Here is a 57671-nt window from a genome sequence, read left to right as displayed (position 1 = left end):
GGTGCGCAGCGCGGTAAGGAGGGTCATCTCTGCTTCGAAGGTCGGGTAACCATTGTCGACGTCAGCGATAACACCAAATGCGGTAACGGTCTGGTAACCGCGAGCAGGGTTGGACGGGTGACCGTTAACGTACTTGAAGGAGTACTCCTTACCGTTAGAGGTAGGCATCAGCTCGATGACGCCGAACGGGGTGTGGGAGGCAACGCGCGGAATCTTGTCAAAGCGCTCCCATTCGCGGTAGTCAGCCTCGAGGTAATCCACCATTCCAGTAATGATGTTCTCTACGCCTTCGCGCTGAATCCAGCGCGCCATATTTTCGACGTCTACAAACTTAACAGCGTGGTTCATAAGAATTCCTTTCTTAGTTCTTGGAGTGAAGGTCTGTTTGTGGTGCGGCAGGGAAGCTCGAGGTTGGCAGGTGCTTTGCCTTCCTCTCCTCCGCAATAGTGCGGATACGCTCGCGCCATGCAAACCACATTGCCACAAAGACCGGAATGAGCAGCACGGTCGATGCAAGCGCATAGGTTCCGATCGGATAATCAAAGGCCATCAGGATAATTACCAGGCCAATGAAGATCAGTACCGCCCAGTCTCCGCCTTGACCAAATGGTGAGCGGTACCCAGGACGAGTATAACGCCCACTCTTGGATAGTTGGATAAACCTCAGGTGAGATAGAGCAACCGCAGCCCACGAGGCTAGAGTGCCCAACGCAGCCAGGTTGAGGACGATTTCGAATGCCATCTCAGGCACGACATAGTTGAGGAAGACACCTGCCAAGCCCACCAGGGCTGCCATCACGATGCCGCCATAGGGCACGCCCGACTTTGACATACGGGCACCGAACTTCGGGCCCGAGCCAGAAGTAGACATGTTGTACATAATGCGGCCGGTGGAATACAGGCCAGCATTAAGCGAGGAAATAGCGGCTGTAATAACCACCAGCTGGAAGATTGGAGCGGCCACGCCAACGCCAAGGGACTCGAAGAAGGTCACAAAGGGCGACACTTCTGCCACGTAGTTGGTGTACGGCAGCACTAGGGTCAACAGCAGAACAGAGCCAAAGTAGAAGACCAAAATACGCAGGAGCACGTTGTTTACCGCGCGCGGGATGTGCTTTTCTACGTCCTTGGTTTCACCGGAGGTGGTACCCACCAGCTCGATACCTGCATAAGCAAAGACAACACCCTGGATGACAATCACGGCAGGTAGCAAGCCATTAGGCAGCCAGCCACCGGTACTAGAAATCAGGCTGAAGCCAGTCGGGTCTCCACTCGGATGACCAAAGATTAGAACACCGATGGCCACTAGCATAAAGATAATCAGAGCGACGATCTTAATCAGTGAGAACCAGTATTCCAGCTCACCGAAGATCTTCACCGAAAGCATGTTGAATACCAAGATGCTGCAGATGACGACGAGGGCAAGCGTCCACTGCGGCACCGAGTCGAGCCATGTTGTGTACTGGCTAAACCACTTGATGTAGATGGCCACCGCAGTACCATCCGCGACCAGAGTCATGGCCCAGTTTCCCCAGTACAGCCAGCCGGTAACAAACGCAGCCTTCTCGCCGTAGAACTCTCGAGCATAGGAGACGAAAGAGCCGGAGCTTGGGCGGTAGACGATGAGCTCGCCAAGGGATCGCAGGATTATGTAGCCGAAGAAACCACAGATGAGGTAAAGCACCGCTAGGAACGGGCCGGCGGTTTGCAGGCGGCTACCAGTACCCAAAAGAAGACCGGTACCAATCGCGGAACCGATGGCAATCATCTGTAGCTGGCGATTGCCCATCCCCTTTTGCAGGCCATGATCTTCCGATGCGAAAACCGCCTTCTCATTCTCGTGCGGCCCAGTACTAGACGGTGGAGAATTTTCAGTCATTTAGAGATCGTCCTTTCATTGGCAGGAATGCGTGTACTAGGTCTCATTCCTCGAAAAGACATTAACACAACACTATGTAACCCATGTCACCACTACCCCCAATTTGTTCAACAACACGGTTAGTACCTTGGGAATGAGTCGATCTCCTACCCCCGTTGGAAATATAAAAGAACCGCATGGCCATAGACCATGCGGTAAGAAGGGGGATTTCGCCAGTTAGCGCAACGGCTTCTGCGCCCACTCGCGCGCCGCGGCGGCATGCTGGCGGACGGTTTCGCGCTGTTCAGCAACGCGGACGCCGGCGGTTCCGCCTTTTGTTGTGCGGGAAGCAACGGCACCGTCGACGGTCAGAACCTTGCGCACCTCTGGGGTCAGTCGCTTGTCGACGCCCTTGAGTTCCTCATCAGTGAGGTCCACCAGGTCCACTCCCCGCTCTTCGGCGATGCGTACGCACGCGCCGGAAGCTTCGTGTGCTTCGCGGAAGGGCACGCCTTGGCGCACCATCCACTCGGCTAGGTCGGTGGCCAGGGTGAATCCGCGTGGCGCCAACTCGCGCATCCTGTCCTCATTGAAGGACAAAGTGGACACGAGCCCGGTCATCGACGGCAGCAGCAAGTTGAGCTGTGCTACCGAATCCACGATCGGTTCTTTGTCCTCTTGTAGGTCGCGGTTATAGGCCAGCGGCTGTGCCTTCAGCGTGGATAGCAAGCCAGTGAGGTTGCCAATCAGGCGCCCAGTCTTGCCGCGGGTAAGTTCCGGGATATCCGGGTTCTTCTTTTGCGGCATGATGGATGAGCCCGTGGACCATGCGTCGTCCAAGGTGACGTAGCCGTATTCCGGGGTGCACCAGTAGATGATCTCTTCTGCCAGCCTGGACATGTCAACGGCAATCTGTGCCAAGACAAAGGCCGTCTCCGAAGCGAAATCGCGTGAAGCGGTGCCATCCAAGGAGTTTTCAGCGGCTGAATCGAAGCCGAGTTCCGCGGCGATGGCCTCTGGATCAAGCTGCAGGGAGGAACCTGCGAGTGCACCCGAGCCATACGGGGATACGGCTAGCCGCTTATCCAAGTCCTGCAGGCGCTGAATATCGCGCAGCAGTGGTTGGGCATGGCCCAATAATTCGTGGGCAAGCAGGATGGGCTGCGCGGCCTGGGAGTGCGTCTTGCCCGGCATGATGGCTTCGGGATGCGCGGCGGCTTGATCCGCTAGGGCATCGACAAGCTCGGAGACCTGCAGTGCGGTATCGCGGATGGCATCGCGCACCCACATGCGAAAGAGCGTGGCGACCTGGTCGTTGCGGGAACGTCCCGCGCGCAGGCGGCCGCCTACTTCGGGCCCGACGATGTCGATGAGGCCACGCTCCATGGCGCCGTGCACGTCTTCATCGGTGGGCGCTGGGACAAATTCTCCCGAAGCTACCCTCTCCCCGAGCTCGGTGAGGCCGGAAAGCATGGTGTCGAGGTCGGCATCGGAAAGCAGCCCTGCCTTGTACAGCACCTTCGCATGCGCCTTCGAGGCAAGCACATCGTAAGGAGCAAGCACCCAGTCAAAATGGGTGGAAACCGAGAGGGCGAACATCGCCTCGGAAGGGCCGCCGGAGAAACGGCCGCCCCAGAGCGCACCTTCGTTAGTCTTGTGTGGTTCCATCGGTGCCTATTTTTCTGCGCTGGTGGGGAAACCGCCGTCGCGGTCACGCTGGTTGGAAATCTGGGTGGACAAGCCGTGCAACTGGACAAAGCCCTTTGCAGCGGTCTGGTCGAAGGTATCGCCGGTGTCGTAGGTAGCCAGATCGAAGGAGTACAGCGACTGGCCGGAGCGGCGGCCGGTGACGGTCGCGGTACCTGCGTGCAGGCTCAGGCGGATATCGCCGGTGACGTTCTCCTGGGATTCCTCGATGAAGGCATCCAGGGAACGCTTGAGCGGCGAGTGCCACAGGCCGTCGTAAACCTCCTCGGACCACCGCGCATCCGTCAGGCGCTTGTAGCGTGCCAGCTCACGCTCCACGGTGACATCCTCCAGCGCCTCGTGAGCCTGGATGAGCACCATGGCACCCGGCGCTTCGTAGACCTCGCGGGACTTAATGCCCACCAACCGGTCCTCTACCATGTCCAGGCGGCCGATGCCCTGGGCACCAGCACGGCGGTTGACCTCTTCGATGACCTGCAGCGGGGTCAGCTTCTTGCCATCGACAGCAACCGGAACACCCTTCTCAAAGGAAATGATGATCTCATCCGGAGCATTGCCCAGGCCTGGGTCTTCCGTATATGCGTAGAGATCCTTTGTCGGCGGGTTCCACAGATCCTCCAGGAAGCCGGTTTCTACCGCACGGCCCCACAGGTTCTGGTCGATGGAAAATGGCGAGGCCGCCGATTGCTCAATGGGCAGGTTAATCTCTTCGGCAAAATCGATGGCCTTATCGCGGGTCCATGCATAATCACGCGCTGGGGCGACGATCTCTAGCGATGGATCCTGGGCGCGGAAGGACACCTCAAAACGCACCTGGTCATTGCCCTTACCGGTGCAACCGTGAGAAACGTGCGTTCCGCCGTGCTCCTGCGCGGCCTTTACGAGATGCTTGGTAATAAGCGGACGGGAAATGGCAGATACCAGCGGGTACTGCTTCATGTACATGCCATTCGCCTTAATGGTGGGCACGCAGTATTGCTCCGCAAACTCATCTTTGGCGTCGATAACGATGGATTCCACCGCACCGCAATCGAGCGCACGCTGGCGTACGGACTCCATATCCTCGCCACCCTGACCCAAGTCGAGGGAGACGGCAACGACATCGCCGCCGGTCATCTTTGCCAGGTATGGAATGGCTACCGAGGTATCGAGGCCACCGGAATAGGCCAAGACTACGCGTGCAGACATGCTAAGTCTCCTTCAGTGTTTGAAAATAATGCGTTTACTTAAATAATATACGAGTGGGTGCGAGAATGCCACTCTTCTTTAAATCTTCTGCGCCTTCAGCTTTTCCGCCAATTCCGCACCGGTGACCCCCTCGCGCGCCAGCACAAAGATGGTGTCATCACCAGCGATGCACCCCACCACGTCATGCAGACCCACTCGGTCGATAAAGCTGGCGAGGTATTGCGCCGCGCCCGCTGGAGTGCGCAGCATCGCGATATTCATCGAGGAATCGTGGGAGACCACCAATTCATCCAACATGCGCCGCAGCTTTTCGCGCGGACCGCCCACCTGGTCTTCGAATTGTTCCAGCTCACCTGCGACCATATAGTACGAGCGCCCGCCATCTCGCTTGACCTTCTTCGCCCCCAGCTCATCAAGATCTCGCGAGAGCGTGGCCTGCGTAATGTCGATGCCTTCTGCCAACAAGAGCTCCGATAATTGGACCTGGCTCGTGACGCGATTGCGGTCCAGGATTTCCAAAATCTTTGCCTGCCGGGCAGTACGAGTGCTCGGGGTACTCATGGCTAGCTATTCTCCTTATTGATATCGAGCAACCACACCAGCAATGCCTTTTGGGCATGCAGGCGGTTTTCTGCTTCATCAAATACCCGGGACTGCGGTCCATCGATAACCTCTGCGGTCACCTCGTTTCCACGATAGGCCGGCAGGCAGTGCAAGAAAATCGCATCCTTCTTTGCCTTTGCCATCACGTCTTTAGAGACCTGATACGGCAAGAACGGGGTGCGCCTGTCCTGCCCATCGTTTTCCTGTCCCATAGATACCCAGGTATCCGTTATTACCACATCAGCGCCTGACACTTCTTCCACATCATCAGTCACCGTCACATTGCCGCGCTGCCGTGCGCGCTCGACAAATTCGGGACGCGGTTGGAACCCTTCCGGTGAAACGATGGAAATATCCATGCCTGCGGTAGCAAAGCCAATCATATAAGAATTGGCCATATTATTATTGCCGTCCCCAAGATAAACCGCCTTGCGGCCTGTAAGGTCACCTAGGTTTTCCCGGCAGGTCAGGAGATCGGCCAGGATTTGGCAAGGATGCAGGTCATCAGAAAGCGCATTGACCAGCGGAGCCGTCGAAGTCTCCGCCATCTGCTCCAGGTTGTCGTGGGCATAAGTGCGCCAGACAATGGCCTCCACGTAGCGGGACAAGACCGCACCCGTATCCTGATAGGACTCGCCCTTACTCATATGAGTGCCAGAAGAATCAACGGTAATGGCGCTGCCGCCCATGTGCGCGATTCCGGTTTCAAAGGAAAAGCGGGTGCGTGTAGATGTCTTATCAAAAAGGACGGCTACCGTCTTTGGCCCCTCCAGAGGGCGCCGCGCGAACGGGTCGGCCTTGAGTTGGACCGCCAGATCGAGGACTTCCTTTTGTTCCTCTGGGCTCAGGTCATCATCGGCTAGAAAATGGCGCAAGTTCATACTAATTCCTCCACAACGGTGTGTAATTTTTCCAGGGCAGCATCAATTTCCTGCTGCGATATGATCAGCGGCGGGGTAAGGCGCAGGACGTTCTCGCTCGGGGCGTTGAGAATAATCCCCTGCTCGAATCCGCGCTTGACGGCCTCGCGAGCAACCGGTGCATTTAATACAACTCCGAGCATGAGACCACGCCCGCGCACCTCGCTGACCCCGGGAATCTCCTTGACTTGCTGCGCCAAGTACTCGCCCTTGGCGGAGACCTCATCCAAGAACTCCTGATCCAGGGCATCGAGTACAACATTGGCCGCCGCACACGCCACGGGGTTTCCGCCAAAGGTGGTCCCGTGGGAACCTGGCTGGAATAAGTCCTTGGCGCGGCCGCGAGTGATGGTGGCGCCGATGGGCAGTCCGGCACCCAACCCCTTGGCCATGGTGATGACATCGGGGGAAATATCTTCGAGCTCGTGGGCAAAGAACTGCCCCGTGCGCCCTGCCCCGGCTTGGACTTCATCGACGATGAGCAAAATGCCGTGCTCATCGCATAACTCAGAAACGGCCCGCATAAAACCGGCAGGAGCGGGAATGACTCCGGTCTCGCCCTGAATGGGCTCGAAGATGATGGCGGCGGTATCCGCGGCGTCTTGCTCCACCAACTGGCGCAGGTAATCGATATCGCCGTAAGGGTAAAATTCCACGCCACTAGGCAGTGGGCGGAATGCCTTTTGCTTATCAGGCTGCCCAGTCATGGCCAAAGAGCCCATCGTGCGGCCGTGAAAACCATGGTGCGCAGCAAGGATGCGCCGCCTACCGGTCAGCCGCGCGAGCTTGAATGCCGCCTCGTTTGCCTCTGAGCCGGAGTTGCAGAAAAATACGCGCGCCTCACTATCGCCCACCCGTTCAATCAGCTTTGCCCCGGCATCGAGCACGGGTTGGGTGGCAAAAAGATTGGAGGTATGCACAAGGGTGCGGCTTTGCTTGGCAACAGCATCTGCTACCTCCGCATTGCCATAGCCCAAGGAATTCACGGCGATACCGGCCAGCAGGTCAATGTAGTTCTTCCCGTTTTCATCAGTAAGGGTGGCGTCCTCCCCGGACACCAGGCCGAGTGGCGGCTGGCCATAAGTATTGGCCAGCGTTTCTGACCACCGACCGGTTAATGTTTCTTGCGTGCTCATGCGATATCGTCCTTCCTGAACACTGTGCCTTCGGGATAATCGTGCTTTTCGTAATCATCGGGCAGGACCATCGTTCCAATGCCGCCTGGGGTTAAAAGCTCAAGGAGCACGGAATGGCCTATTCGGCCGTCGATGACGTGCGCGGCGGATACCCCGCCCTGCACGGCATTGAGGCAGGACTCCATTTTGGGAATCATGCCGGAGCTCAGGCCGGGAAGCAGCCCAGTAAGCTCATCGCTTTCGATTTTGGAGACTAAGGAATCTTTATTCGGCCAGTCGGTATAAAGGCCTTCCACGTTGGTCAGAATGACCAGGCGCTCTGCGCCCAGGGCGCTCGCTAGCGCACCCGCGGCGCTGTCGGCGTTGATGTTATATACCTCGCCATCAGATCCTGGCGCGATGGTAGAGACCACCGGGATGCGGCCGGCCTCGATGATGTCATTAACGGCTGCCGGATTGACCTCCACGATATCGCCCACCATGCCGATATCGGTTGCCTCTCCTTCTACCTCCACAAAGCGCTTGGTGGCGCGGAAAAGCCCAGCGTCTTCGCCGCTTGTGCCCACGGCGTAGGGGCCATGCGAGTTGATGAGGTTCACCAATCCGCGGCCGACTTGGCCAAAAAGAACCATGCGCACTACGTCCATGATTTCGGGCGAGGTGACGCGGAAACCACCCTTAAACTCACCTTCAATGCCGAGCTTCTCCAGCATGGAATTGATCTGCGGGCCACCGCCGTGGACGACGACGGGCTTTGCCCCAATGGTGCGCAGAAACACCATATCCGCAGCAAAGGCTTCCTTGAGCTCCTCATCCACCATGGCGTTGCCGCCATACTTGACGACGACGATTTTATCGCGGAAGTGCTGCAGCCACGGCAAGGCTTCAGCCAGCACCGTAGCGCGTTCTTGATTATTTAATCCGGGAAACATTTCTCCTCCTAGGAGCTATACGCCGAGTTAATCTCAACGTAGGAGTAGGACAAGTCCGTGGTGCGGACGAACGCTGTACCCTCACCGCCGGTGCCGAGATCCACGCGGACATCAATATCCGCCCCGCTCAAGTCCACATCGCGGGCTCCGGACGCGCCCGTCGAGTGCACGCATACCGGCTGGTCATTGAAGTAGACGGAGATATTGTCTGGGTCCATGTCCGCATCCGCCATGCCGACGGCGGCCAATACCCTGCCCCAGTTGGGATCGGAGCCAAACATGGCGCACTTAAATAAATTGTCCCGACCCAGGGTGCGAGCGGCATTGAGCGCTTGCTCATCAGATCCCGTGCCTTCGACGGTGATCTTTACGCGCTTTGTCACTCCCTCAGCATCGGCTTGGAGCTGATCCGCAATATCCGCGCAGACCTCTAGGATTGCCTGGTCCAACTCTTCTGAGCTGGGCTGCACGCCGGAGGCCCCGGAAGCCATGACAATCACGGTGTCATTGGTAGAGGTCGAACCGTCCACGTCCAACGTATTAAACGTCTGTGCGCAGGCCTTCTCCAGCGAGCTTTGCAGGATAGCTGCGTCAGCGACGGCATCGGTAGTAATGCAGACCAACATCGTGGCTAGCGACGGCGCCATCATGCCAACGCCCTTGCCCATAGCGCCCACGGACCAACCATCGCCAGCACAAGCGGATTCCTTAGGAACGGTATCCGTGGTCATAATCGCAGTGGCGGCGTCATTGCCGTGCTGTGGGGTCGTGCCCACGTGATCGACGACGTCCGCGATGCCCGCAAGTGCATTGTCTATAGGCAGCGGCTCGCCGATGAGCCCGGTAGAACAAATGGCAATATCCTTCACGGCGATATCTGTGCCCTGGGATACGGCATCGACCATTGCGCGTGCATCGACATCGCCTTGCGCGCCGTTGCACGCATTGGCATTGCCGGAGTTGATGACTACGGCGCGCAGCTGGCCATCCGCTACCGCCTCGCGGGAGACCTTAACGGGGGACGCCACCACGCGGTTGCGCGTGAACACTGCCGCGGCGTCCGAGCGCGGGCCTTCATTGATAATCAATGCCAAGTCCGACTTGCCGGAGGGCTTGATTCCGGCCTTTACGGCGCCGGCGCTAAATCCGGCGGGTCCGGTGATTCCTGGTGTAGTCATCATATTCTCCTCTTCTTAATGCGCAGCCCTACGGGGCGACTGCGGCTTGGGGCAATCCCAAAGTTTCTGTCCATCCCAACGCAAGGTTCATGCATTGCACGGCGGCACCGGCGGTACCCTTGCACAAATTGTCGAGCGCCGCGGTGATGATGAGGCGGTGGGAATTGTCATCGACGTGGACTTGGATATGCACCATGTTCGTACCCACCACGTTCTGGGTTTCCGGTTGCTGGCCTTCTGGCAGCACGAGGCAGAAGGGCTCATCTGCATAAAATTCTTCGAAGGCGGTGCGCACCTGCTGCTTGCCGATTCCCCCTTTCAGCTCCGCCGTAATCGTCGCCAGAATCCCACGGGGCATGGGTACAAGCACCGGGGTGAAACTCACGGATACCTCGTCGCGAGAAAATGGTTGCAGGTTCTGCACGATTTCCGGGGTATGCCGGTGAGTGCCGCCTGGTTTATATGCCTTAACGTTTCCCATGGTCTCCGCGCCCAATTGCGCGACGGATGCCTTCTTTCCCGCTCCGGAGACACCGGTAATGGCAATCACGGAAAGGGCGGGCTCCACGAGATCGCGGGCAATGGCGGGCAACGCCCCCAAGGTAATGGCCGTGGGGAAACAACCAGGCACGGCTACCCGGTTCGTACCTTTGAGATTCGACCTATTGTCTGGGAGTTCCGGGATACCGTACGGCCACTGCCCCGCATAGTTCCCGCCGTAGTAGGCTGCCCAATCGCTCTCCTCGCGGAGCCGAAAGTCAGCGGCGCAATCGATGATGGTGATCTCATCGCCCAAGTGCTCCGCAAGTCGCGCTGAGTGCCCGTGCGGCAAGCCCAAGAAGACGACGTCGTGTCCGGCTAGCTCTTCGGGAGTGGTGTCAGTAATGACGCGATCCGCCAGCTGCGGGAGGTGCGGCATGATTTCTGCGACGCGCTGGCCCACTTGGGAATTTCCCGTCAAGGAACCAATGCGCAGGTCACCGGAGTGATAGGCAGGGTGGGATAGCAGCAGGCGCAGTATCTCTCCGCCGGCGTACCCTGTGGCCCCTGCCACTGCTACTGAAATCGTCATACGAGGAACTATAGCAAGAAATACGTTCCACTGTATGTTATTCAGTGAATTGGGTTACTTTCCCCAGCTCAGAGAGTATGAAAATAATTAACATGTTGCATGAAAACGCAGAATGGCGAAGACCCAAGACCCGAGTAGCTTATGTGCCACCAAAGTCTGGTTCTTCGCCGTTTAATGCAAAAGGCTAGGCTTCTGGCCCGTCCTATGCTCGCATTTCTGCACCGAAGCGCTGCTTGGCCAATTCGGCTGCCGTCGTGCGGTGCTCGTTGACCTCTTCATCGGTCAAGGTACGGTCCGCAGCGCGGAATTGCAGCTGGAAGGCCAAGGACTTCTTGCCCTCACCCAATTGCTCACCGCGGAAGATATCAAACAGGTCGACCGACTCGATGAGGTCTCCTGCGCCCTCTTCCACCGTTGCGCGCACCTTTTCCGCTGGAATATCTTCATCCACCACCAGCGCGATGTCCTGGTGCAAGGCTGGGAATGCCGACAATACCGGCGCTGGGAAGCGCTCGGTCAGCGGCAGCGCGGTGATATCAAGCTCCATCGCGCACGTGCGCGGTGGCAGGTTGAGGGCTTCGAGCACCTGCGGATGCAATTCACCGGCATAGCCCACGATGTCATCTGTTCCTGCCACCTTGATGGCGGCGCACCGGCCTGGGTGCCATGGCAGGTGGTCCGCGGCTTCAACCTCGATATCCAGGCCAGCGGCGCGGGCCACCAAACGCGCGGATTCAATCGCGTCCGCGTAAGTGTAATCGCGGCCTTCGCCCCACGGGCCCTCGTGCTCCATCTTGCCGGTTGCAACGGTTGCCACGTGCAAGGGCTGTTCAGGAAGCGTGCGCAGGAGTTCTTCTACCACTTCATCACCAGGACGCTGTGCAACAGACGGCATGGGCGAAGATTCTGCGCGCTTGAAGGCCACCTGCTGCAAGCCATAGAGCGCCAGATCTTTGCGGCCGCGAGCAACATTGCGGCCCAAGGCCTCAAGCGTTGCGGGAAGCAAGGTCGTGGCCAAGATGGCTTTGTCAGATTCCAAGGGATTCTGCACGGCGACGGTATTGCGGCGGGCATCGTCAGCCGCAAGGCCCCACACATCAAAGGTGTCGTTTGCGATAAACGGCGTGGGCAAAACCTCTGCATAGCCGGCATAAGCCAAACCGTGGCCGATGGCGCGGCGGCGTTTTTGCGCTGGGGTCAAACCGCGACCGCCTGCCGGGGTGGGCAGAACGGTGGGGATATCTTCCAGGCCTTCCAGGCGCAGGACCTCCTCGATGAGGTCAACATCCATAGAAATATCGGTCCGCCACGTCGCGGGCGTGACCTGCAGAACCGAATCCGAACCTTCCTCGACCGTGCAGCCCACCTCTTTAAGGCGAGAGATAACGGTCTCGCGGGAGTATTCGACGCCGGCGTATTCACTCGGCTTTTCCGCACGCAAGCGAATGGCTTGGGGCTCGGCTACCTCTCCGACGAGGGTACGTCCCTTTTCCACCGTTCCGCCCGCAATCGAGTGCAATAGCGCGCACGCAATATTAAGGGCCACCTCAACGATGGCTGGATCGACGCCGCGCTCAAATCGGCGGGATGCCTCAGAGGAAAGCTTGTGGCGGCGAGAGGTACGGGCGACGGTAATGGGATCCCAGATAGCGGATTCGAAGTAGACATCCGTGGTCTGATCAGAAATCTCTGAGTGCGTGCCGCCCATAACACCGGCCAAAGATTGGATGCCGTTGTCATCGCAGATGACCACGTCCTCACCAGAGAGCTCGCGCGTGACGTGATCAAGGGTCTCAAACTTCTCGCCCTCTTGTGCATTGCGCACCGTGAGATCGCCCGCGACTTCATTGGCATCAAAGGCATGCATCGGGGTGCCCAAAAGCAACATGACGTAGTTGGTCACGTCCGTTGCCACATTGACGCTGCGCTGGCCGCACAGCATGAGTTCGCGCTCCATCCAAAATGGGGTGCGCGCCTGCGGATCGATGCCGCTTACCTTGCGCACGCCAAATCGCTGCGCCTTGGTCTCCTCGCGCAGATCGATGTTGATAAGCGAGCCTTCTGCCTCTGGAACCGCAGAGGTATCGATCCCGGCCACCGCTGGATCATCGGCGACGTCCTTAAACTCCAAGTCAAAGGAAGAGGCGATTTCGCGGCTTAAGCCACGCGCAGATAGCGCGTATCCGCGGTCCGGGGTGATGTTGACGTCAAAGTCGGTATCGGACAGTCCGATGACTGGACGGGCATCTTCGCCTACCATGTCCGCGACTTCTTCACCCAGCACGATGATACCGTTTGCCTGCGCGCCAAGGCCCAGCTCAGCAGCGGAGCACATCATGCCATTGGAGATGTGATCATAGGTTTCGCGCGCCGCGATTTTGAACCCACCGGGCAGCTCTGCGCCGGGCAGGGAAACTACGACGTAATCGTGCAAGCGGAAGTTACGCGCACCGCAGATAATGCCCTGCAATTCACCGGTGCCATTTGCCTGGCCAACGTTGACCTGGCAGTACCGAATGGGCTTTTTGAACTGCGTGAGCTCTTCGATTTCTACGACCTGGCCGATAACCAACGGGCCAGTGGTCTCAGGGATCGGCTCATATCCTTCGGTTTCAAACCCCACGCGGACGAAACCGGAGTCCATATCGGCAGCGGACACGCTCCAATTCGGATTGGAGGCGCCAAGGATACGGGTAACCCAGTCTTGGGAAATAAGCATGATGTATCTATCCTTTCTGGGTTTTAAGCCTGTACGCCAAAGGGCAGGGTGAAGCGGACATCGCCTTCAACCATGTCGCGCATATCGGTCAGTCCATTGCGGAATTGCAGAGTGCGCTCAAGGCCCATGCCGAACGCGAAGCCCGTGTATTCTTCCGGGTCAACGCCTACCGCGCGCAGCACGTTGGGGTTGACCATTCCGCAACCGCCCCATTCAATCCAGCCGGCGCCGCCCTTTTTATTGGGGAACCAGACATCTACTTCGGCGGAAGGCTCCGTGAACGGGAAGTAATTCACGCGCATGCGGGTCGTGGTTTCGGGGCCGAAGAGCACCTTGGCTAGGTGCTCGAGCGTTCCACGCAGGTGAGCCATGGTTAGGCCCTTATCTACGGCTAGGCCCTCCACTTGGTGGAAGACCGGAGTATGGGTGGCGTCCAGCTCGTCCGTGCGGAAAACGCGCCCTGGGCAGGCGATGTACAGCGGCACATCGCGCTCGAGCATCGTGCGCACCTGCACCGGCGAGGTGTGCGTGCGCAGCACCTGCTTGGAGCCTTCCTTGCCCACGTGGAACGTATCCTGCAGGGTGCGCGCTGGGTGATCCGGCTTGAAGTTCAGGGCATCGAAATTAAAGTACTCGGCCTCAATCTCTGGGCCATCGGCGATTTCCCACCCCATGCCAACGAAAATATCGGCAATGCGCTCCGATAAGGAGGTAATGGGGTGCAGCGCACCCGTTTGCGCCCGGGTCGTAGGAATGGTGACGTCGACGGTTTCGGCCTTGAGCTGGGCCTCGCGGGCCTGCTGCTCCAATTCCTCCTTGACCTGCGCAAAACGCTTTTCCATCTTGCCGCGGGCCATGTTGACGGCCTTGCCGGCGGCTTTGCGTTGATCCTTAGGTATTTGGCCGAGGGATTGGCGGGCTTGCGGGATATACCCGTTATCGCCTACGTGCTCGCGGCGAGCAGCGGTGAGATCCTCTAGCGTCTCTGCTGCTTCGAAGGCTGCGATAGCCTTATCGGCCGCGGCCCCCAGGGCCTGTTCGGTCAATTCGATCTGCGGTGTATCGGACACGTACTTCGTACCTTCTTCTCGCGCGAAAACTAACGCGTGCAATCTTACTCTGTCACTAGGACACGGACAGCCCCAGGGACCCCTTTTTCATTCGTTACCGCGGAGCAACGCGATTACGGTCTAGTTCTGGTCCTGCGCCTTGGCGGATTCGTACAAGCAGATGCTGGCCGCGGTGGCAAGGTTGAGTGACTCCGCGCGCCCCCGCAGCGGGATGCGTACCCGCATATCGGCCTCTTCAAGCAGCTCGCCCAGCCCGTGGGCTTCATTGCCGAAGAGCCAGGCGGTGGGTTGGGAGAGGTCGGCATCGGCAAGCTCTACTTCCCCATCCGCGGCTGTGGCGACGATTTGCATGCCAGACTTGCGCAGCTGACCCAATACGTCCTTGATATTTGGATCGCGCGCGACGGGGACGTGGAATAAGGAGCCGGCTGAAGCGCGGGCAACCTTGCTGCCTAGGGGATCCACAGTCTCGCCCGCGAAAATCACGCCATCGGCACCCATCGCATCCGAAGTCCTAATCAACGTCCCCGCGTTTCCGGGCTCAGAGGTAAGAACCGGTACCGAAATCAACTTCGGCTTCCCGTTGAGGATCTTTCCCGCAGACCACAAGACGGAGGAACTGCACAGAGCGAAAATTCCCGTCGTCGTCGCGGTATCGGCCAGGTGCTTGGCGGCCTTGTCCGTAATGGGGTGGACGTAGACATCCATATACCCACAGGCCGTAACGATGTCCGCAAAGCGCTCGGCAGCCTTCTCCGTCACGAATACGTCCGTCGCCGCACCCGTGGATACTGCGGCGTCGACAGCATTTTCGCCCTCGATGATGAACTGCTTAGCCTTCATACGGCTAGCAGCCCGGTGCAATTTCGCCGCGTTGACGATGCGCGGAGTGCGTTCAGTAAAGGCGGAGTCAAAGTCTAAATTCATAGACCCTACCCTACCTTGGGCGCTGAACTGCTCGTTTCACGCCTCAGACATGACAAAGCCCTGCCAGAAATCCGGCAGGGCCATGGCAAAAAATTACTTCTTTAACGGGACTCCGCGTGCGTCCTTGTCGTAATCGCCCACGCCAAGGAGAATCATGAAGAACTCAATGAACACCCAGATTCCTAAAACGGTCCAGAAAAGGAAGCCCAATAGGAACCAGAAGGTAAACCAGCCGAGGATATTCAGCGACAACTGCACGACGCCATAAGTTGTGCGGCCAGTGTAGAAGTTATGCGCGCCGACACTGCCCAAGAAGAAGCACAGAAGCAACGCAGCTACCCAGGACTTTTGGTTACCTGCCGCCGCATATTGTTGCTGAGGATAGCCCTGCTGCGGGTAGCCCTGCTGCGGATAGCCACCAGAGTGGAATTCCTGGGAGTAATACGGACGATCCTGGCCAGGAAATTGACTCGAATAAGGGTTGCCTTCTGGTTGCTCGCGGTTATATGGGCTCGTCATGGCGCGGAGTTCTCCTTGCAAATGCTGGGTTTATAGCTCCATTAATTTAGCACACACAACGGACAGGTTATTAGCAGGCTTGAGGCAGTGAGATAGCACAGACCCCACCCCTCACCGCGTCGAGCGGTGTGGAGTGGGCAATCAGCTATGCAGCTGGAGAGGCTTACGCAGCCTTCGGTGCGTTGACGTCCTCAGGCAGGGCGGCCTTAGCGGTCTCGCACAGTGCGGAGAAAGCCTCGAAGTCGTTGACGGCGAGCTCGGCGAGGATCTTGCGGTCTACCTCGACCTCAGCCAAGCGCAGGCCGTGGATGAGGCGGTTATAGGTGATGTCGTTCATGCGGGCAGCAGCGTTGATGCGCTGGATCCACAGCTTGCGGAACTCGGACTTACGCGCGCGACGGTCGCGGTAAGCGTAAGTCATAGAGTGCAGCCACTGCTCCTTAGCCTTACGGTACAGGCGGGAACGCTGACCGCGGTAGCCCTTGGCGGACTTCAGGATCGCGCGACGCTTCTTCTTTGCGTTAACTGAGCGCTTTACTCGTGCCACAGTAATACTTCCTTAAATTCTGGTTGAGATGGTGGATGTGGGTTGATTGGGCGCTATTAAGCGCGACCGAGCAGGCGCTTGACGCGCTTGGTGTCTGCCTGGGAGACGGACTCGGTGCCCTTGAGGCGACGGGTACGCTTGGAAGGCTTGCCCTCCAGCAAGTGGCGACGGTTTGCCTGCTCGCGGCGCAGCTTGCCGGAACCGGTCACCTTGATGCGCTTTGCGGTGCCCTTGTGGGTCTTCTGCTTCATGAGTATTAAGTCCTTAAATCCTACGTGGAATATGGTTTACTTTTTGCCCTTACGAACCGGACCCAAAACCATGGTCATGTTGCGACCATCCTGCTTGGGGCGGGACTCAACTACGCCAACCTCGGCGACGTCATCGGCCAACCGCTCCAAAAGCCGGAAACCCAGCTCCGGTCGCGATTGCTCACGGCCGCGGAACATGATGGTCACCTTGACCTTGGATCCCTTTTCCAGGAAGCGAACTACGTTACTCTTCTTGGTCTCATAATCGTGATCGTCGATCTTCGGACGGAACTTCTGTTCCTTCACCACGGTCTGCTGCTGGTTCTTACGAGATTCGCGAGCCTTCTGGGCTTGCTCATACTTGAACTTGCCGTAGTCCATGATTTTGGCAACTGGGGGCTTAGCCTTAGGAGCTACCTCGACCAAATCCAGGTCAGCTTCATAGGCAAGCTTGCGGGCATCATCGGTGCGGACGATACCCACCTGTTCACCACCGGGGCCGACAAGACGGACCTCGGGTACTCGGATACGCTCATTAATGCGAGCTTCAGCGCTGATTGTGGTTCTCCTCGATTTGGGGGTTATGGGTAATGAGTTCACCTACCGTGGACCACAAACGAATCTAACCCGGTCTGTCATAGACAGCCGGGAGATCTCACAGAGCCAGACACTGATGTCTGGTTACCTTTACCGTTATCCAACGAACCTGAAGTTCGCGGCATCGGGTGGGAGAATCTCCGCTTGTGACCCAGGTTCCTGCAAAAGGTACCTTGGGCGGTAGTGGATATGACAGTAGCAGCCGCTACCACTTAAGGCAAACCGCGGTGAACTAGCCATCCTTGCAGGTGGAATCGGTCTCTAATTTTTCATCCGCGATGGCTTTGTCGATAGCCTTGAGGACGTCATCGGCAAGGTCATCGATCGCGGCGGAGCCATTCTCGTAGTCCTCGCCCTCGACGATGACGCTTAGGGCTACCCCTACCCTTTTGCCGTCCTTTTCATGCACGCCGAATTGCCGGAAGGTGTAGTCATCGCTATTTTCATCGAGTCCCCAGCCGCTTTTTGCCCGGGTGCTTGTGTGTTTGGAGAGGCCAACGTTTTGCCATTCCACGATGTCATTTAATACTTCATGGACGTATTCGGCTTCCTTAATGCAGGGCAATTGCGCACCGAAATTCGCCTGCTCCTGCAATGGCCAGGTGGCATACCCGAAAGAACCTTCCTCGATGGAGGCTTTCGAGCCGTGCTCGCGCAAGAGCTTTTCCACCGCCTCTGAGGCCTCGCCTTCCTCCCACTGCACCTGCGACCACAATGCGTAGGCGGCGTCGTTGTCGGATTCCTTGATGGCCAAATCCACCAAGGACGGATCGGCACCGTCCTGCAGCGCCGTAATGGCGATGGGCACTTTGATGGTGGACCATGCTGGGCCTTCGCCCTTGTCTCCCGCGGAGATTTTTTGGTTACCGGCGGCGATGGCCACGCCAACCTTGGCATCGTAGTCCTTGGACACTGCCTCAACTGCGCGGTCTAGATCTTTGGCGATTGCGGCATCGGCATTATCGCTAGCGCTTGCCGATGCCCCTTCCCCCGCCGTATCCGGCGCCTGCTCAGGTGACGAGCACGCCGCCACGGCGGCAAGCGATACCGTGGCCAGTATCGCTCCTAATCTCTGCCGCAGGTTCATTCCTCACAGACTAGTCCATGATTTAAAAAGAGGACAATTTTTCACAGAAACTATCGCCCTTATTTTTAAGGCAGCATTTCCTTGAGGTAGCCGCCGGTATAGGAACCTTCCACTTGTGCAACCTTTTCCGGGGTACCCTGCGCGACCACGGTGCCGCCGCCGGCACCGCCTTCGGGCCCCATATCCACAATCCAGTCCGCTGCCTTGATGACATCGAGGTTGTGCTCAATGATGAGCACGGAATTGCCCTTATCTACCAAGCCTTGGATAACCAGCATCAACCGGCGAATATCTTCAAAGTGCAGACCGGTCGTCGGCTCATCCAAGATATAGATGGTGCGGCCATTGGTGCGCTTTTGCAGCTCCGAGGCGAGCTTCACGCGCTGGGCCTCACCGCCGGACAACGTGGTGGCGGCTTGGCCGAGGCGGACATAGCCCAGGCCGACATCGACAAGCGTGGCCAAGTAGCGGTGGATGGAGGTAATGGGCTCGAAGAAGTCCGCGGCCTCAGAAATCGGCATGTCCAGCACTTCCGCGATGTTTTTGCCCTTGTAGTGGACCTCCAGGGTCTCGCGGTTATAGCGCGCGCCCTCGCAGACCTCACACGGGACATAAACATCCGGCAAGAAATTCATCTCAATCTTGATGGTGCCATCGCCCTGGCAGGCCTCGCAGCGCCCGCCTTTGACGTTGAAGGAAAAACGGCCGGCCTTGTAGCCGCGCACCTTTGCTTCTTGGGTCTCTGCAAAAAGGTTGCGAATCTTATCAAAGACGCCGGTATAGGTCGCCGGGTTGGACCGCGGGGTGCGGCCAATCGGGCTCTGATCCACCTGCACCAATTTATCCAGGTGCTCAATGCCCTCCACGCGCTTGGCGCGCCCAGGAACCTGCCGGGCGCGGTTCAAGTTATTGGCCAAGGTCTTGGCCAGGATTTCATTGACCATGGTGGACTTGCCGGAGCCGGATACACCGGTAATGCACACCAGCACGCCGAGCGGAATCTCAACGTTGATTCCCTTGAGGTTATTTTCCCGGGCACCAACCACCTTCAGGGTGCGGTCCTTATCGATCTCGCGGCGGTGATCCGGAACGGCCAGGACCTTGGAACCGGATAGGTACTGCCCCGTTAAGGACTCCTTTACCTGCTCCACGCCGGCGGGCTCGCCTTGGTAGACCACTTCGCCGCCGTATTCGCCGGCGCGCGGGCCCACATCCACGAGCCAATCGGAAGAGCGAATGGTGTCCTCATCGTGTTCGACCACGATGAGCGTATTGCCGATATCGCGCAGGCGCTGCAAGGTCGAAATCAGGCGGTGATTATCGCGCTGGTGCAAACCGATGGACGGCTCATCCAACACGTACAGCACGCCGGCGAGCCCAGATCCAATCTGCGTGGCCAGGCGGATGCGCTGGGCCTCGCCGCCAGACAGGGTCGAGGCGCCGCGGTCCAGGGTGAGGTAGTTAAGGCCCACATCCAATAAGAAGCGCAGGCGGGCTTGGGTCTCCTTCAACACCGCCCCGGCAATGATTTCCTCGCGGTGTCCTAAGACCAGCGAATCCAAGAATTCCGAGGCATCTTCGATGGACAGGGCGCTCAGCCCCGCGATGGACTGTTCGCCATGCGTGGTCGACGCCAGGCGCACGGCGAGGATTTCCGGCTTCAGGCGCGTTCCCTTACAGGTGCTACACGGCACCCGGCGGGTGTATTGCAGCAGCCGATCCTTTTGGGACTGCGAATCCGTCGTATCCAATTTGCGGTGCAGGAATCCGACGGCACCCTCAAAGGGCGCGGTCCAATTGCGCTGGCGGCCATAGCGGTTCTTATAGCGCACCCGCACCTCGGTTTCGGTGCCGTAAATCAACGCATCGCGCTGCTCCTTGGTCAGCTCGCTGACGGGGGTCTGCGGGTCAAAGCCCAGGGCCTTGCCCAAACCTTCCACGAGTTTGACGAAGTACCGGGAGTTCGGGCTGGAATGCCACGGCTGCACGGCATCAACGGCCGGGGCATCCGGATCCGGGATGAGCAGGTCTACATCCACTTCGAGCTTCGTGCCCAAGCCATCGCAGACCGGGCAGGAACCAAAGGGCGCGTTAAAGGAAAACGCGCGCGGTTCGTATTCCTCGATGGTAAGGGGATGGCCATTGGGGCAGGCCGCCTTCTCGGAATAGGTATGCGTGAGTTCTTCTTTATCAACGAACTCGATGGTGACGAGGCCATCGGCAAGCCGCAAAGCCGTTTCCACGGAATCGGTCAGGCGCTGCTTCTGCGATGCCTTAACCTGCAGCCGGTCCACCACCACCTCGATGGTGTGTTTAACCTGCTTCTTCAGCTTCGGCGGATCGCTTAATTGGTGGGTTTCACCATCCACGCGTACGCGGGAGTAGCCCTGCGCCGAAAGGTCCTGGAAGAGGTCAACAAACTCACCCTTGCGCTTCCGCGCCACCGGGGCAAGCACCTGGAACTTCAGCTTTTCTTCCTGCTCCAGGACGGCATCAACAATCTGCTGCGGTGTCTGGCGCTCGATGACGGCATCGCACTTGGGGCAGTGCGGGGTGCCGGCACGCGAGAAGAGCAAGCGGAGGTAATCGTAAATCTCCGTAATCGTGCCCACGGTAGAGCGCGGGTTGTGGTTGGTGGATTTCTGATCGATGGATACCGCCGGCGACAGGCCGCCGATGTATTCCACATTGGGTTTATCCATCTGGCCCAAAAACATCCGGGCATAAGAGCTCAACGATTCCACGTAGCGGCGTTGGCCCTCCGCGAAGATGGTATCGAAGGCCAGCGAGGACTTACCAGAGCCCGAAAGCCCAGTAAAAACCACCATTTTATCGCGCGGGATATCGATATCCACGCCCTTGAGATTGTGTTCCCGTGCGCCTCGCACAATCAATCGTTCTGCCACTGCGCTCCAGCCTCCACATCATAGATTTTAATCTCCCCTTGAATGTACCCGTAGGCTGGGACGTATGACTAACGAGCTACATCTTCACCAGATCTCCGTTTCGGAGATGGACAATAACTGCTACCTGCTCACCGCCGGCGACCAAGGCTTGCTTGTCGATGCCGCCGATAACGCCCCCGCCATCCTCGACATGGCCCGCGAGGCAGGCGTTGACATCACCGCCGTTCTCACCACGCACCGCCACTGGGATCACGTGCGTGCGCTCGGCGAGGTTTTGCAGGCCACCAACGCAAAGCACTACGCCTCCTTCATTGATTCACCGGCCATTCCGGAAGACGTGGACGTTGAGCTGCGCGAGGGCGATTCCATCGAGTTTGCCGGCATGAAATTGCCCATCATCATCCTGCGCGGCCATACCCCCGGCGGCGTGGCGCTCGTGGCCACCGTTGACGGCATCACCAACCTGTTTGTGGGAGACTCCGTTTTCCCCGGTGGATTGGGTCGAACGACCTCTGAGGGCGACTTTGTGCGGCTATATAAGGACGTCACCAAGCGCGTCTTCGAGGAGTTCCCAGATAACGCCATCATCCGCCCGGGGCATGGCAAGCCCACCACCTTGGGGGAAGAACGCCCCAAGTTGGGTGATTGGTGGGAGCGCCGGTGGTGATCTAGGCGGCTATTTCAGCGTATAATGGTCAATCACACGATTGGTCTAGAACAACGAGCTAAGGAGCTTAAAGGACTATGATTCGCAAGTTTGCCCGCCCCATGCTGGCATCGGTATTTGTATGGGAAGGTGTAGACGACCTGCGCAATGCCTCGGAGCACACCAAGGAAACCGAAGGCTTCCTCAAGACCCTGCGCAAGTTCGTCCCCTCCGGTTACAAGAACCTCATTCCCAATGATCCGGAGCTAGCTACCCGCGCCCTTGGCGGCGCAAAGATCGGTGCAGGTACCACCTTGGCGCTGGGCAAGGCACCCCGCACCTCCGCAGCCGTGCTGGCTGCCGCTACCGTGCCCGACTTGGTGGGCAAGAATAACTTCTGGGCCGCAGATAATAAGAAGGAAAAAGAAGACCGTCGCAACGGCTTCATTACCAATACCGCCCTGCTCGGCGCGCTGTTTATCACCACCCAGGACACCGAGGGCAAGCCGTCCCTGCGCTGGCGCGCACAGAAGGCCGGTGAGCGCACCAATAAGAAGATTCAGCAGGCGCTGCCCACCAAGTCTGAGTCTCAGGAAAAGCGCGAGGAGCTTTCCGCTCGCGCCAGCGAGCTGTCCAACAAGGCCGGCGACTGGATCAACGAGACCTCCCAGAAGGCTCAAGCCTATGTGGATGACAACAAGGATGACTGGCAGTCCACCGGTCGCGGCCTCCTAGATACCGCCAAGTCCTATGTCGATGACGCCAAGGACTACGTCGATGACAACAAGGATGACTGGCAGGATTCCGGCCGCGACTTCTTGGACAACGCAAAATCCTTCATCGAGGACTCCGTAGATAGCGCCAAGTCCTACGTTGATGACAACAAGAAGGACTGGCTGAAGTCCGCTGAGTCCAACGCCAAGACCGCCCGCAAAGGTGCCGTCAAGGCCGCGAACAAGGCACAAAAGCGCGCCGATGACGCCGCATCGAAGCTCGACAAGGCAGATTCCAAGCGCGCTGCTAAGAAGGCTTCCAAGCAGGCAGACAAGCTGCAAAAGAAGGCTAATAAGAAGATCGACGCCGCTATCAAGAAGATTGAAAAGCGCGCTAAGTAATTCGCCTTAACCCTCGCACACGGCCCAGCCCTACGCTGGGCCGTTGTTCTTTGTCACGGCAAGGTCTAAACTCGTACCTCCCCTACGCGGCACGCGGATGCGCGCCCACCCATATTTTCGTGTTTCATTCTGAGGAGTCTTGTGAACTCTGCACCGAAGAATTCTCCAGCCACTCATTCTCCCGCTGATGCAACTTCATCTAGCCGCGCGGAAAACGCTGGAATTTCTGCCATCGAAGCCGAGCAGAACTATGTCGATGGCCTCTTTGACCGCCTCGATGACGAGGTAGCCGCGGCAAACGCACGCCTGAATGAGGTCCAAGCCGAGGTCGACCCGGCGACTCCCGATGCCGATGCCTTAGTGCGCCGCGAAACGGAATACCACGGCTTGCAGGCCAAATTGGACCGCCTCAACGTTGCGCAGATGGGGCTCGTCTTTGGCCGCATCGATATCGATGCCCCCGGCGATAACCCGACGGAAGAAGGACTAGACCGCCGCTATATCGGCCGCATGGGTTTGGATGCGCGCGAAGAAAACTACCGCACCCTCCTGCTGGATTGGCGCGCGCCCATGGCCCGCCCGTTTTACCTCGCCACCACGGCCCAGCCAGAGGGCGTGCATACGCGCCGCCAGATCCGCATGACCGGACGCACGGTCACTGATGTCAATGACGAGGCATTGGACGGCCCTGGTGTGCGCGAGGAGGAGGCAGGCGTGGCAAGCGAATCCGCCCTGTACTTTGCCATGCAACGCGCTCGCACGGGGCACATGACGTCCATCGTGGAAACCATCCAGCGCGAGCAGGACGAAATCATCCGGGATAATACCCGCGGCGTCATGGTCGTCGAAGGCGGCCCCGGCACCGGTAAGACCGCCGTAGCGCTGCACCGCGTTGCCTACCTGCTCTATACCCACCGCGAGCAGCTATCTTCCACCGGTGTACTCATCGTTGGGCCCAATACCAACTTTTTGGACTATATTTCCCGCGTGCTGCCCGAGCTCGGTGAAACCGGTGTCGTGCTCTCCACCATCGGTGGGCTATTCCCTGGCATTACTCCCACCCATACCGAGGGGCTTGTGGGCCGCGAAATTAAGGGCAGCGCGGCCATGGCGGAAATCCTGAGCGCCGCCGTCAAGGATTATCAGCAGGTGCCAAGTGAGCCCCAGGACATCACGGTGGATGGCCTGACCCTGACCATCACGCCCTCCATGGTGAAGAGGGCGCGCACCCGCGCCCGCCGCTCACGCAAGCCGCATAACCAGGCGCGCGAGGCGTTCATCGAGCACTTCGTGGAGGATCTCGCCCAAGAGATGGCCACCAAGGTGGGCACAGATCCCCTGGGCGGGAAAAACCTCCTAAGCCGCGCGGATGTGGACCAATTCCACGACGATCTTGCCGTTGATGAGTCCGTGGTGGGCTGCATTGATGATTTTTGGCCCGAGCTCGATCCCTCTGAGGTACTCGCCGCTTTATTGTCTTCCCGCGAACACATTGCCTCGGCTGCCCGTGGCTACGATGAGGAGACCCAGTCTGCCTTGTACCGCGCAGATGGATACGCCTGGACCGATTCCGATGCCGCGCTTTTGGATGAGTTGGCCGTCCTCATCGGCTTGCCCAATCCCGAGGAAAAGAAGGCGGCCAAGGACGCCGAGTGGCGCGAGCAGATCGCGGATGCAGAAGATGCGCTGGATATTCTTTCCTCCTCCGAATCCACCGATAACGATGATGACATGTTCGAGGCGGAAATCCTCTCGGCGCACGACGTGATCGACGCGGAGACCCTGGCGCAGCGTCAAGAGGTACGGGATACGCGCACCACCGCGCAGCGCGCGCGGGAGGATCACACGTGGGCATTTGGCCACATCATCGTGGACGAGGCGCAGGAACTTACCCCGATGGAATGGCGGATGCTCTTCCGTCGCTGCCCCTCGCGGTGGATGACGTTGGTTGGCGATACCTCGCAGACAGGTTCCCCAGCTGGCGTGGATGACTGGGGCGAGGCCCTGGAGCCGTTCATCGCCCAGCGCTTCCGCCACCACCTCCTTACCGTCAACTACCGCACGCCAGAACCCATTACCGAGCTTGCCAATGGCCTGTTGGCCTCCATCGATCCGGACGCCACCCCTGCCATTGCCATTCGCGATGGCGCGCCGGTGCGCCGGCTTGCCGATGCCGACTTCACCCCCGGCGTTACCACCGAAGACGATGGCCGCCTGACCGCGGTGATTGACGCCACGAATGCCGAATCCGTCAAGGGCCTCGAGTTCGACCACGTGATCGTGCTTAACCCGCGCGAGATTGTCGATGCCTCCCCGCAGGGGCTGCAGAACCTGTACGTCTGCATCACCCGGGCCACGCAAACGCTAACCCTAGTGGGAGATACGTCCGGCGTGCTTTAGCCCGCTGGGATCACAAAACCCACCGCGCGAATCCAGAGGTGGACTCGCTGCGGTGGGTAAGGCGAAAGCCGGTCAGGCGAAGGCCTAGATTAATTAACGGTGTGAACAATCATGACGTCACAATCGGACTGACGCGCCACATCCGCTGGCACAGAGCCGAGTAGACGACCGGTCAGGGAATTAATGCCGCGGTTACCAACGATGAGCAGGTCTGCATCATTGTCATTGACAATGGACATCAGGGCTTGCACCGGCGTGCCAGGGCGGACGGCGGTTTCTACCTTGGAAACCCCGTGCTTTTCCGCTTCTTCCTTGCCTGCATGCAGGTTGGCTTCGGCTTTCTCATCACCAAGAATAGTGACGGAATCCTGACGCAAGGTCTTCGAAGCCTGCTCTTGATTCTCGTAGTAAGCACAACCGATGATCAGCGTGGCATCGAATGCAGCGGCAATCTTGGCTGCTCGCTCCACGGCGAGGAGGGAGGACTTGGAACCGTCAGTACCGACAACAATCGTGCTGTAGTCGCTCATGATGACCTTTCTTTGTGGGTGTGTACCCTAACTATTCTAGTGTGCCAACTTGGCGTTACTGCAAGTCTAACAATGAAAAGTGATTAACGTTTTTCACTCGTGTTAACCACCACGACATCCACCTTGGATTTATGGGTAAGTTCCGTTGGCACCGAGCCAAAAACGCGCCCGCGCACGGAATTAACACCGCGGTTGCCCACGACTAGGAGCTCAACGTCGTATTTCTCCGTGACCTCGATTAAGGCGTTGACGGGGTCACCGGGGGTGGTGACCACCTCAATGTTTTCCGCACCTTCGGACTCGGCAATCCGCTGCGCGTTCGTGAGGTAGGTATCGGCCATTTCTTCGCTGACCACCGGTAGCCTGGAGCCCTCACCGCTGGGGGCGCCGAGCATGGAGCCAGAATGGTTATAGGCTGCGGAGACGATGATGAGCTTGGCATCGTATGCCCGCGCCATGGATGCTGCCGAGCGCACGGCGCGCAGGGAAGTTTCGGAGCCATCGGTACCGACGGCGATGGTGTGATACGTAAGCATGATTCTCCTTGCTGGTGAATTACTAGGTCGGCACATTGAACCGGCTTTTAGTCGCCCCCAGTATAGTCAGGACGCCGAACCAATAAGCCTATGGTTGCAGTAGTGCGCACTTTTAGGGGGAGCCTGTTACTGAGACACTGCGAGCGGCGTTAAATTCCGGCTTCCTTTAGGCCGCGCAGCTCCTTCTTCAAATCAGCAATCTCATCGCGCAGCCGGCCGGCTAGCTCGAATTTCAACTCGCGCGCGGCAGCACCCATCTGTGCCTGCAGGTCATTAATGAGAGCCTCAACCTCATCGGTGGCCATGCTGGACACGTCGAGCTTTTCCACCACCGCCGAAGGATCCGACTCGGCGGCCTCTTCCCCATTATTCTCATAGACTTGGTCCAAGATATCCGCGATCTTCTTGCGCAGCGGCTGCGGATCCACGCCGTGTTCCTTGTTATAGGCAATCTGCTTCTCGCGGCGGCGCTCCGTTTCATCGATGGCTTCTTGCATCGAGTCGGTGATTTTATCCGCATACATGATGACCTCGCCCGATACGTTACGGGCAGCGCGGCCAATGGTCTGGATGAGCGATGTTGTCGAGCGCAAGAAGCCTTCCTTATCCGCATCGAGGATCGCCACGAGCGAGACCTCGGGCAAGTCCAAGCCCTCGCGCAAGAGGTTGATGCCCACGAGCACGTCGAATTCGCCCTGGCGCAATTGGCGCAGCAACTCCACGCGCTGCAGCGTATCGATATCCGAGTGCAGGTAGCGGACCTTAATCCCCTGCTCCAAGAGGTAATCCGTCAGGTCTTCTGCCATGCGCTTGGTCAAGGTGGTGACCAGAACGCGCTCCTTAGAGGCAATGCGGCCGCGGACCTCATCAATGAGGTCATCGATCTGGCCCTTTGTGGGCTTCACCGTGACCTTAGGATCGACCAGGCCAGTCGGTCGAATGACCTGCTCGACAAACTCGCCGCCGGAGGAGGTCATTTCGAAATCGCCAGGGGTAGCGGACATATAAACGGTTTGACCAACGCGCTCTTCAAATTCGTCAAAGGTCAGTGGCCGGTTATCCACCGCGGAGGGAAGGCGGAAGCCAAACTCCACCAGGTTTCGCTTGCGCGACATATCGCCTTCGTACATGCCGCCGATCTGTGGCACGGTCACGTGGGACTCATCGATGATGGTAAGAAAATCCTCTGGGAAATAGTCCAAGAGCGTGGCTGGCGCGGAACCCGCCGGGCGGCCATCCACGTGGCGGGAGTAGTTCTCAATGCCGGAACAGAACCCCACCTGCTCGATCATCTCTAGGTCATATTCCGTGCGCATGCGCAGCCGTTGCGCTTCCAACAGCTTGCCACGGTTTTCTAGATCTTCTAGGCGCTCAGCCAATTCTTCCTTGATATCGGCCACGGCTTTTTCCATGCGCTCTGGGCCGGCCACGTAGTGCGTGGCGGGGAAAATGCGCACTTCATCGACCTGCTCGATAACATCACCTGTCACTGGGTGGATATAGTACAGCGAATCAATATCATCGCCGAAGAACTCGATGCGCACCGCGCGTTCCTCATATGCCGGAATGATATCGACCGTATCACCCTTGACGCGGAAGGTACCGCGGGTAAAGCCCACATCGTTGCGCTCATATTGGATATCTACTAACAGCCTTAAGAAACGGTCCCTATCGAGCTCCTCGTCGACGGCGATAATCACCGAGCGATCCAAATAGGATTGCGGGGTACCCAAGCCGTAGATACACGAGACCGAGGAGACCACCACAACATCGCGCCGCGAGAGCAGCCCAGAGGTGGCCGAGTGGCGCAGGCGCTCGACGTCCTCATTAATGGAGGAGTCTTTTTCGATATAGGTATCGGTCTGCGCGATATAGGCTTCTGGCTGATAGTAGTCGTAATAGGAGACGAAGTATTCCACCGCGTTATTGGGCAATAATTGGCGCAGCTCATTGGCCAGCTGTGCGGCCAAGGTTTTATTGGGTGCCATCACTAGCGTGGGCCGCTGCTGCTTTTCAATCAGCCACGCGGCCGTCGCGGACTTACCCGTACCGGTTGCGCCCATGAGCACAACGTCGCGCTCGTCGCGGTTGAGGCGCTCATCAAGCTCCTTGATGGCCGCAGGCTGGTCACCTGCGGGTTCATAATCAGAAACGACCTGAAACTTGCCGGGGGTGCGTTCTACCTCGCCGACGACGCGGTGTTCAGAATTTGGAATAAGGGGATGTTCAGCAGCAAAAGCCATGCCCGCTATTCTACTGCTTATCCGCTCCTGCTAGCCATTTCACGGCAGCGCGGCCTGGGCGGTGTGCAACCACTGGTCGAGCTCACCTGTCGGTTCCCATAGCGCGTAGACCGACGAGGAATCAGAGCACATCGCTTGGTTGATGCGCCGGCGCAGCCACGCCTTAGATTGAGGGGTATAAAGGGACACCAAATCCCTTGGGGCTACGCCGTCCGGCAGGCCATCGGCAGGCAGCTTCGTCAGCGCCCCTAATGCGATGACCGCTTCGGCTTCATCGGAATCGAGCACTCCAGTGCCGCACGAGCGCTGAAAGTGCCGGAGATCAAAAGAACCATTCCGCAGGCTATCGAGTACGTCTCGCGCCGCGTGATTATCGAATGGTCCAGTGCCCCAAGTTCCCACGCTCAAATAGTGTAGGGACCAAAAGTAAACGTTAATAGGAAAAGACGTTAACGCTACTTACCAAAAAGGTTAAGGTTAAGAAGACGCCGCCTCAATCTCATCGCAGACCGCCGCTGCACGCTCGGCCAGTTGTTCCTGCGTGCCGTTATTATCTATGACATGGCTTGCTGCCGCGAGCCGCTTGTCATCAGAAATCTGGGCGTTAATCCTTTTGCGCGCGTCTGCTTCATCGAGTCCGCGGAACTCCACGAGACGACGCACCCTCTCTTCTGGATCCACGTCAACGACGATGACAAAATCCATATCCCCGTCGAGCCCATTATCCACCAGCAGCGGCATATCATAAACCGTAAAATCAACGCCCTCTTCGCGCGCAGCAGCAAATTGTCGCTGGGTCTCTTTTTGGATACGCGGGTGTGTAATCGAATTCAGGAGCTCGGTGTGCTCCTTATCCACGAACGCACGGCGGGCTAGTTCCTTACGGTCGAGACTGCCATCTTCCTGCAGGATGTCCTGGCCAAATTTCTCTGCTAGCTCGGCTAACGCCGGTTGGCCAGGCTTGACGATGTCCCTCGCTATGCGATCTGCGTCCACCACCCGCCAGCCGCGCTGAGCGCACAGCTTCGCTACCGTAGATTTCCCGCTGCCGATTCCCCCGGTTAATCCGATTAGCTTCATAAGATACCAGGGTACGCGAAAAGGAGCCCGGCACGACTGCCTGGGCTCCTTGCTGCGGAATTTAAGAGTGCCTTTAGGACTCGAGTTCTTCTTCCAGCTTTGGATGAACCTGCAAGAGTTCATCGCTTGGGGTGACAGCGCCGGTAGCGCCGCTCACGGAACCAAATTTCTTGGCGTTGGTAACAACGACCGGGGTAATCAGGTTGTAGTCCTTGGACTTAATGAAGTCTGCGTCAAAGCTGATGAGCTTATCGCCAGCGGAAACGCGCTGCTTCTTTTCCACGTGGACATCAAATCCCTCGCCGCCCAGTTCCACGGTGTCTAGGCCAACATGGATGAGCAGCTGTACGCCGTTATCCAGGTTCAGACCGATCGCGTGGCCGGACTTTTGGACGGTGAGCACGGTGCCATCGGCAGGCGCGTAGACGGTATTGCCGGTTGGCTTCACGGCAGCGCCCGGCCCAAGCTTGGCGCCAGCGAAGATGGGATCCGGTACCTCGGACAGGTCCACTGCCTCGCCCTCCAAAGGAGAGTCCAGCTTCATGATTGCCTGTTCTGCTTCCTTGGTGGCGATTCCGGTGGCAGCAGCAACCCCTGCAGCCTGTGCATTCTCGGAACCGTCCGACTCATCATCGGATCCTCCGATGATGCGGGACTCGGAGCGGCTAGCAACCTCTTCCACGGTCTCGTTATTTTCGCGGGCGATGCGCTCGAGGTCGGCCTGCTTTTCCTCTGCGGTGCGGTAACCAAACAGCAGCGTGAGGGAGAAGGAGGTGAAGAATGCCACGGCGATGCCGATGACGTAGCCCACGTGCGGGATCATGGCTGGGGTGGTCAAGATGGAGGTGAAGACGAAGGCGTTAGCGCGGACATCGAAAAGCCCCATCACTGCGCCACCGATGGCACAACCCGGCAGCAGGCGGTAGTAGGTGCGGCGGAAGCGGAGCAAGATGCCGTAGAGGGACGGCTCCGAAATACCGCCGAGCATGCCGGCTGCGAATGCACCGACGGAAACCTGGCGCATGGAGTTGTTCTTCTCCTTCATGGAGATGACCATTACGGCGCCGGTGACGCCGAAGCAGGCAAAGTTCCACGCACCCATCGGGCCTTGGATGAAGTCGTAGCCGTAAGTCGTGATGTTTTGAATCATGATCACGTTGAGCGGCCAGTGCAGGCCCATGGGCACCAGGAACGGGTACAACAGCGGAATGACAATGGCCAGGATGAACGGCGAGAAGTCATTGATCTGGAACAGTACCCAAGAGATGCCATTGCCCACGCCGATGCCGAATGGGCCGAGCAGGAAGGCCGTAGCCGGAATCATGATGAGCAGCGAGAAGAATGGCACGAAGACCATGTGTACGGCGCTCGGGATGATCTTCTTCAAGCCCTTTTCCACCCAGAACAGGCCGATGGCGGCCAAAATCGGCGGGAATACCTGGGAGCCGTAAGAGTTAATCACCAGCGGCAGGCCGAAGACGTTGACGGTATCGCCCTGTTCACCCAGGGACATGAATTCCGGCGTGAGCAAAGCGGCCGGAATGGCGGCCGAGACCCACATATTCGCGCCCAACTTCTGCGCGGCGGTGGCACCCACCATCACCGGCAGGAAGTAGAAGACCGACTGGAACATCGCGTGGGCCAAGCGGTAGCCCTCAGGCTGTTCTTCCAACGGCGCGCGAAAGTCTTGAATGCCAATGGTATCCGCCAGCACCAGCAGCGTGATGATGAGGGAGGCACCAAGCAGCGCCCACAGAATCGGGCGGAAGGTATCAGAGAGGAACTCGAAGCAGTAGTCGATCCAATCGTACTTACCGCGCACACCGTCGTAGTTCTTCTTAGATGAGGAGGCCTCCTCATCCGGCGGATTGACCCCAGGGTCCTTGATGATTTCGCCGTAGTAGCTGGCCACGCCGCCACCCATGACTACCTGGTAGCCATGGGTACCCTGCGTGACGGAACCGAGAACGGCCGTATCGCTTTCCAGCTTTTCCTGATCTACTTTCCCCACATCAGCGAGTTGAAAACGCAGGCGCGTCGCACAGTGCGTCAGCGACGTGATGTTATCGGCGCCGCCCAAGCTATCGATGATGTGTGTGGAAGTGTCCTTCACAGATGCCACTTCATACTCCTTGCATAAAGACAAAACAATAGTCAGTACTCAACTGGCTATTACGTCACACTTGGATTATAAGTGAGAGGCAACACAAACAAAAGCCCAATTTAGTGGTCTTAAGTGGGGATAGTTGTCTTTTTTGCAGGCGCCATTGCTTTGCCGCAGGTCAAGAACCCGCAAACGAAAAATACCGGGCAATCGTTTGCATATACTGTCATAAAAGTCACAAAGCCGCGTCCTGCCTCCCCGAAGGAGAAGGACGCGGCTAGTGCAGCTGCGTGGAGTTAGGGACTATCTCACCTTAAGCTCCAAAGGCGTCTTAGTTGCCGGCGAGCTTGTCGCGCAGTGCGGCGAGCTGCTCGTCAGAAGCCAAGGATCCGCCGGACTCTGCCTGAGTCTCCGATGCCGGAGCTGCATCGGTGGAGTCAGAAGAGTAGTTGGAGGATGCTTCAGCGGACTCTGCAGCCTCTGCGGCGGCAGCGCGGTTGCGCTCGATCTGAGCGGTGTGCAGGTTGAAGCGGCGCTCGGACTCTGCGTAGCGTGCCTCCCAAGCCTGACGCTGCTCGTCGAAGCCTTCCTTCCACTCGTTGGTGTCCGGGTCGAAGCCTTCTGGGAACACGTAGTTGCCCTGCTCGTCGTAGGAGTCAGCCATGCCGTACTTGGACGGATCGAACTCTTCGGAGTAGTCCTCGTCAGCCTGCTTGACGGACAAGGAGATACGACGACGCTCGAGGTCGATGTCGATGACCTTGACCATAACTTCCTGGCCAACGGTGACAACCTGGTCCGGAACCTCGACGTGGCGCTGAGCCAGCTCGGAGATGTGAACCAGGCCCTCGATGCCTTCCTCGACGCGAACGAACGCACCGAACGGAACGAGCTTGGTGACCTTGCCCGGAACGATCTGGCCCACAGCGTGGGTGCGGGCGAAGACGCGCCATGGGTCTTCCTGGGTTGCCTTCAGGGACAGGGAAACGCGCTCGCGGTCCAGATCAACGTCCAGAACCTCAACGGTTACCTCGTCACCAACGGTGACAACCTCAGATGGGTGGTCGATGTGCTTCCAGGAAAGCTCGGACACGTGAACCAGGCCGTCGACGCCGCCAAGATCGACGAAGGCGCCGAAGTTGACGATGGAAGAGACAACGCCCTTGCGGACCTGACCCTTCTGCAGCTGGTGCAGGAATTCGGAACGGACCTCGGACTGGGTCTGCTCCAGGTATGCACGGCGGGACAGGACAACGTTGTTGCGCTGCTTGTCCAGCTCGATGATCTTAGCTTCCAGCTCCTGGCCAATGTAGGGCTCCAGGTCGCGGACGCGACGCATCTCAACGAGGGAAGCAGGCAGGAAGCCGCGCAGGCCGATGTCCAGGATGAGGCCGCCCTTGACGACCTCGATGACGGTACCGGTAACCGGCTCTTCCTTGGCCTGCAGCTCCTCGATGGCGCCCCAAGCGCGCTCGTACTGTGCGCGCTTCTTGGACAGGATCAGGCGGCCTTCCTTGTCCTCCTTAGTCAGGACAAGCGCGTCAACCTCATCGCCGACCTCGACAACTTCGTCGGGGTTGACGTCGTGCTTGATGGACAGCTCGCGGGAAGGGATAACACCTTCGGTCTTGTATCCGATGTCCAGCAGTACCTCGTCGTGGTCAACCTTGACGACGGTACCCCCGACAATGTCACCATCGTTGAAGTACTTGATGGTGGCGTCTACAGCTGCGAGGAAGTCCTCTGCGGTTCCGATATCGTTGATCGCAACCTGAGGGGTAGTAGAAGATGGCATATTGTAAAAATGCTCCGAATAAATGTAGGAAATCGTTCGTGGACAACTGCGTGTCTCTCGAATTAAAAGCCCATCTGCGCTGCACAAATACAGGAGATAGAGGCCACATTCGATCCCGCCGCGTGATTGCCCCAAGCTTTCCTACAATAGCCTGCAACAACCCGTGGCATAGACATGCTTGTAAAAGCCTACATCTGTCCAGCTTATACGGCAAATATTGGACGCCAACCAGAAAGGTAACCCACCCCAGTGACTTCGCCTTCTCACGCCAATCAATCCCACTGGGACGGTGATGCGGCCAACTACCATGCCGAGCACCCCGAGTACCTTTCCTCTTTTTATTGGTGCCCAGAGATGCTGCACGAGGCCGATGCGCAGCTGCTTGGCGATGTCTCCTCTGCCGCCGTCCTCGAAATCGGCTGCGGTTCTGCCGCCTGCACCCAGTGGCTCAGCACCCGCGCCCGCTTTGCCACCGGCTGCGATATTTCCCGCGGAATGCTCGCCCACGCAGATCCCGGGTTGGCGCTCATCCAAGCCGATGCGCTGGCACTGCCCTACGCCACCGACTCCTTTGACGTGGCATTCTCTGCATTCGGCGCATTCCCCTTCCTCGCCGATCTCGATGCCGCGCTCGCGGAAGTTGCCCGCGTTGTGCGCCCAAGTGGGCGCTTCGTATTCTCCGTGACCCACCCAATGCGCTGGATCTTCCCCGATGATCCCACCAGCCTCACCGCTGAGATAAGTTACTTCGACCGCGCCTATCTGGAACACGATTCCGCCGGGACGCTCACCTACGCCGAATTTCACCGCACCATCAGCGATTGGTTCCGCGCGCTCCAATGTCGCGGACCATTTCTGATCGAGGACATCATTGAACCGGAATGGCCCGAAGGCTTAGACATCACGTGGGGCCAGTGGTCCCCGCAGCGCGGGGAAGTTTTCCCAGGCAGCATGATTTTCATCTGCCGCGCATACAGCTAACGTAGAGAACATGATTGCCGAAAGACTAGGAATTGCCCTGCGCCGCGCCGTGGCGTGGTGGATCGACGCCTTTCTCGTGGCCGCCATCGTCACCGTGGTGCGGTGGGTGATTAATGCTCTTGCCGGTACCCCCTTATCCGGCCGCCCCGAAGAGATCTACGAGGCGGTCGCTCTCGCCGTGGTCTTCTATATCTACCGCGTGTGGGTGGAAACGAAAAAGTCTACGTCCCTGGGCAAATGGTCGATGCAGCTCGAAATCATCCCGGCCCGCTCGCCGTTTGTCACCGCGTGCCTGCGCAATTCGTGGCTGCTGCTCACGCCCCTGACGCTTACCGGCTGGAACATCGACGGCATTATCCTTGCGATTTTAGGCCTTTCGGTTTTAGCCATCGGCCAAACACCCTTTGACCTCTTGGCCGGTTGCCTAGTGGAAAAGCGACCTCAGGAGGATTCCACCGCGATGCGCGGCCAGAGGTAGTACACCACGGCAGCAATAGTAATGAGCGCAAATACCCACGAATACGGGAAGGCCACGGCAATGACAGTTACCGCGATCATTACACCGGCCGCCTGTATTCGGTAGCGCCACGGGTTCTCGCCTTCTCTGGCGGCGTTGCCAGCAGAAAGGAAAAACCCAAAAGTTATAACCGCATAGAAAATGAAGTAAGATTTATCGCTGCTTACTGCTTCTTTTAAACCGCTCTCAGCAATTTGTCCCGCCGGGTATGCGACCATGACTGCCCACGTAGTCTCAAAAAAGCGCAAGACGTAGGGATGGGACTTCCAGGTAATACGTTTTCCGAGAAACTCCATGGAACTACTTTAAAATCCTCATCTGCTTCACGCACTTCTCAGCAGTCTTTCCACTGCCGTTCCACGCGGCGTGACGCGTAGGCGGGAATACCCCAGTCCTCAATCCCCTGCTTATTCCACATGCCGCGCACTTGGCCGTCAATAACGATGGCGCGGCGGAAAATGCCCTGGTTCCCGGGAACGAGCGCGTGGTGCATATCCGCTGACATGGCAAAAAGTCGATCTTGGTAGCCCAAAATGTATTCATCAAAGGCGCCCAATAGCAGCACCGATTTCTTCCTTCTCACCTCTGGCAGCTCCAGCACCTCTGTAGAGACCAGCTCCTCGCCTTCCCTACCTATCCGGATGAGGTCATCCGGCAAATTCTCCGCTGCGGGACGAATGAGCTTTTGGGGCAGCTTGGACCACCACGCAAAGTCTTGCAGCGTCGCCGGACCATGGGCGCGAAAATAGCGCGTCATCAATTCCGTCGTGGCGGCCACCGAGTCGCCGTTAAAGAGGGCCTCCAGGCCGTCTAACTCCACCGGAGTAATGAGCTGCTCTTCGCCTACATAACACGCATGCCCGCTTTCCATGGCGATGCGTACCACGTGCCAGAAAGATAGCTCGGGCAAGACCCGGGCGGCGCGTGCTTTCAATTCTGCGCGCGTTAATGGGGCATCGATAAGCTGCAGCACGGCTTCCCGTACCGCTGCATCGCCTTTTCGAGGCTTCGCGCATAGCTCGGTTATCCAGCCCATATCCTTGACGGAGGCGGCGAACAGCGTATTGCGCATCGCATAGCCGCGCACGATCTCGGACTTATCCGATTCATCCGTTGCGCGCAGCGCCAAGGACCGGCGCACCGAATGCAGGTCCTGGCCTTGCGTAACGCCAAAGGCGCGAACCGCCTCCGCAGCGGTGCGCCAGCGCTGGGCCGTAAGCCCCTGGGCGGCCAAGCGCATGCGGGCGCGTTCGCGCCGGTTAAGCGTCATCATCGAACTAGTGGGCCGCGGCGTCCCAATCCGTGCCGGCGCCGGCAGAGACTTCGAGTGGCACGTTCAGCTCGATGGCAGAATCCATCTCGCGCTCAAGAATCTCGCGGACTTGATCGGCCTCGCCGGGGGCGACTTCCACCACCAATTCATCGTGGACCTGGAGCAAAACACGTGATTTCATATCGCGCAACGCACGGTCCACGCGAATCATCGCGACCTTGATGATATCCGCGGCCGTTCCCTGGATCGGCGCATTGAGAGCAGCGCGTTCCGCGTTTTCACGGGCCAGCCGGTTATCGGAGTTGAGCTCTGGCAGGTAGCGGCGGCGGCCAAAGAGCGTGGCCGTATAACCATCCTTGCGGGCTTGCTCCACGACATCATCCAGATACTTCTTCACACCGCCAAAGCGCTCAAAGTAGCTTTCCATGATGGACTTGGCTTCACCGGCAGGGATTCCCAGCTGCTGCGAAAGTCCAAACGCGGACAGGCCATAGACAAGGCCATAGGACATGGCCTTTACTCGGCGGCGCAGCTCAGGAGTCACCTGATCCACGGGCACATCGAAGACCCTAGAACCAACGAAATTGTGCAGATCTTCGCCGGCCTTGTAGGCCTCAATCAGCCCGGGATCGGCAGACAGGTGCGCCATAACGCGCATTTCAATCTGCGAGTAGTCCGCGGTCATTAGCTGCTCAAATCCCTCGCCTACGATAAACGCCGAGCGAATCTGGCGACCGGCCTCAGTGCGCACCGGGATGTTTTGCAGATTGGGTTCCGTCGAAGACAAACGCCCCGTCGAGGTCACCGTCTGATTAAAGGTGGTGTGGATGCGGCCATCCGGTTGGACGGTCTTGATGAGGCCCTCCAACGTGGTCTTCATCTTTTGGTACTCGCGGTGAGCCAAAAGGTGATCCAAGAACGGGTGCGGGTGCTTGATAGCCAGCTGCTCGATTTCCTTCGCGGCCGTGGAATAGCCCGTTTTCGTCTTTTTCGTCTTGGGCATATCAAAGGTCTCAAAAAGCACCTTTTGCAGCTGCTTAGGAGAATTTAGGTTGAGCTTTTCATCGCCAGCAAGCTCGCGCGCGGAGCGTTCCTGTTCCGCGACCTGCTCCACAAAGGCATCCTTTTGGGTTTCCAAAATATCTACATCGACCGCGATACCCGTAGCCTCCATGCGCGCCAGGATGGTCACCAGCGGCAGTTCCAGGTCGGTGTACAACTCGAAAGAGTCGATGTCCTGCAGCTCCGCGGTGAGTTTTTCCGCCAGCTCCATGATTGCCGCCGCCTGATCCACCAGGGAGGAACTATCGAGCAACGACATCTGCTCCGTGGCGGCGCCGAGGGACTTTTGAAGGTGGCGCTGGTAGACATCGGAAAGCTCGTAGGTGCGCTGGCCTGGGCGCAGGATATACGCCGCCAAGGCCGTATCGTGCGCAAGCCCGTCGAGCTCAATGCCGCGCCCTGCCAGCATGTGGAACGCGGCCTTCGCGGCGTGGAAATACTTAGGGGCCGGCGATTCTAGCCACTGGACCAAGACCTTTTCCTCATCGGCGGAAAGCTCCCCGAGTTCTACCTGCAAGCCGTGGTGGTTGCGGTCCACAAAAGCGATGGCAGAGGCATCGCCTTGGCCCGGGGTACCCTCACCTTGCACATACACGGCTACGTGCTCGCGGTTAGGTAACCATTCGCTCAGGGAGGCGTCATCGATGGTGAGCTCGACATCTGGGGAATCCGCAACTTGCTCAGCGGCCTCAGCGCCATCGTTGGGAATGGCCGCTAAGACACGATCGCGCAGGTTGGTGCCAAACTCTAGCTCATCGAACTTCGCAGCAACATCGGCAACCTTGACTTCCCTGAATGCCAGATCATCCGGGCCGACGTCTAAGTCCATATCTGTAATCATCTGGGTGAGCTTCCGGTTCATCTGCACCTGCTCGATGCGTTCGCGGAAGTTATTTCCCACCACGCCATTGATTTCTTCGGCGTGCTCTACCAGCGAAGCCAAGTCTCCATACTTGACTATCCACTTGGTGGCGGTCTTTTCTCCCACCTTGGGAATGCCGGGGAGGTTATCGGAAGGATCGCCGCGCAAGGCAGCAAAGTCGGGATACTGCGCGGGGGTCAGCCCGTATTTATCCTCGACGGCTTCTGGGGTAAACCGGTGCAGCGTGGATACGCCTTTCATGGGATAGAGCACCGTGGTCGAATCCGTAACCAGCTGCAGATAATCGCGGTCACCGGTGACAATCAGCGTCTCGTAGTCCTGCGCCTGGGTTGCTAGGGTGGCCAAAATATCGTCGGCCTCGTAATTTTCGCGCGAGAGCGTCGTAATACCCAAGGTCTCCAAGGTATCGCGAATGATGTCTACTTGGCCCTTAAATTCTTCCGGCGCGGCCTCGCGCTGCGCCTTATAATCCGGGAACATCTCCGTGCGGAAAGTCTTCCGGCCAACGTCAAAGGCAACCGCGATAGCATCCGGCCTTTCCTCAGAGACAATATTGGACAGCATGGATAAAAAGCCATACACGGCGTTGGTGTGCTGGCCGCCGGAGGTAGAAAAGTTTTCCACCGGCAGGGCATAAAAGGCACGAAATGCCATCGAATGGCCGTCAATGAGCAAAAGGCGGGTCTTATTGGAAGTCACCTGCCCCATACTAGGCAACACCGTGGACACGGCGACACCCCACCCAGCTTCACCGCCTTGAGCTGGCCTTTTTACCGGACGGGAACCCCAATTAGGAATTGCGCCAACCCCTGCGCTAGTATTTCCAACAGTCAAAGGCGCTCGCTTTTGATTGCCCCTGTAGCCCAATTGGCAGAGGCAACGGATTCAAAACCCGTCCAGTGTGAGTTCGAGTCTCACCAGGGGCACAGTACAACCCCGCTTCTTTCCGGATACATATCCATGAAGGAAGCGGGGTTTCGTGGGTTAAACGACAAAATGTGTTGTTTTCCGGCGTGTCGGGGTAAACGACATTTTGTGTTGGTGGACTGCGTGGTTTAGGGCATGTGGCCTTTGCGTTTTCCCATAGAGTGGTTGTAGGCACTGTCGAAAGTTGCTGGTCGGCCGTATTCACGGCCGATGGTGGCTTGTGTTTCTTGGTTGGCTAGGGTGTGTGCTTTGGCTCGTGGGTCTGCGCCCTGATGCGTCCACTTTCCTGGGTCGGCCTCTAGCGCGAGTGACAGTGGCTTTACAGGCGTTCCATCGCCTTCGCTGGCGGATTGGTGCTTGTAGTCCCGTATTTTGGTGCACACCTCGCTACAGACGGGGCATCGAGGATGATTCTTACTCATCCATTCATCGTGAACCTCAGCGCTTAGCACATCAGCATGCCCCCGGCGGTATATCAGGTCCGAGGCTGCGTTATCCCTCCGGATAAGTGAAATAGTCCTAATACCAGCAGGCCAGACGTGCTAATCATATAACTTCACCAACACATTCTGTCGTTTAGGCCGGTTTCGTCATGCCACTTTCTTTCTCTTACTGCGGCCTCGATTCAGCGTATATCCTTCCGCGAATTGCATATTTACACAACGCCCGAGAACCATGAATGCTGCAAAATAATACCCTCTTACCTCGAGACTTTAAGCACACGCCCATCTCATATAGGGTAGATAACCGTTAAAGTAATGAAAGATATGCAGGATTAGGCCACCTCGGGCGCAGCGTCGCCCCACGGTTCGGTTCTGAGCAACGAGTTTTTGACACCCCGAGTGGCCCGTCAACCGCAGTCATGTCTTATACCCAGGTAGATTTTTAATTTATGCACTTTATTTTGAACGCCGTTCGTGGCGCCCTCATCGGTATGGCCGAGCTAGTTCCCGGCATCTCCGGCGGAACCGTCGCCCTCATCGTGGGGATTTATGAGCGCGCCGTCCGCAATGCCAATGACCTCATCTCCGGCAACTTTAAAAAGGTCGAGTGGTCCTTTCTGGGCTCCGTCGCCGTCGGCATGCTCATCGCCGTTTTCGGCTTTTCCACGCTCCTGTCCAACTTCGTCGACAACAACGTCTCTGCCTCCAGCGCGCTCTTTTTAGGCATGGTGGTCATCTCCATCATCGTTCCGCTTTCCATGTTGCCTAAGGCGGAGCGCACCGCCCCCTCCTCCATCATCGCGTTTATCGCTGCTGCCGTCGTGATTTTTATCGTCACGGGCTTTACCTCAGCGCCACACGATGACCCGAGCCTTATCGTGGTCTTCTTTGCCGCAGCGATTGCTGTATGCGCGCTAATTCTGCCGGGTATTTCCGGCTCGCTCATCTTGCTGACTATGGGGCTTTACCAGCCGATCATCGGCGCGGTATCGGACCGTGAGTTAGGCACCATGGGCGTCTTTGCACTGGGTGCCCTGTGCGGGCTCGCCGCCTTCATCAAATTGCTCAACTATTTGCTGAGTACCCACCGCGCTCCCACCCTGGCCGCCATGGCGGGCTTCATGCTGGGATCCCTGCGCGCCCTGTGGCCCTGGGGTGCAGACCAGGACGCTTCTTCGGGTGCCATCATCGGATACTTCATTCTCGGTGCCATTATCGTGTCCATCTTCATCTACGTAGACCGCAGGAACGCGCAAGCCATCGATGAAAGGACGGCGGAATATTAATGCCCTGGGCGATTAATCATCGACCACTAACGGCCGCCATCATGGCGTGCGCACTCCCCTTGAGCGCATGCGTGGTCAACGAGGAGGATTCGACTCCAGAGGGCTGGGAGGAGCCACAGACCGGCGAGGTTCCAGAGATCGCCGCGATGTACCACGACGATGACGGCGTGCTCACGGCAGGAACGAACCCGCCCTATGCCCCGTTTCAGCTCAAGGACTCCCACGGCAATCTGCAGGGCGTAGAGCTCGACCTCGCCCGCGCCGTAGCCGGGGTGCTGGGCCTGAAATTCCAGGCGCTGGAGCAAGACTTCTCCATGATCTTGCCGGCGGTACAGTCCGGCCAGATAGACATGGGCGCCTCCGGGTTTACGGATACGGCCGATCGCCGCGATGAGTTCGACTTCGTGGACCACCTCTATGCAGGCATCCAGTGGGCAGAGCTTGTCGATGGCCCCAATAAGGTCGATCCCCAAAACCCTTGCGGTCTGACCGTCGCCGTGCAGCGCACCACCGTGTCAGAGACCGATGATGTGCGCCCCAAGCAAGAAGCCTGCGATGGCGATCTCACCGTCTTGTCCTATGACACTGGGGATAACGCCGCGCTCGCCGTCCTGATGGGCCGCGCCGATGCTTTATCCGCAGACTCGCCGGTGACCGCTTGGGCGGTCAATCGCTCCGAGGGGAAGATGCGCGCTGTCGGCGATATGTTCCAGGCCTCCCCTTACGGCTTCGCAGTCCCGAAGGACTCGGACTTGGCTAAGGCCTCAGCCGCTGCCCTCCAACACCTCATTGATACCGGTGAGTACGCGGAGATCTTGGCCCGCTGGGGAATTGAAGATGGATTAGTAGACCAGGCGATGATTAATGAAAGGCCCATCAATGGTTAACGAGCACAAAGAGGAAGCCAGCGCGACTGCGCACCAGGAAGCACCCGCCAAGATTGAAGCCCGGCCACTGCGCCACCCTTGGCGGTGGCTCTGCGCGGTCGTGCTGCTCATTCTTGGTCTGTGGTTTGTCATTGCCTCCGCGCGCAATGAGGCCTTTGGGTGGGATACGTACTTCCAGTATCTCTTTGACCAGCGCATCGCCATCGCCTCTCTGCACACGATTGCAATCACCATCTTGTCCATGATCATTGGCGTGGTAGGCGGCGCCATCCTCGCCGTGATGCGCATGTCGCCCAATCCCATCCTGCGCGCCATTTCCTGGATCTTCCTGTGGATCTTTCGCGGCACGCCGATTTATGTCCAGCTGGTTTTCTGGGGCTTGCTATCTGCGATTTATCAATCCATCAACTTGGGCTTTGCAGAGGTCTCCCTGCAAAGTGTGTTGACCAATGCCTTCTTCTTGGCGGTCATGGGCTTGGGCCTCAATGAGGCCGCCTATATGGCCGAAATCGTGCGCTCGGGCATTTCCTCGGTGCCAGAAGGCCAAAAGGAAGCCTCCAAAGCCCTCGGCATGTCTTGGTGGATGACCATGCGGCGCACCGTATTGCCGCAGGCGATGCGCATTATCATCCCGCCGACAGGCAATGAGTTCATTTCCCTGCTCAAGACCTCGTCACTGGTGGTGGCCATCCCCTATACCCACGAGATCTTCGGCCGCGCCACCGATATTTCTGCAGCCCTCTTCCAGCCCATTCCGCTCTTGATGGTCGCCGCCTCGTGGTACTTGGTCATTACTTCCCTGCTCATGGTGGGCCAGTACTTCCTCGAGCGCCACTTTGAGCGCGGCGCCACCCGCGAGCTCACTGGGCGCCAACTTGCCGCGCTTGCCGATGCCGAAGGTACTATCCCCCGCAACGTCTCTGTAATCCAGGAGGGTAAAAAATAATGACTACTCCCATGATCTCCGCACAGAATGTGCACAAATCCTTCGGGCAATTCGAGGTGCTCAAGGGCATCGACTTAGAGGTCCAACCCGGCGAGGTAGCCTGCCTTTTAGGCCCTTCCGGTTCAGGTAAGTCGACCTTCCTGCGCTGCGTTAACCACCTGGATAAAGCCACGGCGGGCCGGCTTTATGTCGACGGTGAGCTCATTGGTTACCGCGAAAAGAATGGAATCCTCTACGAAATCAGTGAAAAGCAGGCTGCGCAGCAGCGCTCCGATATTGGCATGGTATTCCAGTCTTTTAACCTCTTCCCCCACCGCACGGTGGTAGAAAACATCATTGAAGCACCGATGCAGGTCAAGAAGGTGCCAGAGGATAAGGCCCGGAAGCGTGCCATGGAGCTGTTAGATGAGGTGGGACTGGCGGCGAAGGCCGATAACTACCCAGTCCAGCTTTCTGGTGGCCAGCAGCAGCGCGTTGCCATCGCTCGCGCCGTGGCGATGGATCCAAAGCTCATGCTTTTCGATGAACCTACTTCCGCCCTGGATCCCGAGCTCGTCGGCGAGGTCCTCCGCGTGATGAAGGATCTCGCGGCCCAGGGCATGACCATGCTCGTGGTGACCCACGAGATGGGCTTTGCGCGCGAGGTGGCGGATAAAATTTTCTTCATGGACGGCGGCGTAGTCCTCGAATCCGGTACCCCGGTTGAAGTGCTCGACAACCCACAGCAACCGCGCACCAAGGAGTTCTTGTCCTCGCTTCTTTAGGTAGGCCTCGCGCGGTGCCAGCCGCGCCCTAGGCTCCGTAGGTGACGACGCCGCGAATCAGCGCACTGAGAGCGCCGAGGCTAGCTACCGATAGCGACAGTGCGCGCGCGATATCCCTGGACACGATATGCGCGATGCGCGAGCCCAGCCAGATGCCGATGAACATGCCGGCAATGCCTGCGGGCCAAATAACCCAGGGCAGGCCATCGAATGTCGCGGCGCCGAGCGCGGTCTTGGTGATAACGGAAAAGAGCCCGCCCACCACAAAGATCGGTTGCAGGGTCGCCGTATACATGGCTTGGGGCCATTTGGCCGCCTGGGCGTAGACGGTAATGACCGGGCCGGCCACTCCGGCCAAGGTATTAGTGAATCCGCCAAGGATGCCCGCGGAGATGGCCGGGCCCTTGCCCTCCATCGGCGGGACGAACCTAGCGCCGTAGGTCACCACCGCCAAGGCGATGAGCAGTGCTGCACCCACCACTATCAATAGCCCTGCGGTATCGATCTTGCTAATCAACGCCGCGGCCGCCAGAGAACCGATAATCATCACGGGCGCGATAAGCCCGAACATTCTCCAGCTCACATTGCGGCGGACAGTCACCGTGGTCAGCAGCGCATTGACCGCCGCCAAGACGTTAATCACCAGGATGCCTTCTACCGGGCCCATCACCAGCATGAGAATGGGCCCGCCGATAAGGCCAAGTCCCATGCCAGAGACGCGTTGCAGCGTGGATCCCGCGACAACGACGGCAAAAATAATCAGCGCCAAAATCATCGGCGGTATTTTTCCTTCACCGCTTGTACTACCGGATCAGGAAGCATGCCAGTGACCTCGCCGCCGAATTGCGCGACCTGCTTGCACAGCGAAGAGCTGATGTAGCCGTACTTTTCATCGGTAAGCAAAAAGACCGTATCGATGCCGGACAAACGCCTGTTCATCTGGGCCATCGGCAGTTCGTACTCATAATCCAGGGAAGAACGCAGTCCCTTGACCAAAACGTCTACTCCGTGCTGCGAGGTATAGTCCACGAGCAGGCCGGACCAATAGTCCACGTTAATGCGCGAATCCACGCTCTGGCGGATGAGATCCATGCGCTCGTGCACGCTAAATAACCCTGAAGGCTTTTCTGGGTTGCCAGTAACGAGCACCGTAACCTCATCAAACATCTGGCTGGCGCGCTCAAAAATATTGACGTGGCCAAGAGTGATGGGGTCAAAAGACCCGGGGCACACGGCTGTGGTCATAAAATATCTCTTTCTCTAGCTATCTAAGGTGTCATCGGTATCGTCGGTACCGGGACGGGTATAGACTGCCATATCCATGCGCGCGATGCCGAAGGTACGCTTCTTTAATTTCTGCCCCGTCGGCTCAAATCCTTCTGGCCAGTCGGTCTCGGGCGATTCAACGTGGCGTTCAATGACCACCATCGCGTTATCCGTCAGCACCGGCTCTACTGCGGCGATGAGCCCGGGGACATCGTCAAACGCATAGGGCGGATCCGCTAGAACCAGATCAAAGTAGCCGCGCGGGGCGCTGGCCAGGTACGTCGATACCTTCCTTTCCTCCACGCGGGCACCGGGATGTTTCACCACGCCTATGTTGTGCTTGATGATGGACACCGCCGCAGGGTTGGACTCCACCAGCACCGCCTCGTCTGCCCCACGGCTTAATGCTTCCAGCCCCAAGGCGCCGGATCCAGCGAATAGATCAAGCACCGTGGAGCCTGGGAACCCCCACCGGGCATTCAACGAGGAAAAGAGGCCTTCCCTCGCGCGATCGGCGGTCGGGCGGGTTCCCTCTGCCGGAACTTTAATAGTCCGCCCCCGCGCTTCGCCTGCAATAATCCGCGTCATTTACGCTTCTCCAATCTCCATAATTAAGTCTCCGCCAATAACATCGCTAAAATCCGCCACCGCTATGCGAGTAATCATCCCCGGGCCTGGGGACACGACGGGCGATTCCAGCTTCGTCGCCTCAACGGTAGCTAGCTCCTGACCAGTACTAATTTTCTCACCTACATCGACATGGCAGCGAACGATGCCCGCGAAGGGGGCGTAGATTTTCATACCTATAGCCTATCCCCTCTTAGTTTTTCTCCAAGTATTCCTGCTCGCTTTGGCTCAAATTCTGCGTCAGCTCTTCGGCCAACTGTGGATTGCGCTGAACCATGGCGTACGCATCCGCGTGAGTGCGCTCCACAATATCTTGGTCATCGGCAAGGTTGAGCAACCGCAGCGTCCGGTGGGTACCAGATTGCACCGCACCCAGAATATCGCCCTCGTGGCGTTGCCGAAGGTCTAATTCCGCAAGGTCAAACCCAGACGAGGTCTGGGCAATCTGGGTAATGCGCCGATACGAGGCCGAGTTATCCTCCGCTTTCGTATGCAACAGGCAAATGGACGCATTGCCGCCGCGGCCTACGCGCCCGCGCAATTGGTGCAACTGGGAGACGCCGAAATTCTCCGCCTCGCGGATGAGCATGACCGTGGCGTTGGGAACATCGACGCCCACCTCGATGACCGTGGTAGATACCAAGATATCGATCTCACCCCGGGCAAATGAGGTCATGACCTCATCCTTATTCGGCATCTTGCCGTGCAAGATATCTACCCGCAGCCCCTTAAACGGGCCGGCGGCAAGCTGTTCCGCCAGCTCAAGCACTCCGCCCTCGCCTTCGATGCGCGGGCAGACGATATAGGCCTGGTGGCCATGCGCTACTTCCTCGCGGATGCGCTCGAGCGCCCGCGCCACCCAAATGGGCCGCCACTCCGCCACCACGGCGGACTGGATCGGTTTTCTTCCGCCCGGTAGCTCGGCGAGCGTCGATACCGCGAGATCGCCGAAAATCGTCATGGCGATGGTACGCGGGATGGGGGTTGCCGTCATGACCAAGACGTGGGGACTTATCCCCTCGCGCGTCTTAGAGCGCAGGCTATCGCGTTGCTCTACGCCAAAGCGGTGCTGCTCATCCACGATCACCAAGCCCAAATCGAAGAACTCAACCGATTCTTGAATGATGGCATGCGTGCCGATGACGATATTCGCCTCACCCGAGACGATATCCAGGAGCGCTTGGCGCTTCTCGGCGGTCCGCATGGATCCGGTTAAGAGCACAACCTTGACGCCTTCTGGCACGGACGTACCAATCGAGGCCGCATGCTGGGAGGCCAAGACCTCAGTGGGAGCAAGCAGCGCCGCCTGGCTTCCGGCATCGATGGCCTGCAGCATGGCGCAGGTGGCGACCATCGTTTTTCCCGAGCCCACCTCGCCCTGCAACAGACGCATCATGGGTAAGGAACCGGACAGGTCATCATCAATCTCAGTAATGACCCGGCGCTGGCCTTGCGTGAGTTCAAAGGGAAGATGGGTCAATAACTCTTCGCGGAAACCGCCCAAAATAGCGGGCATCGCCGGCGCCGTGTGCGCATGCGCATCGCGCTGGCGCAGCGCCATGACCAGCCCAATGGAAAGCGCCTCGTTGTACTTGAGGCGCTGAACCGCGCGTTGCGGGCCAGCCGCGCCGGGCTCATGGATTTCACGCACCGCTTGATCCAGGCTGATAATCATCTGCTGGTCCAAAGGCTCCCGGATGGTGGGGGTATGCGCGAGCACGTAGTGGATGGCTCCCATGAGGTACCACGAGGTGATCTTTGCCGTGGCGGGATATACCGGTATCCATTCCCGCTCGAGCAATAATTTATCGAGCCGGCCGAATTGGGACAGGTTGCGCAGGGACCCGGTCGCCTTCTGCGGCTTTTTCTTTCCCGCCGCAGGCGCCTGGTAGGCGGCAAGTTCCCCGTCTGGGCGCCCGAAGGCATCGATTTCTACGAAATCCGGCTGTTGTAGCTGGGGCTGCTGGCGGAAATATTTCAATTTTCCGCTCATCATAACCCGCTGCCCACGGTGGAGCATGCGCAAGACGTACATGGCATTAAAAAACGTGGCGATAATATGACCATCGAGCTGGACGTTGATGATGGTGGTCTTGCCCGTATCGCGGGTCGTTATTCCCGTTACGGTTCCGGTAATGGTGACGATATCGCCCTCGGCGGCATCGCCAAGCCCCACGTCTTGATTATGGCGAATGTAATCGCGCGGATAGTGCGCTAAGAGTTCCCCGCAGGTCTTATATCCCAGCGCCTTGGTGATCTTGGTAGCGTCTTTTTTATCCAGTACATCGGTCAAAGGGCGGTCATCCTGCCAGCCAAGCATCGCTATTCCACCCCAATCTCGGTGGGAATATCCGGCACCTGCAAGGCAACCACATCGACGCCGAGCTCTGCCGCCAATGCTTCTTGCGAGATCTTGAGTGGGCTAATGACCGTGACCTGTTCTCCGCCTGCGGCAAGCAGCTGGCGGCACATCTGCGCGATGGCTGCCTCTGTTTCTTCTGTTGGGTGCGCCACCCGCATCGACTGCGCAGCATCGCGCATGGATTCTACGACCGCGGCGGTATCCGCATTATCCGGTTCATAGACGGAGATGGCGGCCAGCCCCGCCGCAAGGGAAGAAATGTCCACGGTATGCGCTGCAGTTGCGTGTTCTTCTAGCCCGCTGGATAAAACGATGTCCTCGCCCGGCGCGTGGATGGTTTCTCCTGGTTCGACCACCGTAACCCCAGCGGACTGCACCAGCTCGGCCATGGGGCCGGCGGGCACCGCGGCATAGACGGTGCGCGTATGACCGGCGCCAGTGTCTCCGCGCGGGGCCGAGGATTCCGGAAGTGCCTCGAGGTGCAGGTTACTGACCGATCCTGCCGCAATGGCGGTTTCGATGACCTTGCCGGCTTGGGTGGAATGGATGTGGATCGAAGCGCTATCGTCACTTGCTTGCGCGATGACCAAGCTCGTGCCCAGGGGGGCAATCTTCTCCTTCAATGCTGCGCTATCGCCTTCGAAAAAGAAGACCACCTCAAGTTCGGTGACGGCCTCCGGCATGGATTCGGGCGCGTGGCTAGTCGTGCCCTCGATTTCTGCGAGGAGGGCTTCTAAAAGGATGACCAGGCCGGCACCGCCTGCATCTACCACCCCAGCTGCACGCAGTTCTGGCAGCTGCGAGGGCGTTTCCGCAAGGGCTTTCTGGGCGGCGGAAATCGTCTCCGCTACGACGCCGTGAAAACTAGATTCGGGTTGCCGCGCGGTGCTTTCCGCTGTTTCTGCGGCGCATCGCAGTACGGTAATAACCGTTCCTTCCACCGGTTCCGCAATCGCGTGGTCCACGAGCTCTACCGCATGCATAAGCGAAGCTGCAAAGATGGCGCCATCGATGGTGGAATCCACGGTGGCCTCCGCGACCCCGCGCAAGACCTGCGAGAGGACCATTCCGGAATTTCCCCGCGCCCCGCGCACGGCCCCCATCGCAAGCGCGGCCGCAACGTCGCCTCCGCCCTTTTCCACCTCGGCGACGGCGGCTTCCATGGTGTGCGCCATATTCGAGCCGGTATCAGAATCCGGCACCGGAAAAACGTTGAGCGCATTGATTTCGGCGCGCCGATGAGAAAGCTCGCCTACAGCGCGGTGCGCCCAATTGCGCAATCCGTGAGCGTCCAGCGTGCTGGGGTATGACATGCGCAATAGTTTACAAGTCCCACGCGATCTCCCGCGCGCCTTGGTCCCGCAAAAGGGCGTTTGCCCGGGAAAATGGGCGGGAACCAAAGAACCCCCGGCTGGCCGAAAGCGGCGACGGGTGCGGCGAGGTAATGCAGGGCACATCGGGAAGGAAGCGCTCGCAGGATTGGGCATCGCGGCCCCATAAAATCGCGACCATCGGGGTGCGGTTGAGGGCGCGGATGGCGGCCTCGGTCACCTCTTCCCAGCCGATGCGCCGGTGCGATCCCGCCTGCCCCGGCGCCACGGTCAGCACCCTGTTCAGAAGCAGTACCCCCTGGTCGGCCCAGGCGCTCAGATCGCCGTCCTCGCGCCCGCGAACGCCCACATCGTCATACAGCTCACGGTAAATATTGACCAAGGACCGCGGGGGTTCAACTCCTGGCTTGGTGGAAAAGGCCATCCCCATCGCGTGGCCCGGGGTGGGATAGGGGTCTTGGCCAACGATGAGCACGCGGACATCATCAAGCGGCATCTGCAATGCCCTGCACACGTCTTCTGCCGGCGGCAGGTAATCCTGGTTGTCCAGCGCCTGAGATATCCGTGGCCACTGCTGCTCCAGCACCGGCGCGAGAACCGGTTCCCACGAGGGATGGTAAGTCGGGTGCATATCTAAAATCCTGCCCACCCTTCTGTATAACGGGGTCGTTTACCACCCACCGTAACGCCGCTGCCGCGCGAGACGGTGCCGATTTCCCGGAACCCCGAAGGCGCCTGCTTTGCGGTGGTTCCGATCAGGGTATGGTCCTCGCCGCCGGCAAGGACCCACTGCCACGGATCGCAATCGAGGACGGCGGCCGCGGCGTGCAGGAGTGGATCGGGCTGGATGGCATCGGCATCCAAATCGATGTGCACCCCGGAGCGCTGCGCCATGATTCCGCAGTCTTGGATGAGGCCATCGGAATTATCGGTCATTGCGGTGACCTCGGCGGCGCGGGCGATAACGCCGCGGCCGGGGCTGAGCCAGGGGGCGCAGTGGGCATCAATAAGTGGGTACAAATCCGCATGCTCTGCCGGCAGATCGCGGCCAAACCGCTGCAGCAAAGACAAGCCCGCCGCCGCATGGCCAATCGCGCCGTGGGCCACGACCTTCTGGCCCGCGCGCGCCGCATCAAGGGTCAACGCTTCCCTGCTGCCGCCCAAAAAGCCGATGGCGGTGATGTTGATAACCAGCAGGTCCGATTTCGTAATATCCCCGCCCACCAGCTCGGCGTTGTAGAAAGAGCAATGCTCGGCGATGCCCTTAGCTACGCCCCTGACAAAGCTCACCGGCGTATCCCCCGGTGCGGCGATGGCTAAAAGGGCCGCCACTGGGCGCGCGCCCATGGCCTCGATATCGGCGAAGTTGCGCAGGATGGCCTTCTTACCGATCTCGCGCGGAGTGGACCATTCCCGCAAGAAGTGTCGGCCATCTACCATCAGATCGGTAGAGGCCACCGTGCGCGAATTGGGTGGCGCCGCGAAAAGCACAGCAGCATCATCGCCATTCAGGCTGCTGGGAGCGGCAGCTGTGATTTCTCGAATCACCGCCTGCTCCCCCACGTCCGCGAGAGTCTGACTTAAGTTCACCGGCATCCTTTCGATAAAATGAACCCCTATGACATCCCAATTTAACCGCACCGCGATCTTCATTTCACTTGGGTTGTCCATAGTGATGGTTTTAGCGGTCCTTTTCGGCGCGAAATACGTATTCACAAACACGGCCAAGGCCCCCGTGGCGGTCTCCCCAGTGGATTCCCCTGAGGCCGATTCGCAGGCGTGCACGGACTTCGTGCATGCGCTTCCCGATGAAGCCATGGGCCAACCGCGCGCCGACATTGCAGAGCCCGTCCCCGCCGGCGTTGCCGCCTGGGCCGCTAACTCCCAGGAAAAGGTGACGGCGCGCTGCGGTGTTGCCATGCCCTTCCAGTACACCGATTACTCCACCACGCAAGACGTCGATGGTGAACAGTGGTTCAAGGTCAAGGATGCGACCTCTGGTTCTAACCTCTCTACCTGGTATTCGACCCAGCGCTTCCCCGTCGTGGCGGTCACGACCTTTAATGATGAAAAGCCGCAAGACCTCAACGAGGCCGTTGCCACCCTGGAGAACAAGCCGGCCGAGGCCCACCCGGCACCCTTGCGCGATCTAAAGGCGGCAGAAAATGACCGCTGTACCGCGGTAGAAAAGGCGCTACCGGATGAGATTGCGGATGGCTACCACCGACGCGAGGTGGACGATAAGGACACCTACGTGTGGAGCTCTGAGGGGCACGAGGACATCGTCGCGCGCTGTGGCATCGCCCAGCCAGAAAATTACGAGGCGGGCGTGCAGCTCCAGCAGGTCAACGATATTGCCTGGTTTGAGGATACGACCTTGGCCCAAGGCACGACCGCAGGAACTTGGTTTGCGCTCGGCCGCGAGAATTACCTGGCGCTGCACGCCCCGCAGGATTCCGCGCAGGCAGCACTGGTGGCGCTCAGCGATATCACCGCGAAGCACGTCCCAGAAAGGTAAAAGGAAGCCGCAGACCTACGCAGTGCGGGCCTCTGCGCTGGCGATGAGCACCTCAAGCAACGAGGGGTAATCCACGCCAGAGGCCGCCAGCACCTGCGGGTACATAGAAATCGGGGTAAATCCCGGCAGGGTATTGACCTCGTTGATGTACAGGCCCTCTTCGGTAACGAAGAAATCCACGCGGGACAGCCCGGTGCAGTTAAGCGCCTTAAAGGCCCGAATCGCCATATCGCGCAATTGCGCCGTGAGTTCTTCTGGGAAAGGCGCGGGAATTTGGGCCGTGACCACGTTATCTAGGTATTTGGTCTCAAAACCATAAAACCCTTCATCGGAGTCATCGATGCCCTTAAGCAGCGCCGGCACAGAGGCAATAAGCTCGCCATCTGGGTATTGCAGGACGCCGACCTCTACCTCGCGGCCGACGATTTCTGGCTCGACCAAAATCTTGTCATCGTCTTCCAAGGCAATGCGCACGGCTTCTGGGAAATCCGCCCAGTCGCTGACCTTGGAGACGCCAATTGAGGAGCCCCCGCGGGCAGGCTTGACGAAGACCGGCAGGCCAAGCCGTTCTTTTTCTTCCACGGTCAATTCCGTGCGACCCTGCACGATGACCTCTGGTGCCACCGGCAGGCCCGCTGCGGATAGAATCTTCTTGGTAAATTCCTTGTCCATTCCCACCGAGGACGCCAATACGCCGGGGCCCACATAAGGGATTCCGGAGAGCTCGAAAAGCCCCTGCATAGTGCCGTCTTCACCATAGGGTCCATGGAGAATGGGAAAGATAACGTCAACCTGGGCATACAGCGAACCGTCACTAATCGCGCGGATTTCGCCCTTGCGCGTTGGATCCGCAGAAAGCGCCAATTCCGTGCCGCGCTTGACCTCAGGCATGACGCCATCGACGATTTCTAAGCCCTCGGTATCGCCCGGTGTCCACGTGCCCTCGCGCGTAATGCCGATGGGCACCACCTGGAATTTTTCCGGGTCGAGGTGCTTCATAATTGCGCCTGCGGATACGCAGGACACGGAGTGCTCGGTACTGCGGCCACCGTAAAGGACGGCCACGCGGGTCTTTTCAGTCATGGGCGATGATTTTACCTTTCTGCTACTCCGACTTCTTGGAGCGACCCATAAGGGCAATGATCATATCGTCTACAGCCATGCCCTGATGACACACGCCGTAGACGGCTTCCGTAATGGGCATCTCTACCCCAGCCTGCTGGGCTAGGCGGAAGATGGAATCAGAGGAAAACACGCCTTCTGCCACCTGTCCATTGGTGGCCGCCTTCGCTTCTTCTAGGCTGCCACCTTGACCAAGGCGGTAACCGAAGGTCCTGTTGCGCGAGAGCGTGGAGTTACACGTGGCGACCAAATCGCCCAAACCCGCCAGGCCGGAAAAGGTAAATGGCTCCGCCCCCAAGGCCGTGCCCAGGCGCGTAATTTCCGCCAGGCCGCGGGTAATCATCGTGGCCATGGTGTTATTGCCCAAGCCCTTACCCGAGGCCATGCCGCAGGCCAAGGCGATGACGTTTTTGCACGCGCCACCGATCTCCGCGCCGATGACATCGGTATTTGTATAGGGCCGCAAGTAGGGCGCGGCGATGGCCGCCTGTACCGCCTTGGCGCGCTCTTCGTCGGTGCAGGCGATGACCGTGGCCGTAACCTGCCCCGCTGCTACTTCTTTGGCTAGGTTGGGCCCAGATAGAACCGCCACGCGCTGCGGATCCACACCCGCTGCATCCACGATGACTTCGCTCATGCGCTTGAGCGTGCTGGTTTCTACGCCCTTAGAAATGGAGACCAGCGTGGAATCCTCGGGCAATACGGGTTCCCAGCGCTCCACGTTGGCGCGCAGGGACTGCGATGGCACACCGAAGACCACGATATCCGCGCCGGAAAGCACCTCTTCCTCATCGTGCGTGGCGCGCAGTGCCGCCGGAAGGTGGACATCCGGCAGGTAGTCAGGGTTGGTATGCGTTTCATTGATCGCTTCCGCCAACTCGGTCCGGCGGGCCCACAGGGTGACATCATTTCCTGCGTCCGCAAATACCTTGGCCAGGGTGGTGCCCCAGGAACCGGCACCCATTACCACTACTTTTACCATGGCGTCCTCCAAACGTTTTTCCTATTAGTTCCACCTTAAGGCATTTATCGCTCTGGGCGTGGCAAGGATGCGGCAGGGATCTCCCCCGTGGAACAATGATGATCAGGTTAACGCCAATTTTTCACTTACCGAAGAAAGGCACGAAAAGCTATGCCGAGCGCGAAGAAGATGCACGAGACCGATAAAGATAAAAAGTCCGAAAAATTCATTTCCGGCCGGCACCAGGATATTCCGGTGGATCCAGCCAAGGAATTTCCCCGCACTACCCTTGCCGCCGGTGCCGTAGTCTGGCGCGGCGACCCCGCGAACCCAGAGATCGCACTCATCCACCGCCCGCATTACGACGATTGGTCCCTGCCCAAGGGAAAGGTGGATCCAGGCGAATCCCTACCCACTACCGCGGCGCGCGAAATTGAGGAGGAAACCGGCTTCCACGTACGCCTGGGCAAGTTGATTGGCAAGGTCACCTACCCCGTGCAGGGGCGCACCAAGGTGGTCTATTACTGGGCGGCGTTCTACCTCAGCGGCACCTATACCCCCAATGATGAGACCGATGAGCTGCGCTGGGTGCCCATTGACCAAGCACAGCAGCTTTTGTCCTATGACGTGGACAACGACGTCGTCTCCAAGGCACAAAAGCGGCTGCAGCTCGCCCCCACAACGCGCCTATTGTACGTTCGCCACGCCCACGCCCACGACCGCAAAAAGTGGGAGGGCGATGACAACCTGCGGCCTTTGGATAAGAAGGGGCGTCGGCAAGCAGAAATGCTCGTGCCCATGCTGGCGGCCTATCATCCCACCGCGATCTATTCCGCTCGCCCGCACCGGTGCCAGCAAACCGCCGCGCCGCTTGCCGATGAACTGGGCAAGGACATCGCCATTAATAAGGACTTTGGCGACGAGGTGTGGGAAAAGAACCCAGAAGCTGCCAAGAAGGCTTTCCGCCGCGTTGTAGAAGACGGCGGGGTGCCGGTCATTATCAGCCAGGGACAGACCATCCCCGGCATCATCGAGGATTTGGCGCCGCAATTCCTCAAGAAGCCACAGGAGGAATTGAAGTTTAAAAAGGCCTCGGTGTGGGTCTTGTCCTTCAATAATGGTGAATTAACCGGGGCAGATTATCTTCCCAGCCCCCTGCCGGTGCGCTAGCTGGCTTGGCGCTAGCTGGCTTGAGGCGAGCGAGCCCCCGCCTCCCTAGCCGTGCATGCCGAGGTTGCGGCGCACGAAGAGGGTGGGGGCCAAGGCCATGAGCCCTGGCAGCACGACGACGCCCACCACGGTTGAGCCCAGCGCCATGTAAAGGATGATGAGGACGATGCCCACCAGGAAGGTGGTGCCGATGTTCCTCTTTGCGATATCCGCGGAAAGCTTGAAGCAGGATCCCAGGGATAGGTCGGGGCGCGCTGCCTTGACGGCTGGGACCCACCACCAGAAGAACAGGGCGAAAAGTCCGGGGATTATGAGCAAGACAAAGCCGATGCCGATGACCACGCTGGTCACGAGGTATGCCAGCATGATGCCGCCCATGCCCTTAAAGGTAAAGAAATCTCCGAAAGTTAAGTCCTGGCCGTTGACCTGCTTAGTAGCGGCTTGGTACCAGATGGCGTTTGCCCACAGATAAATAACTAACAGGGCTATTACCCCGAGAATAAGTAACAGCACGCCCAGTACGCCAAGGGAACCGTCTAAGGCTCCCTCGGTCGACGCCTCGATGGAAAGAGATCCGCCACCGGCGGCAAAGACTACGGCGATTACGGCGTAAGCGACAAAAAGGACGACCATCTGCACGAGCGGGGCACAAAGCCACGGCACCCAATTGCGGCCGAAATAGCGGAAACTATCGCCGATGATGCTGACGGTATCTATGCCGCCTGGGGCGGGCGGCTCGCCGGAATATCCCGGCTGCCCATTTGAATAGGGCTGCTGGGAATAGGGATTGTATCCGTCGTGGTCGCGTGAACCGGAATAAGGCGAAGTCATACCGCAGACAATAGTGGATAATCCCGTTTCACGGCTACGGTGCTGCCGCTATTCCGAGTGAACCGCGGGCTTAAAGCTGGCGCGGGAGTTCTCGAAGCTGATGATCGCCTCTTCATCGCGCAGGGTGATGCCGATGTCATCAAGGCCTTCCATCAGGCGCCAGCGCGTGTAGTCATCGATGTCGAATGAGTAGGTGTTTTCGCCAACCTGAACGGTACGCGCCTCCAGATCGACCGTGACTTGGGTTTCCCCCGCTTCCAGCTGCTTCCAAATAAGCTCGATGTCTTCTTGTTCCATCAACCCGGTAAGCAAACCAGACTTTCCCGAGTTACCGCGGAAGATATCCGCAAAACGGGAAGAGAAGACCGCCTTAAAACCGTATTCGCGCAAGGCCCACACTGCGTGCTCGCGCGAGGAACCGGTGCCGAAGTCGCGGCCGGCGAAGAGAACGGAGCCGTCCTTGAACTGCTCCTGGTTAAGTACGAAGGTGGAATCGGAGCGCCAGTTGGAAAACAGCCCCTCCGCAAAGCCCATGCGCTTGACCGATTTGAGGTAGCGCGCGGGGATGATTTGGTCCGTATCCACGTTGGACGCCCGCAGCGGGACTCCGGTGCCGGTATGGGTGATAAATTTCTCCATCATTTCAACCTTTCTCGCGTGCTTATTTCAGGTCAGCCGGGCTGGACAGGTATCCGGTGACGGCGGTAGCGGCAGCAACCTGTGGGGAAACGAGGTGGGTTCGCCCGCCAGGGCCCTGCCGGCCTTCAAAGTTGCGGTTGGACGTGGATGCGGAGCGCTCCCCTGGTTTCAGTTGGTCGGGGTTCATGCCCAAACACATGGAGCATCCCGCCGTGCGCCACTCTGCGCCGAAGTCTTGGAAAATCCGGTCAAGGCCTTCCTTTTCCGCATCGGCCTTGACCACCGCGGAGGAAGGAACCACGATCATGCGCGTAGTGGAATCGATGGTGCGGCCCTTGACCACCTCAGCGGCGGCGCGCAGGTCCTCGATGCGCGCATTGGTGCACGATCCCACGAAGACGGTATCGATCTTGATATCGCGCAGTGGGGTACCTGGTTGCAGGTCCATGTACTCCAATGCCTTTTTCACGGTGGCCTTGGAATTGTCATCGCCGAAGTCTTCTGGATCCGGTACGGTTTCGCCCAGCGGCAGGCCTTGGCCCGGGTTCGTTCCCCAGGTCACGAACGGCGTCAGCGCTGAGCCGTCGATTTCTACGACGCGATCGAATTCGGCGCCATCGTCAGTAGGCAGCGTCTTCCAGTACTCCACCGCAGCATCCCAGTCGGCGCCCTTAGGCGCGAACTCGCGGCCTTTAACGTACTCGAACGTCGTCTCATCAGGGGCAACCATACCGGCACGCGCGCCAGCCTCAATGGACATATTGCAGATGGTCATGCGGGCTTCCATGGACATCTTGCGGATGGTTTCACCGCGGTATTCGATGATGTAGCCCTGGCCGCCGCCGGTGCCGATCTTGGCGATAATGGCAAGGATGAGGTCCTTGGCGGAAACGCCTTCGTGCAATTCCCCGGTGACTTCGATGGCCATCGTCTTAAATGGCTTCAAGGACAGCGTCTGGGTGGCCATGACGTGCTCTACCTCTGAGGTTCCAATGCCCATGGCGATGGAACCGAATGCACCGTGGGTAGAGGTATGCGAATCGCCGCACACAATCGTCATACCAGGCTGGGTAATGCCAAGCTGTGGGCCCACGGTGTGCACGATGCCTTGCTGCTCATCGCCCATCGCGTGCAACCGCACGCCAAATTCTTCGCAGTTCTTGCGCAAGGTGGAAACTTGGGTCCGCGATACCTCATCCTTAATCTCTA

Annotated in this window: 53 protein-coding genes, 1 tRNA gene and 1 pseudogene (2 of these 55 only partly in view); 12 read left to right on the top strand and 43 right to left on the bottom strand. The window is 58.6% G+C overall.

All coding sequences use genetic code 11. The features are described 5' to 3' along the window. From ocd to uvrA, 19 genes are all read right to left on the bottom strand, one after another. On the bottom strand, positions 1–348 hold the start of the coding sequence (gene ocd / locus CACC_RS05795) for an ornithine cyclodeaminase (protein ID WP_005280341.1). 690 nt of this gene lie to the left of the window's left edge; 348 of the gene's 1038 nt are visible here — the first part of the coding sequence; it begins with the start codon at positions 346–348; the stop codon falls past the left edge of the window. Positions 349–361: 13 nt separating this feature from the next. Continuing rightward, on the bottom strand, positions 362–1879 hold the full coding sequence (locus CACC_RS05790; protein WP_023017897.1) for an amino acid permease: 1518 nt from the start codon (positions 1877–1879) through the stop codon (positions 362–364). Between the two features lie 216 nt (positions 1880–2095). Next, positions 2096–3526: an argininosuccinate lyase gene (argH, locus tag CACC_RS05785; protein WP_005280339.1), complete on the bottom strand. Its 1431-nt coding sequence runs from the start codon at positions 3524–3526 to the stop codon at positions 2096–2098. Between the two features lie 6 nt (positions 3527–3532). After that, positions 3533–4753: an argininosuccinate synthase gene (locus CACC_RS05780; protein ID WP_005280338.1), complete on the bottom strand. Its 1221-nt coding sequence runs from the start codon at positions 4751–4753 to the stop codon at positions 3533–3535. A 78-nt stretch (positions 4754–4831) separates the two neighbouring features. After that, positions 4832–5314, bottom strand: a complete 483-nt coding sequence (locus CACC_RS05775; protein ID WP_005280337.1) for an arginine repressor — start codon at positions 5312–5314, stop codon at positions 4832–4834. Between the two features lie 2 nt (positions 5315–5316). Beyond that, the gene (gene argF / locus CACC_RS05770) at positions 5317–6237 is read right to left on the bottom strand and encodes an ornithine carbamoyltransferase (protein ID WP_005280336.1); all 921 of its coding nucleotides are present in this window, start codon (positions 6235–6237) and stop codon (positions 5317–5319) included. Then, positions 6234–7412, bottom strand: coding sequence for an acetylornithine transaminase (locus CACC_RS05765; RefSeq protein ID WP_005280335.1), 1179 nt, complete (start codon positions 7410–7412; stop codon positions 6234–6236). Before CACC_RS05765 ends, argF begins: the two co-directional genes overlap by 4 nt. Continuing rightward, on the bottom strand, positions 7409–8344 hold the full coding sequence (gene argB, locus CACC_RS05760; RefSeq protein WP_005280334.1) for an acetylglutamate kinase: 936 nt from the start codon (positions 8342–8344) through the stop codon (positions 7409–7411). The genes CACC_RS05765 and argB overlap by 4 nt, the downstream gene beginning before the upstream one ends. Before the next feature lie 8 nt (positions 8345–8352). Then, a complete protein-coding gene (gene argJ / locus CACC_RS05755) occupies positions 8353–9522 on the bottom strand; it encodes a bifunctional glutamate N-acetyltransferase/amino-acid acetyltransferase ArgJ (RefSeq protein ID WP_035108627.1) in 1170 nt (389 codons plus the stop codon). A gap of 28 nt (positions 9523–9550) precedes the next feature. Further along, a complete protein-coding gene (gene argC / locus CACC_RS05750; RefSeq protein WP_005280332.1) occupies positions 9551–10594 on the bottom strand; it encodes an N-acetyl-gamma-glutamyl-phosphate reductase in 1044 nt (347 codons plus the stop codon). Between the two features lie 202 nt (positions 10595–10796). Continuing rightward, a complete protein-coding gene (gene pheT, locus CACC_RS05745; protein WP_005280331.1) occupies positions 10797–13313 on the bottom strand; it encodes a phenylalanine--tRNA ligase subunit beta in 2517 nt (838 codons plus the stop codon). A 23-nt stretch (positions 13314–13336) separates the two neighbouring features. Then, positions 13337–14383, bottom strand: a complete 1047-nt coding sequence (gene pheS / locus CACC_RS05740) for a phenylalanine--tRNA ligase subunit alpha (protein ID WP_035108625.1) — start codon at positions 14381–14383, stop codon at positions 13337–13339. Between the two features lie 120 nt (positions 14384–14503). Further along, a complete protein-coding gene (locus CACC_RS05735; RefSeq protein ID WP_005280329.1) occupies positions 14504–15310 on the bottom strand; it encodes a TrmH family RNA methyltransferase in 807 nt (268 codons plus the stop codon). Between the two features lie 93 nt (positions 15311–15403). Beyond that, positions 15404–15829, bottom strand: a complete 426-nt coding sequence (locus CACC_RS05730; RefSeq protein WP_005280328.1) for a TM2 domain-containing protein — start codon at positions 15827–15829, stop codon at positions 15404–15406. A gap of 163 nt (positions 15830–15992) precedes the next feature. Then, on the bottom strand, positions 15993–16376 hold the full coding sequence (rplT, locus tag CACC_RS05725) for a 50S ribosomal protein L20 (RefSeq protein ID WP_005280327.1): 384 nt from the start codon (positions 16374–16376) through the stop codon (positions 15993–15995). 56 nt (positions 16377–16432) lie between these two features. Then, complete coding sequence (gene rpmI / locus CACC_RS05720; RefSeq protein WP_005280326.1) at positions 16433–16627, bottom strand: 50S ribosomal protein L35; 195 nt, start codon at positions 16625–16627, stop codon at positions 16433–16435. A gap of 36 nt (positions 16628–16663) precedes the next feature. Continuing rightward, positions 16664–17227, bottom strand: a complete 564-nt coding sequence (infC, locus tag CACC_RS05715; protein WP_081445494.1) for a translation initiation factor IF-3 — start codon at positions 17225–17227, stop codon at positions 16664–16666. A gap of 229 nt (positions 17228–17456) precedes the next feature. Next, on the bottom strand, positions 17457–18311 hold the full coding sequence (locus tag CACC_RS05710; protein WP_005280324.1) for a serine hydrolase: 855 nt from the start codon (positions 18309–18311) through the stop codon (positions 17457–17459). Between the two features lie 65 nt (positions 18312–18376). Then, on the bottom strand, positions 18377–21217 hold the full coding sequence (gene uvrA / locus CACC_RS05705) for an excinuclease ABC subunit UvrA (RefSeq protein ID WP_035108624.1): 2841 nt from the start codon (positions 21215–21217) through the stop codon (positions 18377–18379). Between the two features lie 64 nt (positions 21218–21281). On the opposite strand from uvrA, the gene CACC_RS05700 reads away from it, so the two are divergent. From CACC_RS05700 to CACC_RS05690, 3 genes are all read left to right on the top strand, one after another. Further along, complete coding sequence (locus CACC_RS05700; RefSeq protein WP_005280322.1) at positions 21282–21884, top strand: MBL fold metallo-hydrolase; 603 nt, start codon at positions 21282–21284, stop codon at positions 21882–21884. A gap of 77 nt (positions 21885–21961) precedes the next feature. Beyond that, complete coding sequence (locus CACC_RS05695) at positions 21962–22978, top strand: DoxX family protein (RefSeq protein ID WP_005280321.1); 1017 nt, start codon at positions 21962–21964, stop codon at positions 22976–22978. A 141-nt stretch (positions 22979–23119) separates the two neighbouring features. Beyond that, the gene (locus tag CACC_RS05690; protein WP_005280320.1) at positions 23120–25378 is read left to right on the top strand and encodes a HelD family protein; all 2259 of its coding nucleotides are present in this window, start codon (positions 23120–23122) and stop codon (positions 25376–25378) included. 89 nt (positions 25379–25467) lie between these two features. Here CACC_RS05690 and CACC_RS05685 read toward each other — a convergent pair whose 3' ends face one another. The 7 genes from CACC_RS05685 to rpsA form a co-directional block, all read right to left on the bottom strand. Continuing rightward, on the bottom strand, positions 25468–25908 hold the full coding sequence (locus CACC_RS05685; protein WP_005280319.1) for a universal stress protein: 441 nt from the start codon (positions 25906–25908) through the stop codon (positions 25468–25470). Positions 25909–25991: 83 nt separating this feature from the next. Then, entirely contained in the window at positions 25992–26444 is a 453-nt protein-coding gene (locus CACC_RS05680) for a universal stress protein (protein ID WP_005280318.1), read from the bottom strand. 149 nt (positions 26445–26593) lie between these two features. Continuing rightward, entirely contained in the window at positions 26594–28687 is a 2094-nt protein-coding gene (gene uvrB / locus CACC_RS05675) for an excinuclease ABC subunit UvrB (RefSeq protein ID WP_005280317.1), read from the bottom strand. A 39-nt stretch (positions 28688–28726) separates the two neighbouring features. Next, positions 28727–29089 (bottom strand): DUF4259 domain-containing protein, encoded by a 363-nt coding sequence (locus CACC_RS05670; protein WP_081445493.1) that lies wholly within the window; start codon positions 29087–29089, stop codon positions 28727–28729. 75 nt (positions 29090–29164) lie between these two features. Beyond that, positions 29165–29767, bottom strand: coding sequence for a dephospho-CoA kinase (gene coaE / locus CACC_RS05665; RefSeq protein WP_005280314.1), 603 nt, complete (start codon positions 29765–29767; stop codon positions 29165–29167). Between the two features lie 73 nt (positions 29768–29840). Then, positions 29841–31889, bottom strand: a complete 2049-nt coding sequence (locus CACC_RS05660; RefSeq protein ID WP_023031132.1) for a glucose PTS transporter subunit IIA — start codon at positions 31887–31889, stop codon at positions 29841–29843. Between the two features lie 313 nt (positions 31890–32202). Next, a complete protein-coding gene (gene rpsA / locus CACC_RS05655; protein WP_005280312.1) occupies positions 32203–33666 on the bottom strand; it encodes a 30S ribosomal protein S1 in 1464 nt (487 codons plus the stop codon). A gap of 249 nt (positions 33667–33915) precedes the next feature. Between rpsA and CACC_RS05650 the strand changes: the two genes are divergently transcribed. Both CACC_RS05650 and CACC_RS05645 read left to right on the top strand, forming a co-directional pair. Then, positions 33916–34647 (top strand): class I SAM-dependent methyltransferase, encoded by a 732-nt coding sequence (locus CACC_RS05650; RefSeq protein WP_005280311.1) that lies wholly within the window; start codon positions 33916–33918, stop codon positions 34645–34647. A gap of 10 nt (positions 34648–34657) precedes the next feature. Next, entirely contained in the window at positions 34658–35125 is a 468-nt protein-coding gene (locus tag CACC_RS05645; protein ID WP_005280310.1) for an RDD family protein, read from the top strand. On the opposite strand, the gene CACC_RS05640 is transcribed toward CACC_RS05645, so the two are convergent. The 3 genes from CACC_RS05640 to polA are packed head-to-tail and all read right to left on the bottom strand — an operon-like array spanning position 35089 to position 39090. Further along, entirely contained in the window at positions 35089–35460 is a 372-nt protein-coding gene (locus CACC_RS05640) for a hypothetical protein (RefSeq protein WP_005280309.1), read from the bottom strand. The genes CACC_RS05645 and CACC_RS05640 overlap by 37 nt on opposite strands. Positions 35461–35498: 38 nt before the next feature. Continuing rightward, a complete protein-coding gene (locus CACC_RS05635) occupies positions 35499–36437 on the bottom strand; it encodes a DNA glycosylase AlkZ-like family protein (RefSeq protein WP_005280308.1) in 939 nt (312 codons plus the stop codon). A 4-nt stretch (positions 36438–36441) separates the two neighbouring features. Further along, entirely contained in the window at positions 36442–39090 is a 2649-nt protein-coding gene (polA, locus tag CACC_RS05630) for a DNA polymerase I (protein ID WP_005280307.1), read from the bottom strand. Between the two features lie 144 nt (positions 39091–39234). Between polA and CACC_RS05625 the strand changes: the two genes are divergently transcribed. Further along, positions 39235–39308: transfer RNA gene (locus tag CACC_RS05625), tRNA-Leu, on the top strand. A gap of 129 nt (positions 39309–39437) precedes the next feature. Here CACC_RS05625 and CACC_RS11750 read toward each other — a convergent pair. After that, positions 39438–39572, bottom strand: a pseudogene (locus CACC_RS11750) (IS1249 family transposase); the annotation flags it as partial. 629 nt (positions 39573–40201) lie between these two features. Here CACC_RS11750 and CACC_RS05620 point away from each other — a divergent pair. Genes CACC_RS05620 through CACC_RS05605 form a run of 4 tightly spaced genes read left to right on the top strand, consistent with a single transcriptional unit; the run spans position 40202 to position 43635 of the window. Then, positions 40202–41038, top strand: a complete 837-nt coding sequence (locus tag CACC_RS05620; RefSeq protein ID WP_005280306.1) for a DUF368 domain-containing protein — start codon at positions 40202–40204, stop codon at positions 41036–41038. Continuing rightward, the gene (locus CACC_RS05615; protein ID WP_005280305.1) at positions 41038–41925 is read left to right on the top strand and encodes an ABC transporter substrate-binding protein; all 888 of its coding nucleotides are present in this window, start codon (positions 41038–41040) and stop codon (positions 41923–41925) included. The genes CACC_RS05620 and CACC_RS05615 overlap by 1 nt, the downstream gene beginning before the upstream one ends. Next, the gene (locus CACC_RS05610; protein ID WP_005280304.1) at positions 41918–42871 is read left to right on the top strand and encodes an amino acid ABC transporter permease; all 954 of its coding nucleotides are present in this window, start codon (positions 41918–41920) and stop codon (positions 42869–42871) included. The genes CACC_RS05615 and CACC_RS05610 overlap by 8 nt, the downstream gene beginning before the upstream one ends. Next, a complete protein-coding gene (locus CACC_RS05605; protein WP_005280303.1) occupies positions 42871–43635 on the top strand; it encodes an amino acid ABC transporter ATP-binding protein in 765 nt (254 codons plus the stop codon). Before CACC_RS05610 ends, CACC_RS05605 begins: the two co-directional genes overlap by 1 nt. Before the next feature lie 28 nt (positions 43636–43663). On the opposite strand, the gene CACC_RS05600 is transcribed toward CACC_RS05605, so the two are convergent. From CACC_RS05600 to CACC_RS05565, 8 genes are read right to left on the bottom strand one after another with little or no spacing between them, the layout of a single operon-like run. Continuing rightward, positions 43664–44410 carry a sulfite exporter TauE/SafE family protein gene (locus tag CACC_RS05600; protein ID WP_005280302.1) on the bottom strand — a complete coding sequence of 249 codons (747 nt, stop codon included), beginning with the start codon at positions 44408–44410 and terminating at the stop codon, positions 43664–43666. Next, positions 44407–44880, bottom strand: a complete 474-nt coding sequence (gene coaD, locus CACC_RS05595) for a pantetheine-phosphate adenylyltransferase (RefSeq protein WP_005280301.1) — start codon at positions 44878–44880, stop codon at positions 44407–44409. Before coaD ends, CACC_RS05600 begins: the two co-directional genes overlap by 4 nt. Before the next feature lie 15 nt (positions 44881–44895). Continuing rightward, the gene (gene rsmD, locus CACC_RS05590; protein WP_005280299.1) at positions 44896–45489 is read right to left on the bottom strand and encodes a 16S rRNA (guanine(966)-N(2))-methyltransferase RsmD; all 594 of its coding nucleotides are present in this window, start codon (positions 45487–45489) and stop codon (positions 44896–44898) included. After that, a complete protein-coding gene (locus tag CACC_RS05585; protein WP_005280298.1) occupies positions 45490–45702 on the bottom strand; it encodes a biotin/lipoyl-containing protein in 213 nt (70 codons plus the stop codon). It abuts the gene before it with no gap. A 19-nt stretch (positions 45703–45721) separates the two neighbouring features. Then, a complete protein-coding gene (locus tag CACC_RS05580; protein WP_005280297.1) occupies positions 45722–47848 on the bottom strand; it encodes an ATP-dependent DNA helicase RecG in 2127 nt (708 codons plus the stop codon). A 2-nt stretch (positions 47849–47850) separates the two neighbouring features. Then, on the bottom strand, positions 47851–49203 hold the full coding sequence (locus CACC_RS05575) for a DAK2 domain-containing protein (RefSeq protein ID WP_005280296.1): 1353 nt from the start codon (positions 49201–49203) through the stop codon (positions 47851–47853). A 10-nt stretch (positions 49204–49213) separates the two neighbouring features. Continuing rightward, positions 49214–49852, bottom strand: coding sequence for a uracil-DNA glycosylase (locus tag CACC_RS05570; protein WP_005280295.1), 639 nt, complete (start codon positions 49850–49852; stop codon positions 49214–49216). Between the two features lie 2 nt (positions 49853–49854). Next, positions 49855–50892, bottom strand: coding sequence for a thiamine-phosphate kinase (locus tag CACC_RS05565; RefSeq protein WP_005280294.1), 1038 nt, complete (start codon positions 50890–50892; stop codon positions 49855–49857). On the opposite strand from CACC_RS05565, the gene CACC_RS05560 reads away from it, so the two are divergent. Further along, positions 50840–51739 (top strand): DUF3515 domain-containing protein, encoded by a 900-nt coding sequence (locus tag CACC_RS05560; RefSeq protein WP_005280293.1) that lies wholly within the window; start codon positions 50840–50842, stop codon positions 51737–51739. The genes CACC_RS05565 and CACC_RS05560 overlap by 53 nt on opposite strands. Before the next feature lie 15 nt (positions 51740–51754). Here CACC_RS05560 and CACC_RS05555 read toward each other — a convergent pair whose 3' ends face one another. Both CACC_RS05555 and CACC_RS05550 read right to left on the bottom strand, forming a co-directional pair. Beyond that, positions 51755–52822 carry a D-alanine--D-alanine ligase family protein gene (locus CACC_RS05555; RefSeq protein ID WP_005280292.1) on the bottom strand — a complete coding sequence of 356 codons (1068 nt, stop codon included), beginning with the start codon at positions 52820–52822 and terminating at the stop codon, positions 51755–51757. A 22-nt stretch (positions 52823–52844) separates the two neighbouring features. Further along, complete coding sequence (locus CACC_RS05550) at positions 52845–53843, bottom strand: NAD(P)H-dependent glycerol-3-phosphate dehydrogenase (RefSeq protein WP_035108664.1); 999 nt, start codon at positions 53841–53843, stop codon at positions 52845–52847. Positions 53844–53993: 150 nt separating this feature from the next. On the opposite strand from CACC_RS05550, the gene CACC_RS05545 reads away from it, so the two are divergent. Beyond that, a complete protein-coding gene (locus CACC_RS05545) occupies positions 53994–54992 on the top strand; it encodes an NUDIX hydrolase (RefSeq protein ID WP_005280289.1) in 999 nt (332 codons plus the stop codon). Positions 54993–55037: 45 nt separating this feature from the next. Here CACC_RS05545 and CACC_RS05540 read toward each other — a convergent pair whose 3' ends face one another. The 3 genes in view from CACC_RS05540 to leuC are tightly spaced (at most 48 nt apart) and all read right to left on the bottom strand, a layout consistent with a single transcriptional unit that may run on beyond the window. After that, positions 55038–55823 carry a hypothetical protein gene (locus tag CACC_RS05540; protein WP_035108621.1) on the bottom strand — a complete coding sequence of 262 codons (786 nt, stop codon included), beginning with the start codon at positions 55821–55823 and terminating at the stop codon, positions 55038–55040. 48 nt (positions 55824–55871) lie between these two features. Continuing rightward, the gene (leuD, locus tag CACC_RS05535) at positions 55872–56462 is read right to left on the bottom strand and encodes a 3-isopropylmalate dehydratase small subunit (protein ID WP_035108663.1); all 591 of its coding nucleotides are present in this window, start codon (positions 56460–56462) and stop codon (positions 55872–55874) included. A gap of 22 nt (positions 56463–56484) precedes the next feature. Then, on the bottom strand, positions 56485–57671 hold the 3' portion of the coding sequence (leuC, locus tag CACC_RS05530) for a 3-isopropylmalate dehydratase large subunit (RefSeq protein ID WP_035108662.1). It continues 235 nt past the right edge of the window; 1187 of the gene's 1422 nt are visible here — the last part of the coding sequence; its start codon lies off the right edge, out of view — the gene reads right to left on this strand; the stop codon is at positions 56485–56487.

The organism is Corynebacterium accolens (assembly GCF_023520795.1).
GTDB lineage: Bacteria > Actinomycetota > Actinomycetes > Mycobacteriales > Mycobacteriaceae > Corynebacterium > Corynebacterium accolens.
The sequence above is the reverse complement of the archived record's forward strand: the minus strand, read 5'-3'. Positions and strand labels throughout refer to the sequence as shown.

Excerpts from the sequence above, each read along its gene's own strand:
- CACC_RS05565 (WP_005280294.1), bottom strand. The coding sequence starts at position 50,892 with ATGGACAACCCAAGTGAAATGAAGATCGCGGTGCGGTTAAATTGGGAT.
- argC (WP_005280332.1), bottom strand. The coding sequence starts at position 10,594 with ATGACGATTTCAGTAGCAGTGGCAGGGGCCACAGGGTACGCCGGCGGA.
- CACC_RS05700 (WP_005280322.1), top strand. The coding sequence starts at position 21,282 with ATGACTAACGAGCTACATCTTCACCAGATCTCCGTTTCGGAGATGGAC.
- uvrB (WP_005280317.1), bottom strand. The coding sequence starts at position 28,687 with ATGGCTTTTGCTGCTGAACATCCCCTTATTCCAAATTCTGAACACCGC.
- CACC_RS05555 (WP_005280292.1), bottom strand. The coding sequence starts at position 52,822 with ATGACTGAAAAGACCCGCGTGGCCGTCCTTTACGGTGGCCGCAGTACC.
- CACC_RS05680 (WP_005280318.1), bottom strand. The coding sequence starts at position 26,444 with ATGCTTACGTATCACACCATCGCCGTCGGTACCGATGGCTCCGAAACT.
- rpsA (WP_005280312.1), bottom strand. The coding sequence starts at position 33,666 with ATGCCATCTTCTACTACCCCTCAGGTTGCGATCAACGATATCGGAACC.
- CACC_RS05610 (WP_005280304.1), top strand. The coding sequence starts at position 41,918 with ATGGTTAACGAGCACAAAGAGGAAGCCAGCGCGACTGCGCACCAGGAA.
- rsmD (WP_005280299.1), bottom strand. The coding sequence starts at position 45,489 with ATGACGCGGATTATTGCAGGCGAAGCGCGGGGGCGGACTATTAAAGTT.
- CACC_RS05620 (WP_005280306.1), top strand. The coding sequence starts at position 40,202 with ATGCACTTTATTTTGAACGCCGTTCGTGGCGCCCTCATCGGTATGGCC.
- CACC_RS05575 (WP_005280296.1), bottom strand. The coding sequence starts at position 49,203 with ATGTCATACCCCAGCACGCTGGACGCTCACGGATTGCGCAATTGGGCG.
- CACC_RS05545 (WP_005280289.1), top strand. The coding sequence starts at position 53,994 with ATGCCGAGCGCGAAGAAGATGCACGAGACCGATAAAGATAAAAAGTCC.
- argJ (WP_035108627.1), bottom strand. The coding sequence starts at position 9,522 with ATGACTACACCAGGAATCACCGGACCCGCCGGATTTAGCGCCGGCGCC.
- CACC_RS05550 (WP_035108664.1), bottom strand. The coding sequence starts at position 53,843 with ATGGTAAAAGTAGTGGTAATGGGTGCCGGTTCCTGGGGCACCACCCTG.
- polA (WP_005280307.1), bottom strand. The coding sequence starts at position 39,090 with ATGGGGCAGGTGACTTCCAATAAGACCCGCCTTTTGCTCATTGACGGC.
- argB (WP_005280334.1), bottom strand. The coding sequence starts at position 8,344 with ATGTTTCCCGGATTAAATAATCAAGAACGCGCTACGGTGCTGGCTGAA.
- CACC_RS05730 (WP_005280328.1), bottom strand. The coding sequence starts at position 15,829 with ATGACGAGCCCATATAACCGCGAGCAACCAGAAGGCAACCCTTATTCG.
- leuD (WP_035108663.1), bottom strand. The coding sequence starts at position 56,462 with ATGGAGAAATTTATCACCCATACCGGCACCGGAGTCCCGCTGCGGGCG.
- argH (WP_005280339.1), bottom strand. The coding sequence starts at position 3,526 with ATGGAACCACACAAGACTAACGAAGGTGCGCTCTGGGGCGGCCGTTTC.
- CACC_RS05605 (WP_005280303.1), top strand. The coding sequence starts at position 42,871 with ATGACTACTCCCATGATCTCCGCACAGAATGTGCACAAATCCTTCGGG.
- CACC_RS05710 (WP_005280324.1), bottom strand. The coding sequence starts at position 18,311 with ATGAACCTGCGGCAGAGATTAGGAGCGATACTGGCCACGGTATCGCTT.
- CACC_RS05640 (WP_005280309.1), bottom strand. The coding sequence starts at position 35,460 with ATGGAGTTTCTCGGAAAACGTATTACCTGGAAGTCCCATCCCTACGTC.
- CACC_RS05570 (WP_005280295.1), bottom strand. The coding sequence starts at position 49,852 with ATGCACCCGACTTACCATCCCTCGTGGGAACCGGTTCTCGCGCCGGTG.
- CACC_RS05645 (WP_005280310.1), top strand. The coding sequence starts at position 34,658 with ATGATTGCCGAAAGACTAGGAATTGCCCTGCGCCGCGCCGTGGCGTGG.
- CACC_RS05765 (WP_005280335.1), bottom strand. The coding sequence starts at position 7,412 with ATGAGCACGCAAGAAACATTAACCGGTCGGTGGTCAGAAACGCTGGCC.
- CACC_RS05540 (WP_035108621.1), bottom strand. The coding sequence starts at position 55,823 with ATGACTTCGCCTTATTCCGGTTCACGCGACCACGACGGATACAATCCC.
- CACC_RS05775 (WP_005280337.1), bottom strand. The coding sequence starts at position 5,314 with ATGAGTACCCCGAGCACTCGTACTGCCCGGCAGGCAAAGATTTTGGAA.
- CACC_RS05560 (WP_005280293.1), top strand. The coding sequence starts at position 50,840 with ATGACATCCCAATTTAACCGCACCGCGATCTTCATTTCACTTGGGTTG.
- CACC_RS05780 (WP_005280338.1), bottom strand. The coding sequence starts at position 4,753 with ATGTCTGCACGCGTAGTCTTGGCCTATTCCGGTGGCCTCGATACCTCG.
- CACC_RS05635 (WP_005280308.1), bottom strand. The coding sequence starts at position 36,437 with ATGATGACGCTTAACCGGCGCGAACGCGCCCGCATGCGCTTGGCCGCC.
- CACC_RS05600 (WP_005280302.1), bottom strand. The coding sequence starts at position 44,410 with ATGATTTTGGCGCTGATTATTTTTGCCGTCGTTGTCGCGGGATCCACG.
- CACC_RS05790 (WP_023017897.1), bottom strand. The coding sequence starts at position 1,879 with ATGACTGAAAATTCTCCACCGTCTAGTACTGGGCCGCACGAGAATGAG.
- coaE (WP_005280314.1), bottom strand. The coding sequence starts at position 29,767 with ATGAAGCTAATCGGATTAACCGGGGGAATCGGCAGCGGGAAATCTACG.
- rpmI (WP_005280326.1), bottom strand. The coding sequence starts at position 16,627 with ATGAAGCAGAAGACCCACAAGGGCACCGCAAAGCGCATCAAGGTGACC.
- CACC_RS05585 (WP_005280298.1), bottom strand. The coding sequence starts at position 45,702 with ATGAAAATCTACGCCCCCTTCGCGGGCATCGTTCGCTGCCATGTCGAT.
- CACC_RS05695 (WP_005280321.1), top strand. The coding sequence starts at position 21,962 with ATGATTCGCAAGTTTGCCCGCCCCATGCTGGCATCGGTATTTGTATGG.
- argF (WP_005280336.1), bottom strand. The coding sequence starts at position 6,237 with ATGAACTTGCGCCATTTTCTAGCCGATGATGACCTGAGCCCAGAGGAA.
- CACC_RS05615 (WP_005280305.1), top strand. The coding sequence starts at position 41,038 with ATGCCCTGGGCGATTAATCATCGACCACTAACGGCCGCCATCATGGCG.
- pheT (WP_005280331.1), bottom strand. The coding sequence starts at position 13,313 with ATGCTTATTTCCCAAGACTGGGTTACCCGTATCCTTGGCGCCTCCAAT.
- CACC_RS05580 (WP_005280297.1), bottom strand. The coding sequence starts at position 47,848 with ATGCTTGGCTGGCAGGATGACCGCCCTTTGACCGATGTACTGGATAAA.
- CACC_RS05735 (WP_005280329.1), bottom strand. The coding sequence starts at position 15,310 with ATGAATTTAGACTTTGACTCCGCCTTTACTGAACGCACTCCGCGCATC.
- CACC_RS05685 (WP_005280319.1), bottom strand. The coding sequence starts at position 25,908 with ATGAGCGACTACAGCACGATTGTTGTCGGTACTGACGGTTCCAAGTCC.
- coaD (WP_005280301.1), bottom strand. The coding sequence starts at position 44,880 with ATGACCACAGCCGTGTGCCCCGGGTCTTTTGACCCCATCACTCTTGGC.